The sequence below is a fragment of the Polaromonas sp. JS666 genome, from assembly GCF_900103405.1.
GTDB lineage: Bacteria > Pseudomonadota > Gammaproteobacteria > Burkholderiales > Burkholderiaceae_C > Polaromonas.
Genome location: NZ_FNHX01000002.1, coordinates 565121 through 618648, shown reverse-complemented (window position 1 = coordinate 618648; position 53528 = coordinate 565121). Strand labels below are relative to the sequence as shown.

General features: G+C 65.2%; 58 protein-coding genes (2 of these 58 running past the window's edge). 34 read left to right on the top strand and 24 right to left on the bottom strand.

What is annotated here, in order from left to right:
* The 9 genes from BLQ85_RS07335 to BLQ85_RS07295 form a co-directional block, all read left to right on the top strand.
* Window positions 1-786, top strand: partial view of an ABC transporter permease gene (locus tag BLQ85_RS07335; RefSeq protein WP_074575649.1) — the 3' portion only. 417 nt of this gene lie to the left of the window's left edge; 786 of the gene's 1203 nt are visible here — the last part of the coding sequence; its start codon lies beyond the left edge, outside the window; the stop codon is at window positions 784-786.
* 5 nt (window positions 787-791) lie between these two features.
* Entirely contained in the window at window positions 792-1076 is a 285-nt protein-coding gene (locus tag BLQ85_RS07330) for a hypothetical protein (protein ID WP_074575648.1), read from the top strand.
* A 52-nt stretch (window positions 1077-1128) separates the two neighbouring features.
* The gene (locus tag BLQ85_RS07325; RefSeq protein WP_074575647.1) at window positions 1129-1704 is read left to right on the top strand and encodes a DUF3299 domain-containing protein; all 576 of its coding nucleotides are present in this window, start codon (window positions 1129-1131) and stop codon (window positions 1702-1704) included.
* Window positions 1685-2110 (top strand): hypothetical protein, encoded by a 426-nt coding sequence (locus BLQ85_RS07320; RefSeq protein ID WP_074575646.1) that lies wholly within the window; start codon window positions 1685-1687, stop codon window positions 2108-2110. Before BLQ85_RS07325 ends, BLQ85_RS07320 begins: the two co-directional genes overlap by 20 nt.
* A gap of 84 nt (window positions 2111-2194) precedes the next feature.
* Window positions 2195-4291 (top strand): TonB-dependent receptor, encoded by a 2097-nt coding sequence (locus tag BLQ85_RS07315; protein ID WP_074575645.1) that lies wholly within the window; start codon window positions 2195-2197, stop codon window positions 4289-4291.
* Between the two features lie 49 nt (window positions 4292-4340).
* Window positions 4341-5303 (top strand): AEC family transporter, encoded by a 963-nt coding sequence (locus tag BLQ85_RS07310; protein ID WP_074575644.1) that lies wholly within the window; start codon window positions 4341-4343, stop codon window positions 5301-5303.
* A 21-nt stretch (window positions 5304-5324) separates the two neighbouring features.
* Window positions 5325-5687, top strand: coding sequence for a DMT family protein (locus BLQ85_RS07305; RefSeq protein ID WP_074575643.1), 363 nt, complete (start codon window positions 5325-5327; stop codon window positions 5685-5687).
* A gap of 174 nt (window positions 5688-5861) precedes the next feature.
* Window positions 5862-6509 carry a DUF47 domain-containing protein gene (locus BLQ85_RS07300; protein ID WP_007865883.1) on the top strand — a complete coding sequence of 216 codons (648 nt, stop codon included), beginning with the start codon at window positions 5862-5864 and terminating at the stop codon, window positions 6507-6509.
* A gap of 17 nt (window positions 6510-6526) precedes the next feature.
* Entirely contained in the window at window positions 6527-7564 is a 1038-nt protein-coding gene (locus BLQ85_RS07295; protein WP_074575642.1) for an inorganic phosphate transporter, read from the top strand.
* Here BLQ85_RS07295 and BLQ85_RS07290 read toward each other — a convergent pair whose 3' ends face one another.
* The gene (locus BLQ85_RS07290) at window positions 7565-8041 is read right to left on the bottom strand and encodes a TM2 domain-containing protein (protein ID WP_074575641.1); all 477 of its coding nucleotides are present in this window, start codon (window positions 8039-8041) and stop codon (window positions 7565-7567) included.
* A 7-nt stretch (window positions 8042-8048) separates the two neighbouring features.
* On the bottom strand, window positions 8049-8585 hold the full coding sequence (locus BLQ85_RS07285; RefSeq protein ID WP_074575640.1) for a GNAT family N-acetyltransferase: 537 nt from the start codon (window positions 8583-8585) through the stop codon (window positions 8049-8051).
* Between the two features lie 196 nt (window positions 8586-8781).
* Here BLQ85_RS07285 and rpsP point away from each other — a divergent pair, with 196 nt between their 5' ends.
* The 6 genes from rpsP (at window position 8782) to BLQ85_RS07255 (ending at window position 13144) form a co-directional block, all read left to right on the top strand.
* Window positions 8782-9033, top strand: a complete 252-nt coding sequence (gene rpsP / locus BLQ85_RS07280) for a 30S ribosomal protein S16 (protein ID WP_007865872.1) — start codon at window positions 8782-8784, stop codon at window positions 9031-9033.
* A gap of 29 nt (window positions 9034-9062) precedes the next feature.
* Complete coding sequence (gene rimM, locus BLQ85_RS07275; protein WP_074575639.1) at window positions 9063-9671, top strand: ribosome maturation factor RimM; 609 nt, start codon at window positions 9063-9065, stop codon at window positions 9669-9671.
* A gap of 84 nt (window positions 9672-9755) precedes the next feature.
* Window positions 9756-10535, top strand: a complete 780-nt coding sequence (gene trmD, locus BLQ85_RS07270) for a tRNA (guanosine(37)-N1)-methyltransferase TrmD (protein ID WP_074575638.1) — start codon at window positions 9756-9758, stop codon at window positions 10533-10535.
* A gap of 143 nt (window positions 10536-10678) precedes the next feature.
* On the top strand, window positions 10679-11035 hold the full coding sequence (rplS, locus tag BLQ85_RS07265; protein ID WP_074575637.1) for a 50S ribosomal protein L19: 357 nt from the start codon (window positions 10679-10681) through the stop codon (window positions 11033-11035).
* 129 nt (window positions 11036-11164) lie between these two features.
* Complete coding sequence (locus BLQ85_RS07260; RefSeq protein WP_074575636.1) at window positions 11165-11872, top strand: CoA pyrophosphatase; 708 nt, start codon at window positions 11165-11167, stop codon at window positions 11870-11872.
* 243 nt (window positions 11873-12115) lie between these two features.
* Window positions 12116-13144, top strand: a complete 1029-nt coding sequence (locus tag BLQ85_RS07255) for a CobD/CbiB family protein (RefSeq protein ID WP_074575635.1) — start codon at window positions 12116-12118, stop codon at window positions 13142-13144.
* A 32-nt stretch (window positions 13145-13176) separates the two neighbouring features.
* Here BLQ85_RS07255 and rsgA read toward each other — a convergent pair whose 3' ends face one another.
* Genes rsgA through BLQ85_RS07240 form a run of 3 tightly spaced genes read right to left on the bottom strand, consistent with a single transcriptional unit; the run spans window position 13177 to window position 15763 of the window.
* Entirely contained in the window at window positions 13177-14160 is a 984-nt protein-coding gene (rsgA, locus tag BLQ85_RS07250; protein WP_074575634.1) for a ribosome small subunit-dependent GTPase A, read from the bottom strand.
* Window positions 14157-14477 (bottom strand): 4a-hydroxytetrahydrobiopterin dehydratase, encoded by a 321-nt coding sequence (locus BLQ85_RS07245; protein ID WP_007865853.1) that lies wholly within the window; start codon window positions 14475-14477, stop codon window positions 14157-14159. The genes rsgA and BLQ85_RS07245 overlap by 4 nt, the downstream gene beginning before the upstream one ends.
* Window positions 14474-15763 carry a M48 family metallopeptidase gene (locus BLQ85_RS07240; RefSeq protein WP_074575633.1) on the bottom strand — a complete coding sequence of 430 codons (1290 nt, stop codon included), beginning with the start codon at window positions 15761-15763 and terminating at the stop codon, window positions 14474-14476. The genes BLQ85_RS07245 and BLQ85_RS07240 overlap by 4 nt, the downstream gene beginning before the upstream one ends.
* Window positions 15764-15798: 35 nt before the next feature.
* Between BLQ85_RS07240 and orn the strand changes: the two genes are divergently transcribed.
* From orn to BLQ85_RS07225, 4 genes are all read left to right on the top strand, one after another.
* Window positions 15799-16362: an oligoribonuclease gene (gene orn, locus BLQ85_RS07235; protein ID WP_074575632.1), complete on the top strand. Its 564-nt coding sequence runs from the start codon at window positions 15799-15801 to the stop codon at window positions 16360-16362.
* 176 nt (window positions 16363-16538) lie between these two features.
* Window positions 16539-16703: a hypothetical protein gene (locus tag BLQ85_RS24545; RefSeq protein WP_175456054.1), complete on the top strand. Its 165-nt coding sequence runs from the start codon at window positions 16539-16541 to the stop codon at window positions 16701-16703.
* A gap of 15 nt (window positions 16704-16718) precedes the next feature.
* Window positions 16719-18611, top strand: coding sequence for a DEAD/DEAH box helicase (locus BLQ85_RS07230; protein ID WP_074575631.1), 1893 nt, complete (start codon window positions 16719-16721; stop codon window positions 18609-18611).
* A 385-nt stretch (window positions 18612-18996) separates the two neighbouring features.
* Window positions 18997-19908, top strand: a complete 912-nt coding sequence (locus BLQ85_RS07225; RefSeq protein WP_074575630.1) for a proline dehydrogenase family protein — start codon at window positions 18997-18999, stop codon at window positions 19906-19908.
* A 5-nt stretch (window positions 19909-19913) separates the two neighbouring features.
* Here BLQ85_RS07225 and BLQ85_RS07220 read toward each other — a convergent pair whose 3' ends face one another.
* The 4 genes from BLQ85_RS07220 to BLQ85_RS07205 all read right to left on the bottom strand — a co-directional run bounded on the left by BLQ85_RS07220 (window position 19914) and on the right by BLQ85_RS07205 (window position 23866).
* Window positions 19914-20810, bottom strand: coding sequence for an NAD(P)-dependent oxidoreductase (locus BLQ85_RS07220; RefSeq protein WP_074575629.1), 897 nt, complete (start codon window positions 20808-20810; stop codon window positions 19914-19916).
* Between the two features lie 92 nt (window positions 20811-20902).
* Window positions 20903-22261 (bottom strand): NAD(P)H-dependent oxidoreductase, encoded by a 1359-nt coding sequence (locus tag BLQ85_RS07215; RefSeq protein ID WP_074575628.1) that lies wholly within the window; start codon window positions 22259-22261, stop codon window positions 20903-20905.
* A gap of 4 nt (window positions 22262-22265) precedes the next feature.
* On the bottom strand, window positions 22266-23147 hold the full coding sequence (locus BLQ85_RS07210) for a phytanoyl-CoA dioxygenase family protein (RefSeq protein ID WP_074575627.1): 882 nt from the start codon (window positions 23145-23147) through the stop codon (window positions 22266-22268).
* 32 nt (window positions 23148-23179) lie between these two features.
* Complete coding sequence (locus BLQ85_RS07205) at window positions 23180-23866, bottom strand: GntR family transcriptional regulator (protein ID WP_074575626.1); 687 nt, start codon at window positions 23864-23866, stop codon at window positions 23180-23182.
* Between the two features lie 135 nt (window positions 23867-24001).
* Here BLQ85_RS07205 and BLQ85_RS07200 point away from each other — a divergent pair, with 135 nt between their 5' ends.
* Window positions 24002-24895, top strand: a complete 894-nt coding sequence (locus BLQ85_RS07200) for an alpha/beta hydrolase (RefSeq protein WP_074575625.1) — start codon at window positions 24002-24004, stop codon at window positions 24893-24895.
* Window positions 24896-24903: 8 nt separating this feature from the next.
* On the opposite strand, the gene BLQ85_RS07195 is transcribed toward BLQ85_RS07200, so the two are convergent.
* From BLQ85_RS07195 to BLQ85_RS07185, 3 genes are all read right to left on the bottom strand, one after another.
* Complete coding sequence (locus BLQ85_RS07195; protein ID WP_074575624.1) at window positions 24904-25881, bottom strand: GMP reductase; 978 nt, start codon at window positions 25879-25881, stop codon at window positions 24904-24906.
* A gap of 214 nt (window positions 25882-26095) precedes the next feature.
* The gene (locus BLQ85_RS07190) at window positions 26096-29098 is read right to left on the bottom strand and encodes a VIT domain-containing protein (RefSeq protein WP_074575623.1); all 3003 of its coding nucleotides are present in this window, start codon (window positions 29096-29098) and stop codon (window positions 26096-26098) included.
* Between the two features lie 77 nt (window positions 29099-29175).
* Window positions 29176-29901 (bottom strand): hypothetical protein, encoded by a 726-nt coding sequence (locus BLQ85_RS07185; protein WP_074575622.1) that lies wholly within the window; start codon window positions 29899-29901, stop codon window positions 29176-29178.
* 21 nt (window positions 29902-29922) lie between these two features.
* On the opposite strand from BLQ85_RS07185, the gene BLQ85_RS07180 reads away from it, so the two are divergent.
* A complete protein-coding gene (locus BLQ85_RS07180) occupies window positions 29923-32352 on the top strand; it encodes a UvrD-helicase domain-containing protein (protein ID WP_074575621.1) in 2430 nt (809 codons plus the stop codon).
* A gap of 3 nt (window positions 32353-32355) precedes the next feature.
* Here the strand turns inward: BLQ85_RS07180 and BLQ85_RS07175 are convergent, their stop codons facing one another.
* The 4 genes from BLQ85_RS07175 to BLQ85_RS07160 all read right to left on the bottom strand — a co-directional run bounded on the left by BLQ85_RS07175 (window position 32356) and on the right by BLQ85_RS07160 (window position 35439).
* Window positions 32356-33126 carry a FecR family protein gene (locus tag BLQ85_RS07175; protein ID WP_074575620.1) on the bottom strand — a complete coding sequence of 257 codons (771 nt, stop codon included), beginning with the start codon at window positions 33124-33126 and terminating at the stop codon, window positions 32356-32358.
* Between the two features lie 32 nt (window positions 33127-33158).
* A complete protein-coding gene (locus BLQ85_RS07170; RefSeq protein ID WP_074575619.1) occupies window positions 33159-33983 on the bottom strand; it encodes a BPSS1780 family membrane protein in 825 nt (274 codons plus the stop codon).
* Between the two features lie 103 nt (window positions 33984-34086).
* Entirely contained in the window at window positions 34087-35037 is a 951-nt protein-coding gene (locus BLQ85_RS07165; RefSeq protein WP_074575618.1) for a homoserine kinase, read from the bottom strand.
* A gap of 54 nt (window positions 35038-35091) precedes the next feature.
* Entirely contained in the window at window positions 35092-35439 is a 348-nt protein-coding gene (locus BLQ85_RS07160) for a hypothetical protein (protein WP_074575617.1), read from the bottom strand.
* A 157-nt stretch (window positions 35440-35596) separates the two neighbouring features.
* Here BLQ85_RS07160 and polA point away from each other — a divergent pair, with 157 nt between their 5' ends.
* A complete protein-coding gene (gene polA / locus BLQ85_RS07155; RefSeq protein WP_074575616.1) occupies window positions 35597-38428 on the top strand; it encodes a DNA polymerase I in 2832 nt (943 codons plus the stop codon).
* Between the two features lie 33 nt (window positions 38429-38461).
* Entirely contained in the window at window positions 38462-39475 is a 1014-nt protein-coding gene (locus BLQ85_RS07150; RefSeq protein ID WP_083336767.1) for a M28 family peptidase, read from the top strand.
* Here BLQ85_RS07150 and BLQ85_RS07145 read toward each other — a convergent pair.
* The 4 genes from BLQ85_RS07145 to BLQ85_RS07130 all read right to left on the bottom strand — a co-directional run bounded on the left by BLQ85_RS07145 (window position 39438) and on the right by BLQ85_RS07130 (window position 41956).
* Window positions 39438-40295 (bottom strand): fatty acid desaturase, encoded by an 858-nt coding sequence (locus BLQ85_RS07145; protein ID WP_175456053.1) that lies wholly within the window; start codon window positions 40293-40295, stop codon window positions 39438-39440. The two genes, BLQ85_RS07150 and BLQ85_RS07145, sit on opposite strands and share 38 nt — an antisense overlap.
* 46 nt (window positions 40296-40341) lie before the next feature.
* Window positions 40342-40761: a hypothetical protein gene (locus tag BLQ85_RS07140; RefSeq protein ID WP_074575614.1), complete on the bottom strand. Its 420-nt coding sequence runs from the start codon at window positions 40759-40761 to the stop codon at window positions 40342-40344.
* Between the two features lie 36 nt (window positions 40762-40797).
* Window positions 40798-41319 (bottom strand): thiol-disulfide oxidoreductase DCC family protein, encoded by a 522-nt coding sequence (locus BLQ85_RS07135; protein ID WP_175456052.1) that lies wholly within the window; start codon window positions 41317-41319, stop codon window positions 40798-40800.
* Window positions 41320-41383: 64 nt separating this feature from the next.
* A complete protein-coding gene (locus BLQ85_RS07130) occupies window positions 41384-41956 on the bottom strand; it encodes a GbsR/MarR family transcriptional regulator (RefSeq protein ID WP_007865774.1) in 573 nt (190 codons plus the stop codon).
* A gap of 105 nt (window positions 41957-42061) precedes the next feature.
* On the opposite strand from BLQ85_RS07130, the gene BLQ85_RS07125 reads away from it, so the two are divergent.
* The 4 genes from BLQ85_RS07125 (at window position 42062) to BLQ85_RS07110 (ending at window position 46047) form a co-directional block, all read left to right on the top strand.
* The gene (locus BLQ85_RS07125) at window positions 42062-42967 is read left to right on the top strand and encodes a helix-turn-helix transcriptional regulator (protein WP_074575613.1); all 906 of its coding nucleotides are present in this window, start codon (window positions 42062-42064) and stop codon (window positions 42965-42967) included.
* Window positions 42968-43115: 148 nt separating this feature from the next.
* On the top strand, window positions 43116-43916 hold the full coding sequence (locus BLQ85_RS07120) for a fumarylacetoacetate hydrolase family protein (RefSeq protein WP_074575862.1): 801 nt from the start codon (window positions 43116-43118) through the stop codon (window positions 43914-43916).
* Window positions 43917-44060: 144 nt separating this feature from the next.
* The gene (locus tag BLQ85_RS07115; RefSeq protein ID WP_074575612.1) at window positions 44061-44972 is read left to right on the top strand and encodes a dienelactone hydrolase family protein; all 912 of its coding nucleotides are present in this window, start codon (window positions 44061-44063) and stop codon (window positions 44970-44972) included.
* 226 nt (window positions 44973-45198) lie between these two features.
* On the top strand, window positions 45199-46047 hold the full coding sequence (locus tag BLQ85_RS07110) for a ZIP family metal transporter (RefSeq protein WP_074575611.1): 849 nt from the start codon (window positions 45199-45201) through the stop codon (window positions 46045-46047).
* Between the two features lie 270 nt (window positions 46048-46317).
* On the opposite strand, the gene BLQ85_RS24955 is transcribed toward BLQ85_RS07110, so the two are convergent.
* Window positions 46318-46395, bottom strand: a complete 78-nt coding sequence (locus BLQ85_RS24955) for a hypothetical protein (RefSeq protein WP_371327273.1) — start codon at window positions 46393-46395, stop codon at window positions 46318-46320.
* 15 nt (window positions 46396-46410) lie between these two features.
* Between BLQ85_RS24955 and BLQ85_RS07100 the strand changes: the two genes are divergently transcribed.
* The 5 genes from BLQ85_RS07100 (at window position 46411) to BLQ85_RS24685 (ending at window position 49298) form a co-directional block, all read left to right on the top strand.
* Window positions 46411-46692 (top strand): hypothetical protein, encoded by a 282-nt coding sequence (locus BLQ85_RS07100; protein WP_074575609.1) that lies wholly within the window; start codon window positions 46411-46413, stop codon window positions 46690-46692.
* A 243-nt stretch (window positions 46693-46935) separates the two neighbouring features.
* Complete coding sequence (locus BLQ85_RS07095; RefSeq protein ID WP_074575608.1) at window positions 46936-47157, top strand: hypothetical protein; 222 nt, start codon at window positions 46936-46938, stop codon at window positions 47155-47157.
* Window positions 47158-47230: 73 nt separating this feature from the next.
* A complete protein-coding gene (locus BLQ85_RS07090; RefSeq protein WP_074575607.1) occupies window positions 47231-48481 on the top strand; it encodes an FAD-dependent oxidoreductase in 1251 nt (416 codons plus the stop codon).
* Window positions 48482-48653: 172 nt separating this feature from the next.
* Window positions 48654-48833, top strand: a complete 180-nt coding sequence (locus BLQ85_RS07085) for a hypothetical protein (RefSeq protein ID WP_007865760.1) — start codon at window positions 48654-48656, stop codon at window positions 48831-48833.
* A gap of 189 nt (window positions 48834-49022) precedes the next feature.
* Window positions 49023-49298 carry a hypothetical protein gene (locus BLQ85_RS24685; RefSeq protein WP_139200910.1) on the top strand — a complete coding sequence of 92 codons (276 nt, stop codon included), beginning with the start codon at window positions 49023-49025 and terminating at the stop codon, window positions 49296-49298.
* Between the two features lie 89 nt (window positions 49299-49387).
* Here the strand turns inward: BLQ85_RS24685 and BLQ85_RS07075 are convergent, their stop codons facing one another.
* From BLQ85_RS07075 to BLQ85_RS07065, 3 genes are all read right to left on the bottom strand, one after another.
* A complete protein-coding gene (locus BLQ85_RS07075; protein ID WP_074575605.1) occupies window positions 49388-50287 on the bottom strand; it encodes a sulfurtransferase in 900 nt (299 codons plus the stop codon).
* Between the two features lie 11 nt (window positions 50288-50298).
* Complete coding sequence (locus BLQ85_RS07070) at window positions 50299-51261, bottom strand: DMT family transporter (protein WP_074575604.1); 963 nt, start codon at window positions 51259-51261, stop codon at window positions 50299-50301.
* A 122-nt stretch (window positions 51262-51383) separates the two neighbouring features.
* A complete protein-coding gene (locus BLQ85_RS07065; RefSeq protein WP_074575603.1) occupies window positions 51384-52502 on the bottom strand; it encodes an aromatic ring-hydroxylating oxygenase subunit alpha in 1119 nt (372 codons plus the stop codon).
* 282 nt (window positions 52503-52784) lie between these two features.
* Here BLQ85_RS07065 and BLQ85_RS07060 point away from each other — a divergent pair, with 282 nt between their 5' ends.
* Both BLQ85_RS07060 and BLQ85_RS07055 read left to right on the top strand, forming a co-directional pair.
* The gene (locus BLQ85_RS07060; RefSeq protein WP_007865745.1) at window positions 52785-53042 is read left to right on the top strand and encodes an exodeoxyribonuclease VII small subunit; all 258 of its coding nucleotides are present in this window, start codon (window positions 52785-52787) and stop codon (window positions 53040-53042) included.
* A 55-nt stretch (window positions 53043-53097) separates the two neighbouring features.
* Window positions 53098-53528 carry the 5' portion of a polyprenyl synthetase family protein gene (locus BLQ85_RS07055; protein WP_074575602.1) on the top strand. The gene runs 490 nt beyond the window's last position, so the window shows 431 of its 921 coding nt (coding positions 1-431); its start codon is at window positions 53098-53100; its stop codon lies beyond the right edge, outside the window.

Here is a 53528-nt window from a genome sequence, read left to right as displayed (position 1 = left end):
GTGATAGGCGCGCAGGTGGCGCGGCAGACCGGCCTGAAAGTGGGCGACAGCTTCACCGGCACGCACGGCCTGGGCGGCGGGGGCGAGGAGCACAAGCTCAGCCCCTATGTGGTGTCCGGCGTGCTGGCGCCCAGCCGCACGGTGCTGGACCGCCTGGTGCTGACGGCCACCGAATCGGTCTGGCAGGTGCATGAGACCGACACGGCGCTGGACGACGACGACCGCAAGGTGCTGGAGGAAGACCGCGAAATCACGCTGGCGCTGATCCAGTACAAAACACCGCTGGCGGCGGTGACCTTCCCGCGCTACATCAACAGCAGCACCGAGATGCAGGCCGCCGCGCCGGCGCTGGAGATCACGCGCCTGCTGAGCATGGTGGGCGTGGGCACCGATGTGCTGCGCGCGCTGGCCGGCGTGCTGCTGCTCACGGCGGGCCTGAGCGTGTTCATCGCGCTGTGGGGCGCGGTGCGCGAGCGCCGGGCCGACCTGGCGCTGCTGCGCATGCTGGGCGCGCCGCCGGGCAAGGTGGCCGGCCTGTTGCTGTGCGAAGCCTTGTGGCTGGCCTTGTTGGCCACGGTGCTGGGCGTGCTGGCGGGCCAGGGGCTGACAGCCTTGCTGGGCTGGGCGCTGCAGCTCGAAAAATCCGTGTTGATCGGCGCCGTGTCCTGGCCGGTCGAACTGGTAAGCGTGCCGGTACTGGCCCTGGGGGTGGCGCTGGCGTCCGCGCTGCTGCCCGCCTGGGAGGCCTACCGGGTCAGTGTGTTTGAACTTCTCCAATCAAGGTAACTTTTATGCCAAGCCTTCGTTTCGTCCAGCAATTCCTCAAGTTCTCGCCCGTCCTGGGCGGCGTGGCCGCGCTGGCCCTGAGCGCCACTTTTTCGCTGGCTCATGCTCAGCACAGCGACAAGGAAACCAAGGAAGACATCCAGCGCCACCGCGCCATGGCCGCCGCCCACGAAGCCGCGGCCAAGTGCCTGGAGTCGGGTAAAAAAGACGAGGTTTGCGAAAAAGAGCTGCAAGCCGCTTGCAAAGGGCTGGCCGTCGGCAAATACTGCGGCATGAAACACGTTCATTGAGCCCGGCGAACCGTCCAGGCCTGAACCGGCGCCACCCCTGCAGGAGTCCCGCATGAACCCGATCCTTCGCAATCGCCTGGGCCGCGCCTTCGCGCTGGCCTGCGGCTTGTCCCTCGCGGCCGCAGGCCTGCAGGCGCAGACCCTGTCTTCGCCGGTGGCGGGCGGCGCCAAGCCGGCTGCAGCTGCCGCGGGCCCGGGTTTTGACCTGCCGGTGGGCCAGGGTGCGGGCGTGCATGGCGCCAATAGCCCGTTTCCGCCACTTTCGGCCCGTAGCGATGTGGTGCCCTGGTCGGTGCTGACGGCGGTGAAAACCAAGAACGAGAAAAACCGCATCCTGCCGGTCTTCACCCTGGACCAGATGGCGCTGAACCAGAAAACCCAACGCATCCAGGGTTTCATGATGCCGCTGGACCCCGGCGAAAAACAAAAACATTTTCTGCTGTCCTCGGTGCCATTGACCTGCGCCTTCTGCCTGCCGGGCGGGCCCGAGAGCATGGTCGAGGTCAAGACCAAGACGCCGGTGAAATACAGCATGGAGCCGGTGGTGGTGGAAGGGCGTTTCCTGGTCTTGAACGACGACGCCTACGGCCTCTACTACCGCATCACGGATGCCACCAGCGTCAAATAAGCGCCGGGGTTCAGGTTCCGCCGGGGCCCTGGCCTGGCTGCTGGCCGCCTCGTTTTTATTTGCGCAATTGCTGGGGCTGATGCATGGCGTGGTGCATGGCCCGCAGGCGCATCTGCATGCGCATGCCCATGCGCACCAGGACAGCCATCACCCTGAACACGCCGCGCCGGCGCATGCCGAAGAGCCGGCTGAGGGAGGCTGGCTGGCCTCGCTGTTTGCCTCGCATGACGGCGATTCGGACTGCCGGCTGTTCGACCAGGCCAGCCACGGCCAGGCGGCGCCTGCGCTGCCCATGCTGAGCCTGCCACTGGTGCTCTCCAACGCAGTTTTTGATATCTCCCGCGGCGAAGCGCTCGCCCGCTGGGCGGCGCTGTTTGACGCGCGCGGCCCGCCTTTCCCTCGCTGAATCTCCCTCCATTTGTTGTGTGCCGGCCGCCAGGCCAGGGCGCAGCTTTGCCCTTTTTGATTTTTCCCGATTCAGTGAGTCACCATGAAACCACCTTTTATCAGCCGCGCGCTCTGCGCCGCGGCAACGCTTTCTTGCGGCCTGGCGAGTGCCCAAGCCACAGCCCCCGCCCCAGCTACCGCCCCCAGCCTCAAGGAAGTCACTGTGACCGGCAACCCGCTGGGCACATCGGACCTGATCGCGCCGGCCGCGCAGTACTCGGGCACCGGGCTGCTGCTGCGCAGCAAAACCACGCTGGGTGAAACGCTGGACGGCGTGCCCGGCGTGAGCAGCACCTACTTCGGGCCCAACGCCAGCCGGCCCATCATCCGCGGGCTGGACGGCGACCGCATCCGCATCCTGGGCAACGGCGGTACGACGCTGGATGCCTCCAGCCTGAGCTACGACCATGCCGTCACCAGCGACCCGATCAGCATCGAACGCGTCGAGGTGCTGCGCGGCCCCGGCGCCTTGCTTTACGGCGGCAGCGCCGTGGGCGGCGTGGTCAACGTGATCGACAACCGCATCCCGCGCGAGCCGCTGTTCGATGAAAAAGGCGGCGTGGCCGGCAAGGTCGATCTGGGTCTGGCCAGCGGCAACCGCGAAAAAAGCAGCGGCGTGCTGCTCGAAGGCGGCAACAACCGTTATGCCCTGCATGTGGATGTGTTCAACCGCGAGACCGGCGACGTGAAAGTGCCCACCGACCTGGCCTGCGGCAAGGGCGGCTTGAACATCATCACCAACCGTATTTGCAACTCCGACAGCAAGGTCCACGGTGGCGCGGCCGGCGGTTCGGTGTTTTTTGACCACGGCTACCTGGGCGCGTCGGTCAGCACCTACCGCAGCAACTACGGCACGGTGGCCGAGGACGACGTGACGATTGACATGAAGTCAAACCGCGTGGCGCTGGAGGGCGAACTGCGCGACCTGGGCGGTTTTATCCGGAGCGTGAAGGGCCAGCTGAGCCATACCGATTACCAGCACACCGAATTCGAAGGCCCCAACCCGGGCACGGTGTTCAAGAACAAGGGTAGTGATGTGCGGCTGGAGGCGCGCCACGCGCGTATCGGAAACTTCGACGGCCTGGTCGGCTTCCAGGCCGAGAACAACCGCTTTTCGGCCGACGGCGCCGAGGCCTTTGCGCCCTACAGCAAGACCGCGCAGAACGCCGTGTTCGCTTACGAGGAATACGCTACAAGCTGGGGCAAGCTGAGTTTTGGCGGGCGGCTGGAGTCGGTGAAAGTGGAATCGCTGGGCAATCCACTGGTGGCGCGTTTTGCGCCTTTGACGCGCGACTTCACGCCGCACAGCTATGCGCTGGGCGCCTTGTGGAATGCGGCGCCGGGCTGGCAGCTGACCAGCAACCTGGCCTACACCGAACGCGCGCCCAAGGACTATGAACTCTTCGCCCAGGGCCCGCACGTGGCGACCAAGGCCTGGGAAACCGGCGACCCGACGTTGGGCAAGGAAAAATCGACCAGCCTGGACCTGGGCGCCAGCTGGAAGTCGGGGGCCAACAGCTTCAGCGCCAATGCCTATGTGCACCGCTTCAAGAACTACATAGGCCTGCTGGCCACGGGCAACCAGTACGGGCAGGAAGACGGCGCGCTGAACCCGGCCGACCTGGACGGCGACGGCGTGGACGACAACAACCCGGACAACCAGTTGCTACCGGAGTTCGCCTATACCGGCGTGCGCGCGCGTTTTGTGGGCCTGGAAGCCAGCGGCAACATCCGCCTGCTCGAAGGCCCGTCCAGCGTGGACCTGGCCCTGCGCGGTGATGTGGTGCGGGCCACCAACCTCAGCAACGGCCAGCCGCTGCCGCGCATCGCGCCCGCGCGTGTGGGCGCCAGCCTCATCTGGGCCAGCGGGCCCTGGGGCAGCAGCATAGGCTTTGACCATTCCATGGCGCAAAACCGCGTGGCCGACGGCCAGCGCGCGACCCCGGCCTACACGCTGTGGAACCTGGCCGCCACCTACCGCATGAAGGCCGGCGCCAGCAACATCCTCTGGTATGCCAAGGTCGACAACCTGACCAACCAGTTGGCCTATAGCGCGGCTTCGGTGCTGACGACCACGGCGTTCCCGAAGGCGCCGCTGCCGGGGCGCAGCTTGAAGGTGGGCATGCAGCTGGCGTTTTAAGCGACAGCCGGGAGCGGAGGGCCGGGGACGGCACGCTAAGATTGCGGCAATGAACCCGTTGGTCTTTGAGTCCCTGTTCCCGGTTGTGCTGTTGATTGCCGCGGGCTTTTTTGCCGGCCGGGCGCAGTGGATCAGGGCCAATGCCATCAAGGACCTGTCCAACCTGATCTTTCTGCTGCTCACGCCGGCGCTGCTGTTTCGCACCATGAGCCGGGTGCGTGTCGAGCAGCTTGATTTCAAGCCGGTGCTGGCCTATTTCCTGGCGGTCATCGTGCTGTTCGGCGGCACCCTGCTGGTGCAGGGCTTTAACCGCCGCGCCGCCGTGCTGGCGCTGGCCAATACTTTTTCCAACACCGTGATGATAGGCATCGCGCTGATAGGCCTGATGTACGGGCCCCAGGGACTGGTGACGCTGTTCACGCTGGTATCCGTGCACTCGCTTGTGCTGCTGACCAGCGCCACGGTGGTGCTGGAGCTCGCGGTGGCCCATGAACAAAAGCTGGGCACCAGCGACGAGGTGACCCGCGCGCCGCGCCACCCGGTGGCCACCGTGATGATGGCCGTGAAAAACGCGCTGCTGCACCCGGTGCCGCTGCCCATCATCGCCGGCCTGCTGTTCGCGCAGACCGGTTTCACGATTCCCGCCGTCGTCGACAAGCCGCTGGAGCTCATGGCCAGCGCCTTCGGCCCGCTGGCGCTGGTGCTGGTCGGCGTAACCCTGGCCAACACCCGCGTGGGCGAGCACTGGCGCCAGGCGCTGGCATTGGCTGGGGTGAAGAATCTGCTGCACCCGCTGCTGGTGTTCGGCCTGTGCCGGCTGCTGGGCGTGGGCGGCGTGCCCATGTCGGTGATGGTGGTGGCCTCGGCCCTGCCGATAGGCGCCAATGTGTTTTTGTTTTCCCAGCGCTACAAGGTCGCCGAAGAGCTGATCACCGCCAGCGTGGTGGTGTCCACCGCGCTGGCCCTGGTCACGCTGACCGTGGTGCTGATTTTGGTCGGCCGTGTCGGCTGACACCTGTCCCGGAGTCCTTTGATGCAATTCCTCCAGTCATTGCCCGTGTCGGCGCAGACCATAGGCCTGCTGCTGCTGTCCAACATCTTCATGACCTTCGCCTGGTACGGCCACCTGAAGAACCTCGCGACCTCGCCCTGGTACATCGCCGCCCTGATCAGCTGGGGCATCGCCCTGTTTGAATACCTGCTGCAGGTGCCCGGCAACCGCATAGGCTTCACCCAGTTCAGCGTGGGCCAACTCAAGATCATGCAGGAGGTCATCACCCTCAGCGTGTTCGTGCCCTTCGCGGTGTTTTACCTGAACGAGCCGCTCAAACTCGACTATCTTTGGGCGGCGCTGTGCATGGTGGGCGCGGTCTACTTCATCTTTCGCAGCGCTTGATAGAACAGCGTTTTTAAAGCCAGCATGAGCCGCGGGACTGGCTTTGCCAGACCGCAGGCGGGCGGCCCCCTCGGGGGGCAGGGAGCTAGACGAAGTGAGCGACCGTGGGGGCAAGGTAAACTTCTAGTTGTTACAAAAACGTCATATTTTTGACTTACTTCCTGAGGAATAGACATGCTGTTTGGCAAATTGCTGCCGCGTGAAGGCAATTTTTTCGAGATGTTCAACCAGCATGCTGAACGCATCGTGGAGGCGGCGCATGCTTTTTCCAAGCTGGTCGCCAACTACAGCGACGTGGAAAAGCGCGAAGCCTTCAACCGTGAAGTCGACCACGCCGAGCGCGCCGCCGACCGCATCACGCATGAAGTCAACCGCGCGCTGCACAGGACCTTCATCACGCCGATAGACCGCGAGCAGATCCACAAGCTCATCAACACCATGGACGACGTCGCCGACCTGATCCAGGACTCGGCCGAGACCATGGCGCTGTACGACGTGCGCCACATGACCGAAGACATCGTGCGGCTGACCGACCTCAGCGTCAAATGCTGCGAACGCCTGCAGGACGCGGTGGCGCTGATCGAAAAGGTCAGCGATGCCGCGACGGCCGAAGCCGCGCTCAAGACCTGCGAGGAAATCGACAAGCTCGAATCCGACGCCGACCGTGTGATGCGCTCGGCCATGAGCCGGCTGTTCCGCGAGGAGCCCGACGTGCGCGAGGTCATCAAGCTCAAGGCGGTCTACGAACTGCTCGAAACCATCACCGACAAGTGCGAGGATGTGGCCAACCTGATCGAGGGCATCGTCCTCGAGAACTCCTGATCGCGGGCGCCTGAATCATGCAAACCGTACAGGCCGCCCTGTGGGTGGTGTTCCTGCTGGTCTTTCTGGCCATCGCCTTCGACTTCATGAACGGCTTTCATGACGCGGCCAACTCGATCGCCACGGTGGTGTCGACCGGCGTGCTCAAGCCGGGGCAGGCGGTGCTGTTCGCCGCCTTCTTCAACTTCCTCGCCTTTTTCATCTTCCACCTGAGCGTGGCGGCGACCATAGGCAAGGGCATCGTCGCGCCCGGGGTGGTCGACACCCATGTGGTGTTCGGCGCGCTGACGGGCGCGATCACCTGGAACATCGTCACCTGGTTTTACGGCATTCCCAGCAGTTCCTCGCATGCGCTGATTGGCGGCATCGTCGGGGCCGTGATTGCCAAGGCCGGCGCCAGCGCGCTGATCGCCTCGGGCGTGTTCAAGGTGGTGGCCTTTATTTTTGTGTCGCCCCTGCTGGGCTTTTTGCTGGGCTCGCTGATGATGGTGGCGGTGGCCTGGGTTTTCCGCCGCGCCACGCCCTCGCGGGCCGACCGCTGGTTCCGCCGGCTGCAGCTGGTGTCCGCGGGCGCCTACAGCCTGGGCCACGGCGGCAACGACGCGCAGAAAACGGCCGGCATCATCTGGCTGCTGCTGATCGCCGCGACCAGCAGCAATGTGCAGGGCCTGCCGGTCTGGATGATGGCGACCACCGAGCACCTGCCGGTCTGGGTGGTCATCGTCTGCTACATCGCCATCGGCTTCGGCACCATGTTCGGCGGCTGGCGCATCGTGAAAACCATGGGCCAGAAAATCACCAAGCTCAAGCCCGTGGGCGGCTTTTGCGCCGAAACCGGCGGTGCGCTGACGCTGTTCCTGGCGACGGCTTTGGGCATTCCGGTTTCCACCACCCACACCATCACCGGCGCCATCGTGGGCGTAGGTTCCACGCAGCGCGCTTCGGCCGTGCGCTGGGGCGTGGCCGGCAACATCGTCTGGGCCTGGATTTTCACGATCCCGGCCTCGGCCTTCGTAGCGGCAATCGCCTATTGGGTCAGCCTGCAGGTGTTCTGATCACTGGGATATCTTTTTGGCTTCTTCAACCTGGTATTCGAAGTAGCGCTGGAAGCTGAAGACGATGCTGGACATCAGTGAAATCGTGCCGAACAGCAGGGCGAACACCACCGCGCCTATGGTCAGCCAGTTGGTGTTGCCGGCTTTGGTTTCCGGCGCGGCTGCGTTGTGCAGCGCGTTCCATTTGTCGGTCGACATCAGGCCGTAATAAATCGCGGTCAGCGCCGTGCCGGCCAGGGTGAAGCCCAGCAGGGGAATCAGCACCCAGGCCAGGTGGTCGTCCTGGCCGTACATCCGCACACGCTCCACACCCCACCAGCCCAGCGCCGCGACGATGGGATGTAGCCAGGCCCAGACGTCGCCCAGGCCGAACAGGTAAAGGCGGTGGATGCCGAGCTGGCCGCCTATGAAGGCCAGCCAGGCGGCGAGGGTTTTGTTTTTCGGGGCTTTGGGGGAGGGCGCTGTAGCGGTTTGCATGCGGCGATTATGCGGCGGGCGGCTCGGGTGGCGGCTGGGTGTGGCCTGCGCCCAGGACTTTTTCCATGATGACGATGTCGCGCCAGGCGCCAAACTTCCAGCCGCAGGAGCGGACGGTGCCGACCTCGGTGAAGCCGAGCGCGCGGTGCACGCCCACCGAGCCGGCATTGGCCGAGTCGCCTATCACGGCCATGGCCTTGCGTATGCCCACCGCTTCAAACCGCGCAAGCAGCTCGGCCAGCAGGGCGCGGCCCAGGCCTTTGCGGTGTTGCCCGGGTGCCAGGTAGATCGAATCTTCCACCGAGAAGCGGTAGGCCGGGCGCGGCTTGAACCAGTTGCCGTAGGCAAAACCGGCGATTTCGCCGTCCTGCTCGGCGACCAGGTAGGGCAGGCCCTTGGACAGCACGTCGGCCCGGCGGGCCGCCATGTCGGCCGCGCCGGGCGGCTCGGTTTCAAAAGTCCCCGTGCCGTGCAGCACGTGGTGGCCGTAAATGGCGGTGATGGCGGGAATGTCCTGGTCGCGGCTGGGGCGTATGAGGGGCATGGGGAGGGCGCTTGGCGGTGGAACAGCGGGAGAAGGATGGGGAAAAGGGCGAATTTCCGGAAAAACCGTCCGGCAGGCTATAATCTCAGGCTTTGCAGCAATTCGCTGGCCGGGTGGCCATGTCGTGTGTCTCAAGCGCTGCAGAACATTGGGGTAACTACTTTACCGGTAAGCCCCACCACCCGAAGGATAAATCATGGTCGTCATTCGACTTGCACGCGGCGGTTCCAAGCACCGTCCTTTTTTCAATATTGTTGTGGCTGACAAGCGCGTCCGCCGCGACGGCCGTTTCATCGAGCGCATCGGTTTTTACAACCCGATCGCCACCGGTGGCGAAGAAGGCCTGCGCATTGCGCAAGACCGCCTGACCCACTGGATCGGCGTGGGCGCACAGCCGTCCCCGACCGTGCTGCGCCTGGTCAAGCAAGGCGCCGCCAAGGCCGCCTGAGATCCCCGAAGCTTTTAACCCAAGTTTCGATGCAGCCCGGCCTCTCGCCGTCCGCGGGCTTGACACCTTCAAGCCTGCCGGACGACGCCGTTGAAGTCGGGCGCATCCTGGATGCCTGGGGCGTCAAAGGCTGGGTGAAAATCCTGCCGCACAGCTCCGATCCGGAAGCGCTTTTCGCGGCCAAATCCTGGTTTTTGCAGGCGCCCGACGCCAAATTCCGCCCGGGTTTCACCGTGTTTTCCGGCACCGTCACGCTCAGCGTGGACGAGGCCAAGGTTCACTCCGATTCCGTGGTCGCCAAGTTCGCCGGCCTGGACGATCGCAATGCCGCCGAGGCCTTGCGCGGCGCCCGCATCTTTTTGCCGCGCAGCAGCTTTCCCGCCGCCTCCAAGGACGAGTACTACTGGGTCGATTTGATCGGCCTGAAAGTGATCAACCGCGAAGGCGTTGACCTGGGCCTGGTGCGCGACCTGATGGCCACCGGCCCGCATTCCGTGCTGTGCGTCGAGTACCCCGTCCAGCAGGAGGGCGGCAGCAGTGGCACCGCCGAACGCATGATTCCCTTTGTCTCGGTCTATGTCGACACCGTCGATATCGCCGGCAAATGCATCACCGTGGACTGGCAGCCCGACTACTGAGGCCTGCCTCTTTCCGAGGTCCTTTTCGGGGCCTTTCCAGGTCGATTTCCCCTCGGCGCCCGGCTCGCGCAAAATAGCCTTCCCATGCGCTTTGACCTGATCACCCTGTTTCCCGAACTTTTTGCGCCTTTCCTGGCCAGCGGCGTCACGCGCCGTGCCTATGAATCGGGGCTGGTGGAGGTCAAGCTCTGGAACCCCCGCGATTTTGCCGATGGCAATTACCGCCGGGTGGACGACCGGCCTTTTGGCGGCGGCCCGGGCATGGTGATGATGGCCGAGCCGCTCGCCTTGTGCCTCGAAGCCATACTGGCCGACCGTGCCGCCGCCGGCGCACCCAAGGTGCCGACGGTGCTGTTTTCGCCGGTAGGCAAGACGCTGGATCATGCCGGCGTCGAAAGCTGGTCGGCCGGCGCCGGCGCCGTGCTGGTCTGCGGCCGCTACGAGGGGCTGGACCAGCGCTTTATCCAGACGCATGTGGACCTGCAGATCAGCCTGGGCGACTTTGTGCTGTCGGGCGGGGAAATCGCCGCCATGGCCCTGCTGGACGCGGTGGCCCGCCTGCAGCCCGGCGTGCTCAACGACGAGGGCAGCCACCAGCTCGACAGCTTCAACCCGGCGCTCGACGGGCTACTCGACTGTCCCCACTACACGCGGCCCGAAAGCTGGCGCGGCCAGCCTGTGCCGACCACCCTGATGTCGGGAAACCACGCCCATATCGAGCGTTGGCGGCGTGAGCGGCGGCTGGCTTTGACGCAGCACGAACGCCCCGAATTGGTGCAAAGAGCGCGTGAGAGTGGCCATTTGAGCGAAAGCGACGAGGCTTTTCTGGCCGATCTGCTTGAAAACCCCGACAAGGACGCTTGAGAAAAGCCCTGGCTTGCTATAATCAAAGGCTTTTCGATCCTCTGGCGGCCACTGCAACCATCTGAATCATCTTTGGGTGAATCCATGGATTTGCGGTCTTTAGCGTAGCGCGTGCATGAACGAAAAAGTTAGATGGAAAAATCATGAATCTGATCCAGACCCTCGAGCAGGAAGAAATTTCCCGCCTCAACAAGACCATCCCCGCATACGCTCCTGGCGACACCGTCATCGTGAGCGTGAACGTGGTTGAAGGCAACCGCAAGCGTGTGCAGGCTTTCGAAGGCGTGGTGATTGCCAAGCGCAATCGCGGCCTGAACTCCAGCTTCATCGTCCGCAAGATATCCAATGGCGAAGGCGTCGAGCGCACCTTCCAGGTGTACAGCCCGCTGATCGCCAAGATTGAAGTCAAGCGCCGCGGTGATGTGCGTCGCGCCAAGCTGTACTACCTGCGCAGCCGCAGCGGCAAATCCGCACGTATCAAGGAAAAGCTGGGCGCCTGATCTGCCGGTCCGGCCCGGCCGGACCCAGGGCAGCCCCAACAGCCCCTTTAAAAAAGCCGCTCACCGAGCGGCTTTTTTTATGCCCCGGGCCCCAAGCCAACAACCCACAGCCCCACGCCGACGTGCTCCATGAACTCCTTCAAGCCGCTGCCCAAGTTTGACCCGCGCAGCATCCCAGTGCTGGGCATTGACGACCACCTGGCGGGCGTGCCGCTGGACCGGCTGTCGCCGCAGGCCCTGCGCGAGCGCTTCCGGCACCCGCCGGTCTGGACACCCGAGCACAGCGTCGAGAAAAAATTCACCGACCGCACGCCGGCGCTGGCGGCTGTCCTGGTGCCGCTGGTCATGCGCGATGAAGTGACCTTGCTGCTGACCGAGCGCACCACCAACCTCTCCACGCATTCCGGCCAGGTGGCCCTGCCGGGCGGCCGCACCGACGACACCGACCGCGATGCGGTCGACACCGCCTTGCGCGAAGCCCACGAGGAAATCGGCCTGCCGCGCGGCCATGTGGAGGTGCTGGGCACCTTGCCCACCTACGTCACGGGAACGGCCTTCATCATCACGCCGGTGGTGGCGCTGGTGAAGCCCGGCTTCGCGCTGCAACCCAACCCCGGCGAGGTTGCCGACGTGTTCGAGGTGCCGCTGGGCTACCTGATGAATCCCGCCCACCACCGCCGTCATGAGATGGAGTTCGACGGTGTTATCCGGCAATGGCTGTCCATGCCCTACTCCGACCCCTCTAGCGAAGCAGACAGCGGCGAAGCCAGGGAGCGCTACATCTGGGGCGCGACTGCCGGCATGCTGCGCAACCTCTATCGCTTTCTAGCTGCGTAACACCCCCGTCCAGGCTCACTGCGTGTAGCCTGTTCCCCCCTCGAAGGGGGCGGCGCCTGCGGTCTGGCAAAGCCAGCCCCGCGGCCCCCGCTGGTAATGCCGCCTGAATTCTTCAACCCAGCATGAGCCGCGGAACCGGCTTTGCCGGGCCGCAGGCGGGCTGCCCCCTCGGGGGGCAGCGCATTACACGAAGTGAAAAGCGTGGGGGCCCGTCTCAGCGTGGGGGCCGGATATGATTCACGCATGAGCTTTCTCGCCGTTTTGTTTGCACTCATCATCGAACAGGCCCGGCCGCTGGCCCGCGGCAACTGGGTTCATGCAGGCTTTCGCGGATGGGCGCGCTGGACCAACCGCAGCCTGGACGCCGGCAAACCCCAGCACGGCTGGATCGCCTGGACGGTCGCCGTCATCGTGCCGGCGCTGGTCACCATGCTGATCCATTGGCTGCTCTGGAACATCAACGTCGTGCTGGCCTTTGCCTGGAGCGTGGCGATTCTTTATGTCACGCTGGGTTTTCGCCAGTTCAGCCACTACTTCACCGACATACGCGACGCGCTCGACGACGGCGACGAGGCCACGGCGCGCGAGTTGCTCGCGCAGTGGCGCCAGGTGGACGCCAGCGAACTTCCGCGCAGCGAAATCGTGCGCCACGTGATCGAGTATTCGGTGCTGGCCGCCCACCGCCATGTGTTCGGCGTGCTGGCCTGGTTTTCGGTGCTGGCCGCGCTGGGCTTGGGCCCCGCGGGAGCGGTGCTTTACCGCATGAGCGAATTCGTCTCGCGCTACTGGGCCTACAAGCGCAAAACCGCCGCCGCGGCGGGCGAAGGCGCCAGCATGGCGCTGCAACTGGCCGCCAGCCGCGCCTGGGGCGTGATCGACTATGTGCCGGCGCGCGTCACTTCGCTGGGCTTTGCGGTTGTCGGCAGTTTTGAGGACGCCATCGACGCCTGGCGCAACTACACGCAGCGCTTTGCGGCCAATGCGCCGGCCGCCGCCGAGAACCGCAACGACGGCATCATCCTGGCCGCCACCTCCGGCGCCGTGAACGTGCGCCTGGGCGGAGAGGCGCTCAAGGCCACGTTCTCGCCCAACACCTCCCAGGGTTTCCAGGCCGGCGGGCTGGACTCGGAAGACAGCATCGCCACAGAGGCCACGCCGGGCCGCGAACCCGAAATCGCACACCTGCGCAGCATCGTGGGGCTGGTGTGGCGCTCCGTGGTGCTGTGGATGGTGCTGCTGGCCCTGCTGACCCTGGCCCGATTGCTGGGTTAAGCGGCGCAGCAGCCCGGCAGGCTGCCGGGGGGTCAATAGCGGCTCTGCGAAAGCTCCGCAAACAACTCGGTGTACAGCCGGTACCGGTTGGCGCTGATGCTGCTCGGGTGGTCGCTTGCATTCACCTCGGCAATCACGCCGCAGCCCGGCTCATGCAGGTGGGTGCAGTTATAAAACTTGCAGTCCTGCGCATGGAGCCTGAGGTCCGGCATGTAGCCGGCCAGGCGCATGGGCGCTATGTGGTGCAGGCCGAATTCCTGGAAACCCGGCGAGTCGATCAACGCCGTGGCGCGCGTGTTGCCGTCCCCGGTGTCCACCCAGTACAGCGTGGTGCTGGTGGTGGTGTGCTTGCCTGAGTTCAGCGCCTGCGAAATCTCCGCCGTCAGCACACGTGCATCGGGCACCAGCAGGTTGGTCAGGCTGCTCTTGCCGGCGCCCGAGGGGCCCAGCACCAGGGTTTTTTTGCCGCGCAGCAGCTCGACCAGTTCATGCAATTCCGTGGCCCGGGTATTCGCCGGCCTCGATGCTTCGACCTTGGGTTTGATCGCCAGCGAAAGCATACGGTAGCCCATGGTGCGGTAGGGCGCCAGCTTCGCCCAGGCGCGCGTGAAAGGTTCGCCCAGGTCGCTCTTGTTCAGCGCGATGACGGGGGTGATGCCTTCGGCTTCGGCGGCGATCAGCGCGCGGGTCAGCTGGCTTTCCGAAAATTCAGGCTCGGCCGCGATCAGGATCAGCACCTGGTCCAGGTTGGCCGCGAAGGACTTGGTGCGCATCTCGTCCTGCCGGTAAAACAGGTTGCGGCGCTCCTCGATTTTTTCGATGGTGCCCTCGTCCTCCGAAGCCAGCCAGCGGATGCGGTCGCCGACCACGGCCTGGCTTTTTTTGCCGCGCGGGTGGCAGATGAGGCGTTCGCCGGTGTCGGTCTCCACCAGCACATGGCGGCCGAAACCGGCCACCACCAGCCCCGGCTGCGTCCCCGCGAGGGGGCGCGCGGCGGGCTGCCGGGGTTTGCTCAAGCGAGCAGGGCGTCTGCCTTGGACGCGCAGAAGAAGTCGCTGACGGAGATGCCGTTCACATCGTGGGTGTTGAAGCGCACCGTGCACTTGCCGTAGCTCACCGCGAGGTCGGGATGGTGGTCCTCGGCGTTGGCGATAAAGGCCAGCGCGTTCACGAAGGCAATGGTCTCGTAGTAGTTTTTGAAGCTGTAGGTTTTTTCCAGCGAGCCGTCGATCAGGCGCCAGCCCAGGGCCTGCTCGCCGTTGAGTTTGCTCAGCTGCGTGACGATTTCGGTGGCGCTCAGGGCCCGCCGGTTCTGGTGGATAGGGTTGCTCATGTCGCGGCACTTTCAAGCGAAGGGGTCATGCGGCCCAGCCGCTCGGAGGCGGGAGGGTGCGAGTAATAGAACTTCACGAACACCGGATCGGGTGTCAGCGTGCTGGCGTTGTCCTTGTAGAGCTTGAGCAGCGCGCTCTGCAAATCCCTGCCGTCGGTCTGGGCCACGGCATAGGCGTCGGCCTCGAACTCGTGCTTGCGCGAGAACTGTGCGAACACCGGCGAGATGAAAAAGCTGAAAAGCGGCACCACCAGCAGGAACAGCAGCAGGGCCAGCGCGTCGTTGGCGCCATTCAGATTGGGGCGTACCCCTAGGCCGGTATAGAACCACACCTGCGACGACAGCCAGCCCAGCAGCGCGAAGCCGGCCAAGCTCATGGCGAACATCGAGACGATGCGCTTGATGATGTGCTTGTGCTTGAAATGGCCCAGCTCATGCGCGAGCACGGCGTCGACCTCGCCGGGGCTCAGCTGCTTGAGCAGGGTGTCGTAAAACACCACGCGTTTGGCCGCGCCGAAACCCGTGAAGTAAGCGTTGGCATGGGCCGAGCGCTTGCTGCCGTCCATCACGAACAAGCCCTTGGCCGCGAAACCGCAGCGCTGCATCAGGGCCGTCACGCGCGCCTTCAGTGCTTCGTCTTCCAGCGGCTTGAACTTGTTGAACAGCGGCGCGATCACGGTGGGGTAGAGCACCAGCACCAGCAGGTTAAAACCCATCCAGGCACCCCAGGCCCAAAGCCACCAGAGGCGCCCCGCGCTGCCCATCAGCCACAGGATCAGCGCCACGATAGGCAAGCCTATGACCAAGCCCACCAGCGTGGATTTCACGAGGTCGGCCAGCCAGAGCTTGAAGCTCATCTTGTTGAAGCCGAAACGTTCCTCGATGCGGAAGGTGCTGTAGAGGGTAAAGGGCAGGTCCAGCAGGCCGCTGACGAGGCCGAAGGCAGCCAGCAGGGCCAGCTGCGGCGCCAGCACGCCCCAGGCGGCCAGGCCGGAGCCGGCCAGCGCCTGGTTCAGCGTGTCTATCCCGCCCAGCAAGGTCCAGCCCAGCAGTACGGCGGAGGCGAAGGCCGTCTCCAGCAAGCCGAAGCGCGCCTTGGTGATGGTGTAGTCGGCCGCTTTCTGGTGGGCTTCGAGCGAGATGGTGCCGGCAAAGGCCACGGGCACGGCGCCGCGGTGGCGCGCCACATGGCGGATCTGCCGCGAAGCCAGGTAGAACTTCACGAGCAGGCCCAGCACCAGCAAAGCCGAGAATACCCCGGTGAAAACAAGCGAATAGTCGGTCATAGCGGGCAGTTTAGGCGATCAGCGAGAATCTCGGCATGCCCGAAATTGAAACCACACTCAAAAAATCAGACCAGAACCTCGTCTGGCTGGACTGCGAAATGACCGGGCTGGACCCGGAAAAAGAGCGCCTCATTGAAATCGCCGTGATCGTGACCGGCCCTCAGCTCACGCCGCGCATCGAAGGCCCGGTCCTGGCGATCCACCAGAGCGACGAACTGCTGGACCAGATGGATGCCTGGAACAAGGGCACCCACGGCCGCAGCGGCCTGATCGACAAGGTCAAGGCCAGCACGGTGGACGAGGCCGACGCCGAAGCGCAGATACTGGCCTTCCTGGCCCAGTACGTACCCAAGGGCAGCTCACCCCTGTGCGGCAACACCATCAGCCAGGACAGGCGCTTCCTGGTCAAGTACATGCCCAAGCTGGAAGCCTTTTTGCACTACCGCAACGTCGACGTCAGCACCTTCAAGGAGCTGGCCAAGCGCTGGCGGCCCGAGGTCTACAGTGCCTTCAAAAAGCGCCAGAGCCACACGGCGCTGGCCGATGTGCACGAATCCATCGACGAGCTGGAGCACTACCGGGAACATTTCCTGAAGTGATTCTTTGACGGGTTTCGTCAGGCAGGGTAAGCGAAAGCTGCTCCTGAAATGAGAGCGCCTGCAAGGCCCGATAGCCTTGATCAAGCGGGGGACTGGTAGAAACCCGTAAAGCACGCTATAATCGTGGGCTTGCGGTTGCACAGGGTGCGCTGCATTTGTACATCTACCTCACACTTTTGGACTCCAACAACGGAGTCACCGCTTCGGGCACAGCGTCAAGTTTGCCGCCCGGGCTGCATATTCGTTTGATGGTTGATGTTTTATTAACCATGAACGAAGCCTTCCGCATCGCGGGAGGTGAAGTTTCCTGTTCCCTCGCCAAAAGCGCTGCGAACAGGTGATTAGTGAGAAAAAACATGACTGACTCTTTTGAGGCTCGTGGCGACTTTTTGCCTGAAGCCATTGCCAACGACAACAACGACACCGCTTTCAACGTGGTTCCGGATTTTTCCGGCGCGCCTGAAGCCGCCACGTCCCTCGATGCGATCGTCGCCGAACCCAACGGTTTTGTAGCGCTGGGCCTGGCCAAGGAACTGCTGCAGGCCGTCGCCGACATGGGCTTTACCAAGCCCACCGCGGTGCAGATGGCGACCATCCCCAAGGCCATGCAGGCCCTGGATGCCGATCCCAAGGCCGCCAAGTTCACCGACCTGCTGGTCTCCAGCCAGACCGGCAGCGGCAAGACCGCCGCCTTTCTGCTGCCCGTGCTGCACACCCTGCTTATGCAGCAGGAAGAAGCCGAGCGCCATGAGCGCGCCGAATTCGAACGCCTGAACGCGGAAGCCATTGCCCGCGGCGAAGCGCCGCTGAAAAAGCCCAAGCGCAAGGACCCGACCAATCCCCGCAACTTCAAGGCCGCCACGCCCGGCGCGCTGATCCTGTGCCCCACGCGCGAGCTGGCCCAGCAGGTCTGCGCCGACGCGATCGACCTGGTGCGCCATTGCCGCGGCCTGCGCATCGCCAACGTCGTTGGTGGCATCCCTTACCAGCTGCAAATTGCCAAGCTGCAGAACGCCAACCTCGTGGTCGCCACGCCCGGCCGCCTGCTCGACCTGCAGCGCAGCATGCAGATCAAGCTGGACCAGGTGCAGTTCCTCGTCGTCGACGAGGCCGACCGCATGCTGGACCTCGGCTTTGCCGACGACCTGACCGAAGTCAACCAGCTCACGATAGAGCGCAAGCAGACCATGATGTTCAGCGCCACCTTCGCGCCCCGCATCATGCAGCTGGCCACGCGCGTCATGCGCACGCCGCAGCGCGTCGAGATCGACTCGCCGCACGAAAAGCACACCTCCATCACGCAATCGCTGCTGTGGGCCGACAACATGACCCACAAGCGTAAGCTGCTGGACCACCTGCTGCGTGACACCACCATCAACCAGGCCATCGTGTTTGCGAGCACCCAGGTTGAATGCGACGGCCTGGCCAACGACCTGGTCCAGGAAGGCTTCAGCGCGGTCGCGCTGCACGGCGCGCTGAGCCAGGGCCTGCGCAACCGCCGCCTGATGGCTTTCCGCGACGGCCGCGTGCAGGTGCTGGTGGCGACCGACGTGGCCGCCCGCGGCCTGGACGTGCCCACCATCACCCACGTGATCAACTACGGCCTGCCCATGAAAGCCGAAGACTATGTGCACCGTATCGGCCGCACCGGCCGTGCCGGCCGCGAAGGCAAGGCCGTCACCATCGCCGAGTTCCGTGATCGCCGCAAGATCCAGGACATCGAGCACTACATGCAGCAGAACCTCAAGCCCAGCGTCATCGCCGGCCTGGAGCCACAGCAGCGTTTCGCCCCCACCTCCGAGCGCCCGCGCGGCAATTTCGGCGGTGACCGCGGCGGCCGCGGCTTCGGCGGCGGCGGTGATCGCGGTGGCTTTGCCGGCCGCAAGCCGGCCGGTGGCTTCAGCAACGGCGGCTTTGCCGGCTTCGGCAACAACCGTTTCGAGCGCGACGACCGCGGCTCCTTCCAGGGCCGTCCTCCCGCACCGCAGGGCAACGGCTATGCCGACCGCTCCGGTTTCAACGACCGCGGCCCGCGCCGCCAGGACGACCGCGGCGGCTTCGGTGGCGGCCATAACGCCGGCTTCGCCCAGCGTGACGACCGCAATTTCGGTGCGCGCAACGAAGGCTTCGCGCCGCGTCCCGACTTCGCCAACCGCAAGCCTGGGTTTGCCAAGCCGGCCGGCAAGGTCTTTGTGCCCCGTGATGCGGCCAAGAAGGGCGGAAAGTTCTCCAAGCCCGTGCGCGACTGATCTTTAGCGTCGTCACTACGGCAAACAAGAAAGCCGCAGCAGACATTGTCTGCAGCGGCTTTTTCTTTTTCGTGTCGCGTACCCGGGCCGCGCCCGGGTAGGCAGTGCGGCCGCCCGGACGCTATGATGCGATGGCGGTGCCGGCAGTCCGGCGCCCCTCCAAAAAGCACAGACATGTACGCAGCCGCCTGGCCCCCTCTTTCAAAGAACTGAAATCTTGCTTCTGCTTGCGCCCGGGCATTTGTCCTGACGTACCGCAGAAGTATTGCCCGCACCCCGCCGGATAGCTTCCCGGCCGGTGTGCTCGATCACGACCGCCCTTTCGAGTGACGACGATTCACGTCGTGCCCGCGGTCTTGTCCATTTCATTTCTTTGGAAACTGTCATGTCCTTGTTCAATACCTTGATGGCTTCGACCATTGCCCTGGCGCCGCGCGCGCTGATTCGTAAAATCTCACGCCGTTATATCGCCGGTGACACTGTGGCCGATGCAATTGAGCGCGTTGCCGCGCTCAATGCCGCCGGCTTTACCGCGACGGTCGACGTCCTGGGTGAAACCACCGAATCACTGCCTCAAGCCGACGCTACGACCCGTGAATACCTCAACGTGCTCGAAGCGATCGCGCATGAGGGCTTGCGCGCCAATATCTCGGTGAAACCCACCGCGCTTGGCCTGTTGCTCGATGAAGCGCACTGCGGGCGCAAGTTCGAGTGCCTGCTTGACGCCGCCAAGGCTTATTCAATCTTTGTGCGCATGGATATGGAAGATGTGAACTGCACGCAGCGCGAAATCGATCTGCTGCTGCGTTTGAAGAGTCGCGGATACGGCAATGCCGGTCTCGTGCTGCAGGCCTATCTCAAGCGCACCGACCATGACATCTCTTTGCTGCTTGGCGCGCATGAAAATCTGCGCATCTGCAAAGGGATTTATGTCGAGGATCGCGAGCATCTCGTGGAGGGCGCCTGGCAAGACCGGCGTGCGATCAATCCGCACTTTTTGCGGCACGTCGCGTCTTGCTTCGACAGCGGCACCTTTGTCGGCGTCGCGACGCATGACGAAGAACTCGTCGACGAAGTGATCGCACTGGCGCGCCACCGGCAGGTGGCTCATGCGGCGTTCGAGTTCCAGATGCTGCTGGGCGTGCGCGAAAGCCTGCGTGATCGGCTGCTCAGGGAGGGTTATGCGGTCCGTATCTACGTGCCCTACGGCAAGGACTGGTATGGTTACAGCATGCGGCGTATCAAGGAAAATCCCCGCATCGCCGGCTACCTGTTGCGCGCGCTGTTCACCCGCTGAGGGATTCAGCTCATGCCGTTGCGGCTGGCCAGTTCGACAAACAGCGCTGACTGGTCCAGGTCGGTCAGGCCGTTCTCCACGCCCTCGGCATAAAGCCGTTCGAACAGCGCGGTGATGGGCGCCTCAAAACCGATCTCCTGCGCGGTCGCCAGCGCGTTGCGCATGTCCTTGAGCTGGATGTCCATGCGCGCGCGCGGCGCGAAGTCGCGCTCCAGCATGCGCTGGCCGTGCACTTGCAGCACGCGGCTGCCCGCAAAGCCGCCGGTGATGGCTTCCCTGACTTTTGCCATGTCGGCCCCGCCGCGCGAGGTGAACAGCAGCGCTTCGGCCACCGCGCCTATCGTGATGCCCACAATCATCTGGTTGGCCAGCTTGGTGAGCTGGCCGCTGCCGTGCGGGCCCACGTGTGTCGCGCGGCCGAAGTGTTGGAGCACCGGCAAGGCCCTCGCGAAATCTTCCGCCTTGCCGCCGGCCATGATGGCCAGCGTGCCGCTCTCCGCGCCGCCGGGGCCGCCCGAGACGGGCGCATCGAGATGCGAAATGCCCAGCGCACCCAGGCGCGCCGCATGGTCGCGTGCTTCGCGTGGTTGGATGGACGCCATATCGAGAAACAGGGCCCCCGGTTTCATCGCGGCGGCCACGCCTTGCGAGAACAGCACCTCTTCGACCACCGGGCCGTTTTCGAGCATGCTGATGACGATGTCGGCGTTCGCCACCGCTGCGGCGGCGCGGGCATGGACCGACGCACCGAGCGCGGCCAGCGGGCCGGCCTTGGCCGGCGTGCGGTTCCACACCTGCGGCGCGCAGCCGGCTGCGCAAAGCCGCCCGGCCATGGGAAGCCCCATGATGCCCGTGCCCAGGAAGGCAATGCGGGGAAGGGGCGTGTCGCTGGCAGTGGTCATTCGTGTCCTCACAATGGCTTTCAGCCATCATGAGGCCGGCCGCGCGAGAAGGCTGTCAGCGAGCTTTCTAGGCAGCGTTTCCAGATGTATTTTTACGCGGCTTTTTTCAGGGCCGGCGCGAACATGGCTTCCATCTCCTGCCGCACTTTGAACGCAGGCGTGGAGGTGTCCATGGCCACGTCGCCCCAGCTCAGGCTCTGGCCTTTCTTGACCGCGCGCACCACCTTGACCTGGTGCGCCAGCCCCAGCGGCAGGCCGCCCATCTTCGTGGAGGTGCCGGCCGGCAGCAGCTTGCCCCAGACGGTGTAGCCGCCTTCGCCGTCCAGCATGTCGCCGGGCTGCAGGTCGCGTTTGGCTGTGGCCACCACGTCGGCGTTCCAGCAGGTCGCCACGCCGGTCGGTTCGCCGCGCAGCGCGACGCTGGCGACCGAGACGCCGACTTCCAGGCCTATCAGGTGCCAGCGCTTGTACAGCGTGAAATAACGCCCGCTGGGGTCGGTGTGGGCGTTGTATTCCTCAAAGCAGTTTTTGATGTAGTCGGTCTCGGCTTCCACCGTGACCCAGACGCCCATGCGGATGTCGTAGGGAATCTTGCGGCCGTTGGCTTCCAGCGAAGAGATGACTTCCACCATGCCTTTGCGCTCCAGCACACCGCCTTCGCTGATGGGGCGTGTCACATAAGGAATGTCTTCCACGCTGGCCGGCGGGTAGAGCAGGCCGTTGCTGGGCACCGTGAGGCCTGTGGCATTGGCCACGGCGGTGGATTCTATGGAAGGCTTGGAGCCGTCCAGGAAACTGTTGAACATCTTCGGGTTCAGCCCGCCACGCGCGGCCTGCTCGGGCGTGAGGCCGTAGTTGCCCCACACCGTCTCGGGCGTGGATTCGCAAAAATGCGGCAGCCATTTATGGCCGCGGCCCGCCGCCACCACCGGGAAGCCGCAGGTGCGTGCCCAGTCCACCAGGTCGCAGATCAATGCCGGCTGGTCGCCGAAAGCCAGCGAATACACCACACCGGCCTCAGCCGCCTTGCGCGCCAGCAGCGGGCCGCAAAAGGCGTCAGCCTCCACCGTGACGTTGACCACGTGCTTGCCGTGCGCAAAAGCCTGCAGGCAATGCTCCACCGCGGCAATCGGGTTGCCGGTGCATTCCACAACGATGTCGACCTGCGGATGCGTGACCACCGCCTGCCAGTCGTCGGTGACCCAGGTCGTGCCGGCCTTGATCGCCGCTTGCGCCGAGGCGGCCTGGGCCATCTCGGGTTTCCAGCCCACGCGGGCGAGGTTGGTACGCGCCGCATCGGGCGAGAGGTCTGCGATCGCCACCAGGTGCACACCCGGCGTGCGCGGGATCTGCGCAAGGTACATGGAGCCGAACTTGCCCGCGCCTATCAGGCCTATGCGCACCGGCTGGTTGTCGGCCGCGCGTTGCTGGAGCTTCGTATACAGGTTCATGACCTCAAGCCGCCTTGCGCTCAGGCGCGATTTCTTCCATCGAGGTTTGCAGTGCCGTGGCCGGCACGCCGTCCTTCCAGGGCAGGTCCACCGGGTAGTCCTTGAGCAGGCAATCGTCGGGCAGGCAGCTGATGGGGGTGAAGTCGCGGTGGGCGATGTACTCGGGGCGTTTGTGGCGACGGATGTGGTTGCTGACGGCGCACAGGCTCAGGTAGACGCTGACCCGGTTGAAAGGCGAGAGGTTGCTGCCCGAGGCATGCACCAGGCAGGAGTGGAACAAAATCATGGAGCCGGCCGGGCCCTTGGGGCTGACGATTCCGCCCTGCTTGCCGCCGGCGCGCTGCACCAGCTGGCGTATCAGCTCGTTGTCCACCGTCCACAGCGGGTAGCTGGTGGTGGTGAGGTCGTGCCTGGCATCGACCACGCCTTTCTTGTGGCTGCCGGGGATGAACATCAGCGGGCCGTTGTGCTCGGTCACCTCGTCCAGGAAGATGGCCACATTCATCGCGCGCTCGGTCGGCATCATGTCGTCGTTCAGCCAGGTGCCGTAGTCCTGGTGCCACTGCCAGACGTCGCCTTCAAAAGCCATCTTGCCGTTGATCTTGAACTGGTGCATGTAGAGCTGCTCGCCCAGCAGGTCTTCCACCGGCTCCACCATGCGCGGGTGCCGCGCCAGGCGCGCAAAGGGCTCGCTGTACATATGCGCCGCGAAGTTGGTGCGCACCGCGTCCTTGCCTTTTTCGCGGATGTTGTAGTTCTCGTGCCGGCTGTAGAGCTCGGGCACGGCGTCATTGAGCACCTGTATTTCCTCCGGCGTGAACAGGCCGGGGAAAAACAGGTAGCCGTCGCGGTCGAATTGGGCAAGCTGTTCGGGGCTCAGTCTCATCGCATGTCTCCTTCGGTGGTTGTCCGGGTGCTTCAGGGGGCGGTGGATGCGGCCGGCTGGGCCAGGGCGCTGGACAGCAGCCTCGCCAGGTTGTGGCCGGCTTCCTCGCCATGCTCGCGTATCAGCGCTTCGGCCTTGTCGGCATCGCCGTCAGCGATGGCCTGGGCGATCGCCTCGTGTTCGTCCCAGATCGACTCGCGCATGGTCGACACCTGCAGCACAGCGCCCATGGCGCGGCGTATGTGGTGCCAGTGCAGCTGCGCGCTCTGGGCGATCAGCGGGTTGCCCGAGGCTCCATAAATCGCCGCATGAAAGCGCGCGTCGGCCGCCATCATGGCCTTGACGTCGCTGCCGCGCGCGGCTTCGCGGCCCTGGCTGATCAGTTGCGGGTCCAATCGGGCATGCGCCTGCGCAGCCAGGCGGGCGGCCAGCGCATCGAGCGCGCTGCGCACCTGGTAAATCTGTACCAGCGAAGCCACGTCCAGCGGCGCGACCAGCACGCCGCGGCCCGGTGCGTCCAGCACAAAGCCGTCCTTTTTCAGCAGGCGCAAGGCCTGCAGCACTGGCTGGCGCGAGACCGCGAGCTGGACGGCAATCTCTTCCTGTGTGATGCGCGCGCCCGGCGCCAGCGAACCCTCGCTGATGGCGTCCAGCAGGTTGCGGTAGACCTGGTCGACCAGGTCGGGCGTGGATTCAATTTTGATCAGCTGGGATGGCATATTTGTACTCTGTATACAGAATACGCTGATCTGGTGCTCGATGATTCCGGGTTTACCCGGGGTCGACCATGGGCTGGCCTGGCTGTGCCAAGATGGCGGCCACTGACTGCTTTGCCATTTTTCAGGAGAACAACAATGAACCCTTTCGATCCCGCCTGGCTGGACCGCATGTACAACAACCGCGCGCTGGTGCCCGAGCACCCGGCCTACTTCGCGCGCTGGGCCGCCGACTCGCAGGCCGCGCGCAAGCGCCTGCCCTGCCAGGTCGATGTGCCTTACGGCAACCATGCGGGTGAAATGCTGGACGTGTTTCCGGCCGGCGGCTTCGGCATCCACGGCGCCAAGGCGGGCAAGGGTGCACCGGTGCTGGTGTTCATCCACGGCGGCTACTGGCGGGCGCTGGACAAGTCCGACCACTCCTTTATCGTGCCGCCTTTCACCGAGGCCGGCGCCTGTGTCGTGGTGCCCAACTACGCCCTGTGCCCCGCGGTGACGATTCCCGAGATCACGATGCAGATGGTCAAGGCCCTGGCCTGGACCTGGCGCCACATCGCCCGCTACGGCGGTGACCCCAGCCGCATCACGGTGGCCGGGCACTCGGCCGGCGGACACCTGGCGGCCATGCTGCTGCTGTGCGACTGGAGGGCCTATGCCGGCGACCTGCCGGCGGACCTGGTGAAGAATGCGCTGTCGATTTCAGGCCTTTACGACCTGGAGCCCATGCGCCACGCGCCCTTCGTCAAAGACTCGCTCAAGCTCACGCCCGAGCAGGTCGCCAAGGCCAGCCCGGCGCTGCTGCCGGCGCCAAGCCGCGGCACGCTCTACAGCGTGGCGGGGGCTGACGAAAGCGCCGAATTCTTGCGCCAGAACCTGCTGATCCAGCAGGCCTGGGGCGAGCGCATCGTGCCGGTGTGCGAGTCGCATTTGCGCCGCAACCATTTCAGCGCGCTGGACGCGCTGGCGGAGACGGATCACCGCCTGCACGGCCTGGCGCTGGATTTGCTGGGGCTTTCCGCCAAGCCTGCGTAGGCAGGTCCTTACATCAGCAAGTGCTCACCCGCGTTGTCGCCGCCCAGCGTGACGTAGTTGACCTTGCGGATGTCCAGCAGCCTGGTGCCGCCGGCATAGCTGATGGAGCTCTGGATGTCTTCCTCCATCTCGCGCAGCGTGTCGGCCAGCGTGCCCTTGACCGGCTCCAGGATGCGCTTGCCCTCGACGTGCTTGTACTCACCCTTGTTGAAGTCCGAGGCGCTGCCGTAGTACTCCTTGAAGAGCTTGCCGTCGACCTCCACGGTCTTGCCCGGGCTTTCTTCCAGGCCGGCCAGCATGGAGCCAATCATCACCATGGTCGCGCCAAAGCGCACCGACTTGGCGATGTCGCCGTGCTCGCGTATGCCGCCGTCGGCAATGATGGGCTTGGTCGCCACGCGCGCGCACCACTTGAGCGCCGACAGCTGCCAGCCGCCGGTGCCGAAGCCGGTTTTCATCTTGGTGATGCAGACCTTGCCCGGGCCTATGCCGACCTTGGTCGCGTCGGCGCCCCAGTTTTCGAGGTCGATGACGGCTTCGGGCGTGCCCACGTTGCCGGCGATCACAAAAGAGGCCGGCAGCTTCTGCTTGAGGTAGGCGATCATCTTCTGCACGGTGTCGGCATGGCCGTGCGCGATGTCTATGGTGATGTACTCGGGTACCAGGCCCTCGGCGGCCAAGCGGTCCACCGTGTCGTAGTCGGGTTTTTTCACGCCCAGCGAGATGGAGGCGTAGGCGCCGCGCGCTTTCATGTCTTTCACGAACTGGACGTTGTCCAGGTCGAAGCGGTGCATCACGTAGAAGTAGCCGTTCTTCGCCATCCAGGCGCAGATCTCCTCGTTGACCACCGTCTTCATATTGGCCGGCACCACCGGGATGCGGAAACTGCGCCCGCCCAGCGTCGCGCTGGCGTCGCATTCTGAACGGCTTTCCACGCGGCATTTGCGCGGCAGCAGCAGGATGTTGTCGTAGTCGAAGATTTCCATGATTCCCAAGCTCCTAAAAAACTGTTGAAGAACAGAAGGCGCTTGGACTGGACCGGCTTGCGGCAGGCGCTTGCAGTGAAAGCAAGGCTGAAACAAAAACCGGGCGCAATTGCTTGGGCCCGGTGATTGATTCTATGCGCCTCTCATGCAGGGGGTACCCCGCAAAGCGTTATAGCCTTTATATGCACAGTGGCATCTCGCTTTTTGGGAGGGCTCAGCGCAGTTCGATCTCGGCCACGCGCACCGTCTCCTGGCCGCGCGTGAGCCGCAGGGTGGTCCATTCGTCGCGCGCCTGCGGCGTGCCGAAGCCGGTGGTCACGCGCACCATTACCGTGGTGCCGGCCGACAGCACCTGCTGGCGATGGCCGAAAAACTGAGCTTCCACGCCGTACTTGCCGGGTTTGGCGGTCTTGAGCGAAAACTCCTCGGGGCCGTAGCCGCCCGTCGCGTCCGGGCTCATGGCGCCGCCCTGGTAGCTCAGCCGGTTGGCGTAGCTGGCCCTCTCGCCGTTCGGGTCGCTGACCCACATGTCGATGTCGGTGTCGTCGGTGTCCCAGGCCATGACCACACGCAGGGCCAGCGGCAGGTTGCGGCGCAGGCGGGTGTCCACCCGGCCCAGGTCCAGCGCGGGCTGGCCGCCGGCGCTTGCCTGGGCGGCAATCGCGTTGAGTTCGGCCAGCGCGATCATGTTGATGCCGGCGAAGCGGCCGTTCCAGGGCTGCGACACCACTTCCCACAGGGCATTGACGGCGCGCTGCGGCTGGCCGCTCTCGGCCAGCGCCAGGCCCAGGTCGCGCCAGGACTGCGGCTCGTTGGGCGCGAGTTCGCTGATGCGCTCGAACACCGGCACGGCCAGGTCGTTGCGGCGCGCCTGCACCAGGCGATAGGCGTAAAGGCGCAGCAATTGGCGGTTTTCCAGGTTCATCTCGGCGAGGTTGGAGAGCACGCGCAGGCCCAGCTCGGGCAGGCCGCGCTCAAAAAACACGCCGGCCGCATCCATGTAGAAGGAACTGCTGCTGAGGTAGGCGGCGCGCTCGTCGAGGTAGACGCGGTAGAGATCGTCCTTGCCGGCATTCTGCAAACGCTTCATATAGGGCGCGTCGGGCGTCCAGGCCTGTAGCGCGATGGTGGCGGCGGGTGCGGCGGCAGCCTGTTTGGCGCGGCGCAGGTCGGCGGTGTCGGCGCGCGCTTCGGCGGCCATGGCGGGTGCGGCCGATGGGGCCGGTGCAGCGGGAGCTGCCGCTGCGGGCGCGGCGGGCGCCGGCATCGGTGTGGGCCTGGCTTGCTCGCGTGAACGTGCCGTGCCAGCCAGGCTGCCCAGGCCGCCCTGGCTGACCTGCATCTCGGCCTTGGGCTCGGCACGCTTGGGCGTGTCCTTGGGGAAGTCCTTATCCCACCAGCGCTGCTTCTCGTCAAACTGCCGGACCATGGCCTCGATGTGCGCCTGTCGTGTCTGCGCCGCCTGGGCGAGTTGCTGCTGGCCCAGCCGCGCGACTTCATCGGCGAGTTCGGGCGGGGCGGGCAGGCTGTAGCGCGCATAGTCGGAAGCCAGCTCCAGCACGATCAGCGAGCTGTTGGGCCCGACGATGCCGTGCGCCGCCGCGATGCGCTGGAGTTCGCCGCTGTTGAGGCCAGGGTTCTCGGCCAATTCGGCGCTGCGCCATTGGGCCCATTGCTGGCCGGGCCAGTGGCCGCTGACCGGCTTGGCGTTGACTTGCAAGGCCAGCGTGCGCCGGCGCCCGTCTGGGTGCGCGAGTGTGATGTCGACGCGGGCACTGCTGTCCAGCAGCTCGCCGGCCACCGAGATGCGGCCCTGGCTGATGCGCGTTGTTGGCGCCACCAACTGCCGCGCCGACAGGCTGTCCAGCTTCGTGATGCGCCAGCCCTGCATCAGCATGGCCTGCGCGCCTTCATCAGGCGATTGCAGGGCGGCATCCACCAGCGCGCCGCCGGTGCGGTCGGCCAGCCGGGCCAGCCGCGCCATGTCGGCGGAAGCCGCGCCGTTGATCACCATCACCGGTGCCGTGTGGGTGTAGCGGATGGATTTTTTGCCGTCCGTCATCAGGCCGTCGGTCACCATCAGGGTGGTGTCCACGTCGGCGGGGATCGGCAGGTCGTCGAAATTGCTGGAGCCGTCAAAAGGCTCCGCGCGCAGCACGTCGGCCAGTTCCTCAAAACGGCCCGGTGCCACGGTGAGGCTGCGCACGGCTTCGGCCTTGTTGCGCACCACCAGCAGGCTGAGCTTCACGGGTTGCCCCAGCTTGCGGAAATAAGCCTCCAGCACCGGCAGTACCCGGGCCTGCGCGGCGGCCGAAGCCGAGGCGTCCCACACCAGCGCGATGTGGGAAGGCGCGGGCCGCCTCACGGGCTCGTCGCGCACATCGATCTGCCCGGCAAAAAAAGTCTTGCCGGCGGTCTCGCCCACCATGACTTGCGGCTTGCCGGTGCGGCGCAGCGCGAGCTGCAGCCAGCCGGCCGGGCCTTGCGGCGCCTGCCACTGGTTTTTTTGCAGGCTCAGTTCCATGCCGGTGCTGCCGGCGTTCAGCCCGGTGCCGGCGGGCGCCTGCAGCAGCTGCACATCCTGGCGGGCGGCGCCGTGGGCGCGAACACTGACTTGCAACTGGCCCACGGTGGAGGCGAAGGCCAGCGGCACCCTGAGCACGCCGGCATCGCGCTGGCGCGCCAGGGTTTCGGTGATGCTGAGCACCACGCGCCGCTCTCCCATGGCCGGGATGGGGTAGACGCGCAGCTTGTACTGGTTGCCGGCCGCGGCTTCCAGCAGCCCCGGGTCCACGCGCCGGCGGCGTATGTCTTCAAAAATTTCCTGGCCCTTGGCCTTGGGCACGGGCACCGCGTCGCGCAGCCGGCCGTTGACGTCCAGCGCGAAGCCGGTCACCACCTGGCCCTCCTGCAGCGGGAACTGCAGCTCGCCTTCGAGCACGCGGGGGTTGGGGTTGAAGAGGCGCAGCTCGACCCGGCTGCGCGCCTGGTCGCCGAAGACGTCGACCTCCACCGAAGCCGCGCGCAGCTGTATGGGCTGGCCCGCGTTGTGGTTGACGGCGATGGCCGGCGGCCGCCAGTCGGGCGGGGGCATGAATTTGATGCCGGGAGGCGGCGGTGGCGGCGGGCTGGTGGCCAGCGCCTGGAGGCTGAGGCAGGCCGCAAGCAAAGCCTGAAGGAAACGGAGGGCGCTGCGCGCGGTGTGGCCGAGTGGCATTGAAATCCCCTTGTTGTTGGCGATGCACCCTGAAACGGGGCTCGCGGCGGAAAGGGGTTAAGCGGCGCGAATTATTTTCAAGATGCGCAACGGGACTGCGCGGCGGTCAGCACCCGGCCCTTGTCGTCCTCCACCCAGCCCAGCACCCGCATGCGTTCGGGATTGGCGCCTTGCGCGATGCTCATGGAGCGCGCGTCGAAAAAACGATTCGGTGCGCCCTTGGCCGGCGGCTTGCGGCCGTCCCAGGGGACCTGGATCACATTCCTGACCAGGTTGCGTTCCACCGGCGAGCCTTCGGTGCCCGCCGGCAGGGTTTCGACCAAGGCCAGCCAGGCCGTCCACTGCCGGCCTTTGGCGGCGGTGGGGATGGGCTTGAGTTCAATCGAGGTGCCCAGGTAGCCGCTGAGCGGCAGGCCGTGGGCCACGCGCAGGGTAGCGCCCTGCAGTCCGCGCACCGGCAGGGTGCTGGCCAGGGTTTGCGCGGGCGGGCTCTGGCGCAGCGCCGCCAGGCGGTCCAGCGCCTCGCGGGCGGCCACGGCCGACAGCGGCGCCTCGTCGCCCTTGTCGCCGGGCAGCACCCAGTCCAGCGCGAGCTGGCCGGCGCCGGCCTTGGGCGCGGCCGGGTCGGCCCAGCAGCTTTCGCAATTGGCGTTGATGAAACGCTCCAGGAGCTGCGCGGGCCGGGGCTGGCCGTCGCTGGCGCAAAAGGACTGGGCCCGCGCCTGGCCGGCCGCCAGTGCCGCCAGGAGGGCGATTAACGCTGTGAAGGGCAGGGCCGAAGTACGGGGAACAAATGGTTTCATCGGGGCTTTCTACAATGAGGGATGTTCTCAGAAGTCGCGCCAACCTCCCCACTCTTACAAAATCTTAACCCGGAGCAACTGGCCGCGGTCACCTTGCCTCCCACGCATGCCCTGATTCTCGCGGGGGCGGGCTCCGGCAAGACCCGGGTTTTGACGACGCGCATCGCCTGGCTGCTGCAGACCGGCCAGGTCTCGCCGGGCGGCATCCTGGCCGTGACCTTCACCAACAAGGCCGCCAAGGAGATGCTGGCGCGCCTGTCGGCCATGCTGCCGGTCAATGTGCGCGGCATGTGGATAGGCACCTTCCACGGCCTGTGCAACCGCTTTTTGCGCGCCCACTACAAGCTGGCCAACCTGCCGCAGAGCTTCCAGATCCTGGATACGCAGGACCAGCTCTCGGCCATCAAGCGCCTGTGCAAGCAGTTCAACATCGACGACGAGCGTTTCCCGCCCAAGGAACTGATGTGGTTCATCGCCGGCAACAAGGAAGACGGCCTGCGCGCCAAGGACGTGCAGGTGCGCGACGAAGAGGGCCGCAAAAAGGTCGAGATCTACGCGCTCTATGAAGAGCAGTGCCAGCGCGAAGGCGTGGTCGATTTTGGCGAACTCATGCTGCGCAGCTACGAGCTGCTGCGTGACAACGCAGCGGTGCGCGAGCACTACCAGCGGCGCTTTCGCCACATCCTGATCGACGAGTTCCAGGACACCAACAAGCTGCAGTACGCCTGGATCAAGATGCTGGCGGGGCAGGGGGATGCCGCCGAGGGCGGCCAGGCCATGCCCGGAGGCTCGGTGATTGCCGTCGGCGACGACGACCAGAGCATTTACGCCTTTCGCGGCGCGCGTGTGGGCAATATGGCCGACTTCGTGCGCGAGTTCGAGGTGCAGCACCAGATCAAGCTGGAGCGCAACTACCGCAGTTTCGGCAACATCCTCGACTCGGCCAACGAGCTGATCAGCCACAACAGCAAGCGCCTGGGCAAAAACCTTCGCACCGAGGCCGGCCCCGGCGAGCCGGTGCGCGTGTACGAATCGACCAGCGATTTCGCCGAGGCGCAGTGGTTTGTCGACGAGGTCAAACAGCTGGTACGCGACGGCGTGGAGCGCAAGGAGATCGCGCTGCTTTACCGCAGCAACGCGCAGAGCCGGGTCATGGAAACCGCGCTTTTTAATGCCGGCGTGCCCTACCGCGTTTACGGCGGCCTGCGCTTTTTCGAACGCGCCGAAATCAAGCACGCGCTTGCTTACCTGCGCCTGTTGGAGAACCCGCGCGACGACACCAGCTTTATGCGCGTCGTCAACTTCCCGCCGCGCGGCATAGGTGCGCGCAGCATAGAGCAATTGCAGGACACCGCGCGCGCCGCGGGCTGCTCGCTTTACGACGGCGTGAGCGCGGTGCCGGGCAAGGCCGGCGCCAACCTGGGCGCCTTCGCCGCCAAGATCGACGTGCTGCGCGAGCAGACCACGGGCCTGAGCCTGCGCGAGATCATTGAGCTGGTGCTGCAGCACAGCGGCCTCGAAGAACACTACAAAACCGAAAAAGAGGGCCAGGACCGGCTGGAGAATCTGGCTGAACTGGTCAATGCCGCCGAGTCCTTCGTGAGCCAGGAAGGCTTCGGCCGCGACGCGGTGGCGCTGCCGGTCGACGAACTGGGCGCGCGGCTCACGCAGTCGCCGGCCAGCCAGGGGCTGGATGCGTCCGCGCCGCAGCTCAATGAGCCCCTGCCCGAGGCCCTGGCGCCCGACACCGAAACCGGCGAGACGCTGTCGCCGCTGGCGGCCTTCCTCACGCATGCGGCGCTGGAATCCGGCGACAACCAGGCGCAGGCCGGCCAGGACGCGGTGCAGCTCATGACGGTGCATTCGTCCAAAGGGCTGGAGTTCGACTGCGTCTTCATCACCGGCCTGGAAGACGGCATCTTCCCGCACGAAAACTCCATGAGCGACCGCGACGGGCTGGAGGAAGAGCGCCGCCTGATGTACGTCGCCATCACGCGCGCGCGCAAGCGGCTCTACCTCAGCCATTCGCAGACTCGCATGCTGCACGGCCAGACGCGCTATAACCTCAAGAGCCGCTTTTTTGACGAGCTGCCGGAGTCCGCGCTCAAATGGATCACGCCCAAGAACCAGGGTTTTGCCTCGGGCATGGGCGGTTCAGGCGCCTGGGGCGGCAGCGGCCAGGCGGGCGGCGGGCGCAAGGACTGGGCCAGCAGCGTGTTTTCATCCAAGGCCGGCAGTTCCGAGCGCTTTGCCAACCCGCCGGTGCCGCCGCAAAAGGCCGCGCCCTCGCACGGGCTCAAGGCCGGCATGGAAGTGTTCCACGCCAAGTTCGGCGAAGGCAAGGTGATGATGCTCGAAGGCAGCGGCGACGATGCCCGCGCGCAGATCAACTTCACGCGCCACGGCGTGAAGTGGCTGGCGCTCAGCGTCGCCAAACTGACTGTCGTCTAGCGCTTATCGCGTCGGCGGCATGACCGGCATCTGCGCCGGGTGCATCTGGCCCGGCTGCGGGTCCATGTAACCGCGGCCGTCCTTCACGCCTTTTTTGCCGGCGATCTGCCAGGCGGTCCGCTGGTCGACCAGGCCGGCCAGGAATTCCAGTTCCTCGTCGCTGTGGTTGATGGCATTGGCGGGGCTCAGCCGGCGGCCGTCCCGGGGCGCCACTTCGCCCCAGAAGGCCTGGTGGTAGTTGGACTGCGAAAGGACTTTTTCGCCGTTTGACTCCATGTCGACCGTGCCGTAGCAGTTGCAGAAATAACTGCGATTGTCCTGGTTGGCGAACACCTCGGCATACACGCCGGTGCCGCGTATGCCGGCCGTCAGGGTGGGCATGACGATGGAGCGGCTGCTGCCCTTGCCCCAGACGCTGACCACGGCGCCGGTGATCATGCGCAGCAGGCTCACGCTGTTGAGCGAGCTGCCGCGCTCCACCGTGATCATCGAGTTCTCGCGCACCTGGAAGGCCGAGTTGCCGATGACAAACATCAGGTTGGAGCCCGGCCCTGTTTGTACCTGGTCGCCGGTCATGATGGTCTGGCCGTTTTGCAGCCGGCTGCCGTTGAGCAGGGCATCGCCCCGGAGTTCGACGATATTGCTGCGCTGCTGGGCCATGGCGGCGGGCAAGCCGCCCATGGCGACCCAGGCCGCGGCGGCCTTGAGCGTGTCACGTCTTTGAAACCACAAAATCTCTTTTTCGCTACGGCCTTGCAACTGGTGCTGGGTCATGAAGAATCTCCGGTGGGATAACGGTGGGGTCGTCAGGATTTGTCGTCAGTGTTATGGGCGTCCTCAGCGCTCCCCGTCAAATCGTCGGGTGGCGTGGCCACGAAGCTATCACGAAACGTGAAGTAAATCGAGGTGGAAAACATGGCTGCCATGAGCAGCGCCAGCGGCATCATGGCCGCGGCCATCAGGGTGGCGCTGCCCGTCAGGCCGGTGATGATGCTCAGCACAATGCCCATGCCCAGGAACACGCCGAACCAGCCCAGGCCGTACATCAGGAAGGCGCCCGCGTTGCGTATGCAGGCGACAAAGCTGAAAAACAGGCTTTTGACCGGTGAAATGCCGTGCCAGTGGACCAGCGCTGGCGCATGCCAGAACAGCAGCGAGACCGGCAGGTAAAGCAGCATGGTGACCAGCATGGTCAGCTGGAACTGCGGCGCCAGCATCGCTTCGCGGCCGGCGTCGGCCGTTGAGGGCGTTACGAGCGGCACAGGCGGCGCGTCCACCAGGAAGGGCACCACCATCACGATCAGCAGGCAGGCCGCGGCATAGAGGGCGCCCAGCACCAGCATGGCGCGCATGCGCTGGCGGCCCGCGCGGAAAGCGCTGACCAGCACCGTGGGCATGGGAAATTTGCCTTTGAGGGCTTCCTGCGTGGCGGCCATCAGGCCCAGCGTGGCGGCCGGCACGATCATGAAGGCGAGGATCAGCCCCAGCACCGGCAACAGCGACAGCAGCGTTCCCACCGCCATATAGAGGAAGAACAGGCCCGACATGGCCAGCGGCTGCTGCAAAAAGGTTTTGACGCCCAGCTTGACCCAGGTGATGCCGGTGCTCGCGGGAACGATGTTGAGTTTCATGGTCTTCGGGGCTTCGGGAAGGGTTGCCGGGGAGGAACCGGGCGGGGATTGCAGGGGCAGTGTGCCTTAAACCGGCGGGCGCTGCCCGCCGCGCCCGCGGGACTTAAAGAAGGTAAGGCCGCGCCAGCCGCTCGCGCAGCACACGCTCGAAGTGGCTGGGGTCGTGCGCCTTGAGTACGGCGGCTTCGCGCGGCAAATGCAGGTCCCACAGCCGGGACAGCCAGAAACGCAGGGCGCCGGCGCGCTGCATGGCTGGCAGCAGCTGGCGTTCCTGCGCGGTCAGCGGGCGCACCGCCTGGTAGGCCGCCAGAAAGGCCGCGGAGCGTTCGTCATCCTTGGCGCCGGTGGCCAGGTCTATGCACCAGTCGTTGAGGCAGACCGCGATGTCGAACAAAAAGGTGTCGCAGCCGGCGAAATAAAAGTCAAAAAAGCCGGTGAGCTTGCCATCCTCGAACATCACGTTGTCGCGGAACAGGTCGGCATGCACGACGCCTTGCGGCAGGCTGCGGCAGGCCGAAGAAGCCGCCACGTGGTTCTGGTAGGCCAGTTCGCCCAGGATCAGGCTGCTTTGTTCGGGCGTGAGGTGGGGCAGCACCACGGGCACCGTCTCGTTCCACCATTCCAGGCCGCGCAGGTTGGGCTGGCGGCGCGGGTAGTCCAGGCCGGCCAGGTGCATGCGCGCCAGCGCCTCGCCCACGCCGGCGCAGTGCGCCGCCGTGGGCGCGAGCTCGCTGTGGCCGCGCAGCTTGCTGACCACCGAGGCGGGTTTGCCCTTGAGCGCGTGGAGGATGTTGCCCTTGGTGTCGCCGGCCGGGTCGGGCACGGGGATGCCGTGCGCCGCCAGGTGCCGCATCAGGTGCAGGTAAAACGGCAACTGCTCAAAGCTCAGGCGCTCGAACAGGGTCAGCACATACTGGCCCTGGTCGGTGTCCACAAAATAGTTGGTGTTTTCGATGCCGCCCGCGGCACCCTTGATGTTCTGCAGCTGCCCCAGATTCAGGGCGTTCAAGAACGCTGCAGCCTCGTCAAACGAGACTTCGGTGTATACGGCCATGCCTGAAACTGAACCCTGGAATTCTTGGAATTGTGTGTCTGGAGAGGGTGGAAGTCAGAACTTCAGCACATTCCACACGCGGCTGCCGTTGGTGTCGTTGCTGGTCGACCCCGGTGCGCCGCCGCGTGCGCCTTCGGCGGGCTTGACTTCATAGGCCGCGCCGCCGGTCTTGGGTTGCACGGTGATCTGCTGGGTTTCGCCGCCCACGCGAAGCTCGTCGATGCGGGTGCCGGCATCTTCGGTGCGTATGCGCTTGATGGCTTGGTCGGGGCGTCCCGAGGGGGCCGGTGCCGCCTCTGCCTTGGCGGGCGGCGCGGTGTTTTGCGCGGGTGCCTGGGCCATGGCCGCGGCCAGCGGCAGCGCTGCGGCTGCAGCGATAAGGAGGCGGAAAGCGTGGTTCATGCCTGCATTGTAGGCCTGCGGCGGCCGGGCGACAAAGCCCCGCCCTGTCGTAATAAAGAGGCTGCCCGTGTAGGTAAAAACCGCCTGCCGGGGCCGGTTCGGGGCGCTTGTGGCGTACCCGGCGGGGCCGGGCCGATATCCCCGACAATCAGGCCCCATGAGTACCGACAAAAAAACGCTGCTGCTGGTGGACGGCTCCAGCTACCTGTATCGCGCCTTCCATGCCATGCCCGACCTGCGCGCCAACCCGGGCGACCCGGCCAGCCCGGCCACCGGCGCCATACGCGGCATGGTCAACATGATGCAGAAGCTGCGCAAGGATGTGCGCGCCGACTTCGCCGCCTGCGTGTTCGACGCCAAAGGGCCGACCTTTCGCGACGCGCTCTACCCTGACTACAAAGCCCAGCGCTCGCCCATGCCCGACGACCTGCGCAGCCAGGTCGAGCCTATCCACGAGGTGGTGCGGCTCTTGGGCTGGAAGGTGCTGGACGTTCCCGGCGTGGAAGCCGACGACGTGATAGGCACGCTGGCCTGCCTGGCGTCCAGCCAGGGCATTGAGGTGATTATTTCCAGCGGCGACAAGGACTTGAGCCAGCTGGTCGACGAAAACATCACCGTCATCGACACCATGAACGACAGGCGCCGGGACGTGGCCGGGGTCGAAGCCGAGTTTGGCGTGCCGCCGCGGCTGATGATCGATTACCAGGCCCTGGTCGGCGACGCGGTCGACAACGTGCCGGGCGTGCCCAAGGTCGGCCCGAAGACTGCTGTCAAGTGGCTGCTCGAATACGGCTCGCTGGATGCGCTGGTGGCCCGCGCCGGTGAGATCAAGGGTGTGGTCGGTGAGAACCTGCGCCAGTCGCTGGACTGGCTGCCCAAAGGCCGCGAACTGCTGACCATCAAGAAGGACTGCGAACTGGACGGCTACATTGCCGGCCTGCCCGCCCTGGACGAAATTGCCATGGGCGCGCAGCAGACCGAGGCCTTGAAGGCCTTTTACGAACAATACGGTTTCAAGGGCCTAGTCAGGCAGATCGACACCGAAAGTATGCCCGCCGAGTTACCCGCCGGGCCCGAAGGACGGCATCCCAAGGCGGCCAAGGCTGCGGCTTCGTCCGATTCACCGGGCCTGTTTGACGAGCCGGCCGCCGCGACTGATGAGGCTCCGCTGGCCGAACGCGCCAGCAACCTGAACTACGACACGGTGCTGACCTGGGAGGCCTTCGACCGCTGGCTGGTGAAAATCGAAGCCGCTGAACTCGTCGCGCTGGACACCGAAACCACCTCGCTCGATGAAATGCTGGCGGAAATCGTCGGCCTGAGTTTTAGCGTCACGCCCGGCGAGGCGGCCTACATCCCGCTCACGCACGACTATCCCGACGCGCCCGCGCAACTGCCGCGCGACGAGGTGCTGGCCCGCCTCAAGCCCTGGCTGGAAAACCCGGCCAGGCCCAAGCTGGGCCAGCACGTCAAATACGACCGCCATGTGTTCGCCAATCATGGCATCGAGGTGCAGGGCTATGCGCACGACACCATGCTGCAAAGCTATGTGCTGGAAGTGCACAAGCCGCACGGCCTGGCCAGCCTGGCCGAGCGCCACGTGGGCCGCAGCGGCATCAACTACGAAGACCTGTGCGGCAAGGGCGCGCACCAGATCAAGTTCAACCAGGTCGATATCGCCAAGGCCGCCGAATACTCGTGCGAAGACTCCGACCAGACCCTGGACGTGCACCGTGTGCTGTGGCCGCAGCTGCAGGCTAACGAGAAGCTGCGCTTCATCTACGAACTGGAAATGCAGAGCAGCGAAACGCTGTACCGCATAGAGCGCAACGGCGTGATGATCGATGCCCCCACCCTGGCCGCGCAAAGCCATGAACTGGGCCAGCGCATCATCCAGCTTGAAACCGAAGCCTACGAGATCGCCGGCCAGCCCTTCAACCTGGGCAGCCCCAAGCAGCTCGGCGAGATCTTCTTCGACAAGCTCGGCATGCCGGTCATCAAGAAGACCCCCAGCGGCGCGCGCAGCACCGACGAGGAGGTGCTCGAAAAACTGGCCGAAGATTACCCGCTGCCCGCCAAGCTGCTGGAGCACCGTTCGCTCAGCAAGCTCAAGGGCACATACACCGACAAGCTCGCGCAGCTGGCGCTGCCGCGCACCGGCCGCGTGCACACCCACTATGCGCAGGCCGTCGCCGTGACGGGGCGGCTGTCGAGCAACGACCCCAACCTGCAGAACATCCCGATACGCACGGCCGAAGGCCGGCGCGTGCGCGAGGCCTTTGTGGCGCCCGCGGGCAGCGTGATCGCGAGTGCCGACTATTCGCAGATCGAGCTGCGCATCATGGCCCACATCAGCAGCGACGAAGCGCTGCTCAGCGCCTTCACCAATGGTCTGGACGTGCACCGCGCCACGGCCGCCGAGGTCTTCGGCGTGGCGCTGGAGCAGGTCAGCAGCGAACAACGCCGTTACGCCAAGGTCATCAACTTCGGCCTGATCTACGGCATGAGCAGCTTCGGGCTGGCGCGCAACCTCGGCATAGAGACCAAGGCCGCGGCGGCCTATATCGACAAATACTTCCAGCGCTACCCCGGCGTCAAGAATTACATGGACCAGACCGTGGTGTTCGCCCAGAAGAACCACTTCGTGGAAACCGTCTTCGGCCGGCGCCTCTACCTGTCGGAAATCAACGGCGGCAACGGCCCGCGCAAAAAAGCCGCCGAGCGCCAGGCCATCAACGCGCCCATGCAGGGCACGGCGGCCGACCTGATCAAGCTCAGCATGAACAAGGTGCAGCAGGTGCTCGACGAAGAGAAACGCGCCACCAAGATGATCATGCAGGTGCACGATGAACTGGTGTTCGAGGTGCCCGAGGCCGAGGTCGAATGGGTGCGCACCGAGATTCCGCGCCTGATGGCCGGCGTGGCGGATTTGAAGGTGCCGCTGCTCGCTGAAATCGGCGTCGGTCCGAACTGGGACAAGGCGCATTAAGCCGCCCCCAATCCCCATGTCGGGGCTCAACGCGTGAGAAGAAGCCGCAAAATCCTCGTTGCCGGCATCGTCCTGCCTTTGCTCGTGGCCGGTGTGGCGGCGGCGTATGCCTGGTACCGCTTGACGCAGCCCTTTGTGTCGGCCGCTGCAACGGCGGCCCCGGCAGCCCAAACCGCATCCGCCGCCAGGCTGGAACAGCTGGTCCGCAAACTCTCCACCGATTTTTCGAATCGCACTTTTGACAACGGTGCCCGCCTGGAAGGCGCTGCCGCTTACCTGGAGTCGCAGCTTGCCCGGCTGGGCTTCAAGGTCGAGAGCCAGCGCTTCACCGCCGAGGGCCGGCCTTACCGCAACCTGGTCGTAAAGCTGGGCCCTGATACAGCCGACGTGACGGTGGTGGGCGCTCACTATGACGTGGCCGGTGAGCAGCCCGGCGCGGACGACAACGCCAGCGGCGTGGCGGGGCTGCTTGAGCTGGCACGGCTGCTCAAGGGCCAGTCTTTTCGCCAGCGCGTGGAACTGGTGTTCTATACCAATGAAGAGCCTCCCTTTTTTCGCACACCCCACATGGGCAGCGCCATCCACGCCCGCTCCCTTGCCGAGTCCGGAAAGCGTGCGTCCCTCATGCTGTCGCTTGAGTGCATAGGCTATTTCAGTGACGAGCCGGGAAGCCAGGAGCACCCCGTGCGGCTTCTCAATGCGATCTATCCGACTACCGGGAATTTCATTTCACTGGTGGGCTTCTACCAGGACGGCGATGTCGCGCGCCAGGTGAAGGCGGCCATGAAATCGGCTTCCGACTTGCCGGTGTACTCCATCAATGCGCCGGGTTTTGTCGTGGGAGTCGATTTTTCGGACCACCTCAATTACTGGCATGAAGGCTATGTGGGGATGATGGTCACCGATACGGCTTTTTACAGGAACAAGGCTTACCACACGCCGCAGGACACGGCGGACAGGCTGGACTACGGGCGCATGGCAAAAGTCGTTGAAGGCGTGCGCGCGGTGGTCATGCAGCATGCCGGGCCTGCCGTAGCGACGCGCTAGTTTTCTGCGGCCCCAGCACCCGCGCCAACGTCCACTCCGGCGCGGCCGCATCCAGCCGGCTTGCCAGCATGGGCAAATGATTGGCCGGCACGGCGGGATAGAGGTGGTGCTCGACGTGGTAGAGCAGATTCACCGTCAGGCGGTTGACCCAGGCGCGCCGTTCGGTGCGGGCGAAGACTCCCTTCGCATCGCAGCCATGGTGCACGCTCCATACCGCAAAAAATCCGACCAGGGCGTTGGAGCCCATCATCGCGACCACGTGGTAGCGCAGCCAGGCCTGCTCGGCCGCGATGGCGGCCAGCCAGGCCGCGGCGATCAATGAGAGCTCCGCCCACACCCAGCGCCGCGTGCGCGGGCTGCCGTCGCGCAGCGCCTGCGCATGGGTGCGCAGGCTGAACAGCGGCCCCAGCAGCAGGGCGCGCCAGCCGGCTTGCCGTGCCCAGCCGCCTTCCTCGTCGCCTTCGCCCAGCGGGTTGCGGTGGTGCGCCAGGTGGGTGTGGCGTATGGCGTGGGTGGAGCACAGCATGCCCAGGGTCAGCATCAGCAGCACGGCATCCAGCCAGCGGCGCGGCACGCCTATGCTGGCGTGGTAGCTGTCATGGGCCTGACGCAGCGCTGTGAGGAAAAAAGCCGCCGACAGCGGCATCGCCAGCCAGTACAGGTCTTGCTGCGCGGCCCACAGCGAGCCTGCCAGCCAGGGTGCGGAAAGGCCCAGGTTCAGCGCGACCTGGCGAGGCCGCAAGGCCACTAGGTCATCCCAGCGGACATGCGTGGGCCTTGCGCTGGCGGCGGCGCGGCTTGTATCGATACTCAGAGACATGGCTTGGCCTCCTCGTGCAGTCCGGTCTTGCGCTGTGCGCCCGCCTTCAGGGCGTGCCGCCGGTTGCGGCAGGCGGTATGGCCGGCGCGGTTGGCTGGGCGCCCTGCACATGGGCGGCCAGTTCCTTCGCCGCTATCCATTGGCGCACCTGCGTCCAGACATTGCGCGAGATGATGGCCACGGTGGCGAACACGCCCGCCATCACCAGCCACAGCGAACGCCGCATCGCGTCGACGGCGCTGTGGCGGTCGGTGAATTCGCCAAAGCTCAGCATCAGCAACAGGGTGCCCGACACGGCCAGCAGGTAGGCGCAGCGTATCCAGAACTCCGCGCCGCCGTCCGCGTCGCACAGCATGCGCAGCACCTTGTAAAGGATGGGCTTGAGGTAGCTGATCGCCACAATGGGGCCGACCACTGCGACCAGCAGCGAGACAAAAAACAGGGTGGCATCGAGATGCGCTTCCATGATGGGTGTTTCCTTTCTTTGTTTGAATAGCCTGGTTTAACGCGAGCAACTGGCGGAATCGCAGCGGGCGGCGGCCGAGCGTTCGGCCGCGCGCCGCACGGCGCCTTCAAACATCAGGCGCACCAGGCCGCGCGGGATGCGGTGGCGGTTGCGCGCCAGCACGGGGTAGCTCCATTCCGCGAAGGGGCGCAGCAGCGGCAAACGCATGGCGGTGCTGACCCAGCCCAGGCCGACGGCCTCGTAGGCCAGGCGGAACACCTCCACGCCCTTGAGCACGCGGCCGTCGGCCCTGCGGGCGTGGATCAGCTCCAGCAAGTCCTGCATCGTGGTGCCCGCGGGCGGCCCGGAAAAATCCGCTGCCGAGACGTCGGCAAAGCGCAGATGGCCCTCGGTGTTGCGCAGCATCAGGTTGCTCATTTCGGCGTTGCAAAGCGGGCAGGCCGATTCGTAGTACAGGGTCAGCGGGTAGATGGCCGGGTCCATGCCGGCCTTGAAGCTGTCGTAGCGGGTGTTGCCTGGGCTGCTGATCGCCTGTTCTGTTGAGTGGGTGGCAGTCATATTTCTCTCCTTTAGAAATTTCAGTACAAACAGAAATTGATAATCAAAAAAAAGCCGGCCGGCCTCAGAAGGTAGGCGGCAGCAACTCCGAAGGATCCATGGGCTTGGCGTCGCTGTCGCCGCGCACGAACTTCTGCACGCTGGCGCCCATGCGCAGCACTTTTTCGAGGGTGTTGGGCGACAGGCGCAACATCTCGTCGGCCCACAGGCCCAGCGATTCCATCAGCCTCAGGGTTTCACGCACACGGTCCTGCGCGTCGGCGGGTTCGGCCTCAAAGCCCTGGTCTTTCACGAGTTCGCGCAGCATACGCACCGTCGGGTCGTATTCGCGCTCCTTGCGCTCGCGCACCACGGTGCGAAACAGCTCCCAGACGTCCAGCGAGGTTTCGTAATAGTCGCGCCTGTCGCCCAGGACGTGGGTGGCGCGTATCAGGTTCCAGTTCAGCAACTCCTTGAGGCTGGTGCTGACATTGGAGCGCGCCACGGCCAGCGTGTCGGCGATGTCCTCGGCATGCAGCGGGCGGCCGTGGAAAAAAAGCAGGGCGTGGATTTGCGAAACGGTGCGGTTGACGCCCCAGGCGGTGCCCATCTCTCCCCAATGGACGACAAATTTGCGGGCGACGGGGCTGAGTTCCATGACTCTGACTATACGTTGTCTGAAATTTCTGTCAATACAGAAATTAAGGATGCGAAAAAGAAACAACAGAGCAAGCCGGTGAGCACAAGCCCGAGAATACGGCGCATGACAGACATCAAGACCTACGGCATGTCCGAGCGGGCCGACCACCTGGACTTCGACATCCGGTCCCAGCTGGTGCGGCCGCCGCTGGTGCGTCCGCACCGGCACGAGTATTTCCAGATCCAGATCAGCCTGCAGGGCGACACCGAACAGAACGTGGCCGGCACGGTGCGGCCTTTCCGCCGCGGCTACCTGAGTTTTATCCTGCCTTACCGCGTGCATGTGATCCCGCATCCCGAGGGCTCGCGCTACGTCATCATCAATATGTCGCAGCAGTTCCTGCGCCCCGGCCTGGACGTGGACCCGCTGGACCTGGAGGACGTGCCCTTGAGCCGCGCGCCCGAGCTCGCGCCTTTTCTGTTCCAGGAATACGCCGACTTTTATTTTTCCGAGGAAGAGTTTCCCGAGATCGAGGCGCTGCTGGAAAAACTCGCGTTTGAAAACGCGCACCGCCGCTTCGGCTCCATCGAGATGATCCGCGGCCTGATGCTGCAGCTCATAGGCCTGGTCTGTCGCAAGTATGAAGCCGACCTGCTGCGCTTTTCGGCCAGCCAGGCGCAGCAGGGCAGCCGGCGCGCCAGCCTGCAGCGCGCGGTGCGCTATATCCGCGAGCACCTGGCCGGCGAAGTCACGCTGGCCGATGCGGCGGCGGCGGCTTTTCTCTCGCCCAACTACCTGGCCCACCTTTTAAAAAAGGAAACCGGCAAGACCTTCACCGACCTGGTGACGGAGCGGCGGCTGGAATTTGCCCAGGAACAGCTGGCGCACAGCGGCCAGCGCATCGCGAGCATCGCCCACGCCGCAGGTTTTGCTGACGAGGCTTATTTCGCGCGGCGCTTCCGCCAGCGCTTCGGCCAGACGCCGAAAGCCTACCGCGACAGCGTACGCGCAAAGATTTCGGGTGCCTGAAGCCTGCTGCGCTGCAACAGCACTGCATTGAATCGTCCGGTAAATGCGTAATTGCGTCCACCTGGGAAAGCCGTGTCCGCCCTAAGCTTTAGGGTTGGAGAAAAACGCCGACAACAAGCTCCAGCTTTTATCAATCCAGGAGACACCCATGACACAACCAGACATGAGCAAACGCGGAATTCTGCAAACAGGCGCCCTGATGGCGACAGGCGCGGTCGTCGGCTGCGCCACGCCCGGCACGGCGGCCAATGCGCCGGCCACGCCCTTCGCGGTGGCCGGGACCTACATCCCCATCGCGGGCAGCACCGAGATGTTCCCGGTGCGCCGCATCTACTGCATAGGCCGCAACTACGCGGCCCATGCGATCGAGATGGGCTCGGACCCCAGCCGCGAGCCGCCATTCTTTTTCCAGAAGCCTACCGACGCCATCCAGGTGGTGCCACCCGGCAAGGTGGCCGACCATCCCTATCCCACGCTGACCAAGAACTACCACTACGAAGTCGAACTGGTGGCGGCGCTGGCCAAGGGCGGGCGCAACATCCCCATGGACAAGGCGCTGGACCTGGTCTACGGCTACGCGCTGGGCCTGGACATGACGCGGCGCGATTTGCAGCGCGGCATGGGCGACCAGAAAAAACCCTGGGAAATCGGCAAGAGTTTTGACATGTCGGCCCCCATAGGTCCCATCCACAAGGTGGCGCAGACCGGCCATTACACCAAGGGCGCGATCTGGCTCAAGGTTAACGGCCAGCTCAAGCAGAACGCCACGCTCAACCACATGATCTGGTCGGTGGCCGAGCAGATCTCCAAGCTGTCGGAGGCTTTTGAGCTCTTCCCTGGCGACATCATTTATTCAGGCACGCCCGAAAACGTCGGCCCGGTGGTCAAGGGCGATGTCATCGAATGCCACATCGACGGCCTGCCGGAGCTCAGCGTCAAGATCGTCTGAGGCCGGGGCGCTGAAGTGAAATGAAAGAGGGCGGGGCAAGGGAAAACACCATGCCGTCGCCCCGCGGTGGCAAGAACTTCCGGGGCCGCATAGACTCCGACTGTTTGCCTTTCTCTCCCAACAACTATCTGTGAGGAAACCGCCATGCTTGAACACGACCAGAAAAAAGACTTCGATGCCTTGCTGCCTGGGCGGAGCACCGAAGCCGGCGCCAGCCGCCGCACCGCGCTCAAAACAGCCCTGGGTGTCGGTTATGCCGCCACCGCCATGCCCATCATGGCGCAGACCGCGATCAAGACCTCCTCGGAAGGCCTGAAGACCGGCGAGACCACTTACGAGGTCAACGGCTTCAAGGTGCCCGCCTTCTTCGCGGCGCCCGCCGGCAAGACCAACCTGCCGGTAGTGCTGGTGATCCAGGAAATCTTCGGCGTGCACGAATACATCGCCGACACCGCGCGGCGCTTCGCCAAGGCCGGCTACCTGGCCATCGCCCCCGAGCTCTACGCGCGCCAGGGCGACCCCAGCAAATACAACGAGATGGCCAAGCTGCTGGCCGAGGTCGTCTCCAAGGTGCCTGACGAACAGGTCATGGCCGACCTGGACGGCGCGGTGAAGTGGGCGGGCGCCAACGGCGGAAACACCAAAAAAGTCGGCATCACCGGCTTTTGCTGGGGCGGCCGCATCACCTGGCTGTACGCCGAGCAGAGCAAGAACGTCAAGGCCGGCGTGGCCTGGTACGGCCGCCTGGTCGGCCAGCCTTCGGCGCTCACGCCCAAGCACCCGCTGGACCTCGCCGCGGGCCTGAAGGCGCCCGTGCTCGGTTTGTATGGCGGCCAGGACGGCGGCATCCCGCTGACCACCGTCAACCAGATGAAGGACGCACTGGCCGAAGCCAGCGCCAAAGGCAACAAGGCGGCCGCCGCCTCCGAGTTTGTGGTCTACCCGCAGGCTCCCCATGCCTTCCATGCCGATTACCGGCCCAGCTACCGCAAGGACGCGGCTGAAGACGGCTTCAAGCGTGCGCTGGAGTGGTTTAAATCTCACGGCGTGGCCTGATTTTTCGTTCATACAGAGCATCCAAGCCGCCAGCCCGCCCGGGCCGGCGGCTTTTTTTACGCCGGCCCCTCTTGACAGCCTTGCTAAGATAAAAACAACCCCGGCCCGCTGGCATTGAATGCTGCGCCCGGGGTTTTGTCGTCTGTGGTGTAACCTCCGGGTTGCCCCTGCAGGCATGGGCTAATCAATTTGGGCTTAGGCCCAGTCAATACGGGCATATGTAGCTATGACTTTGCTAGCAATCTTGATGGGAACCCTGGCCGCCGGCATAGGCAGCGTGTGGCTGGCGGCCTTGCTGAGCTTTGGCGTGCTGGCCCGCTACACGCAGCACATGCTGAGCCTGGCCGCCGGTGCGCTGCTGGCCACGGCCTTTATGCACCTGCTGCCCGAGGCTTTTGAAAGCCAGGCCGGCGCCAAGGAGCTGTTCGCCACCTTGCTGGTGGGGCTGGTGTTCTTTTTCCTGCTCGACAAGGCCGAGCTCTGGCACCACGGCCATGAGCACCATGGCGGCGAGCACCACGGCCCCGAAGCGGCGGCGCATGCGCAGCATGACCATACCGGGCATGTGCATGCCGCGCACAGCCACCACGGCCACAATCATGGGCACGGGCATGGTGAAGCCCGCACCGGCGGCTGGGCCGTGCTGGCCGGCGACAGCGTGCATGCCTTCGGCGACGGCATTTTGATCGCCTCGGCTTTTATGGCGGACCTGCGGCTGGGTGTGGTCGCCGCGCTGGCGGTGCTGGTGCACGAGGTGCCCCACCACATGGGCGACCTGGTGGTGCTGCGCCAGACCTCGAACAACCGGCGCGCCGCCCTCGTCAAGGTGTCGCTGGCCGGTGCGGTGACGGCATTGGGCGGCGTGGTCGGCTACGCGCTGGTCGACCAGCTCTATGACTACCTGCCGTTTTTCCTGATCATGGCCTCGAGCAGCTTTATCTACGTCGCGCTGGCCGATTTGATCCCGCAGCTGCAAAAACGCGTGACCGCCCGTGAAACCATGGCGCAGATCGCCTGGCTGGCCATAGGCATAGGCCTGGTCACGCTGATCAGCGGCATGGCGCACCACCATTGAGGGTTTTCGGCCCTGCGGCGCTGCTGTAAGACGGCGCCTGACAAGCTCAGGGCTTGGCGGCCTATAGGCCGGTTTGGGGCGCGGCGGGAAGATGAAGTCGGCATTCTTCCCAGCCCACTATCCTTTGTGCAAAGGCAGGCCCGCCATGAACTTCCATTCAGAACCCACCACGGTTTCCAGCGCCTTCCGCCCGTCGACCGCATTCGGCGAGCCGCTGCGCAAGGCGTCGCAGCGCAAACCGCGCATTGTTCGCCGCCCGCGTGCCGCGGCCTATATCGCGTTCTTCATCACGGTCTTCGCCAGCATGGCGGCCGCTGCGGCGCTGGCCACCCATGACTTGCCGCTCATGCTGGTGGGCTTGTGATGAATACCAGGCGCGGCCATTCACCTGACGGCGGCGTTCCGCTGGGTACGGGCTCGCCCGACGAGCCGGCACATACCTTGCCGGCCGAGCCGGCCCAGATCACCAAAGCCCGGTCCCCGAAAGCCGAAGCGGCACAACCCCGTGCCGGCGCACACAAGCGCCCCGGCAATGAAGAGCCCGAGCCCACGCTGGAGGACGACCTGCCCTCCGACGGGCGCGACAAAAAAGGCGAGGCCATGATCCGCGACCTGCCGCCCGGGGCCGGAAAGAAAGAGCGCTAGCCCGTGGCCACCAGCCCCAACACCCCGCCGCCCGAGCCGCTGCCGCCCCTGGACACGCCGCCGGACCCGGGCGAGGTGCAGACCACGCCCATGCCAATGACGGTGATATAGGCGAAAAAAGCGCTGCCGGCAATGAAATAGAAACCGGTGTAGTGTCATAAGGCGCACAGGAAATGCGCAACGCAGGCAGGACACCCGCTTCCGGGTTTCCCGCAAGGTTTGACTGCTGCAAGGAGAACCGACATGCCGATAGACACCAGCCCCGAAGGCGCCGAGCTGCTGCACCAGCCGGTCGTCAAGCCATTTCCCGAAATCAGCCCCAAAGAGTCCCACCACGCCCACCATGCCCGGCAAGCCATCGAGGATGACGGCCACAACCACGATGAGGGCGAGGCCGGCGCCGCATCCGGCGCCTCCCCGGGTGCAAGCCTGAAACCGGGCCCGGCCCCCGCGCCGCCGGCCTGAGCGCCTGCCCCGCGCTTGCACTGCGCGGCAAGCTTCTATAAGGTCGGAGGACTTTTCCCCGAGGGAGACACCCATGGCCGAAGTTCTCAAGGTCCGCTGCTGCATTGCCGGCGGCGGCCCGGCCGGCATGATGCTGGGCCTGCTGCTGGCACGCGCCGGCGTGGAGGTGCTGGTGCTCGAAAAGCATGCCGATTTCCTGCGCGACTTTCGCGGCGACACGGTGCATCCGTCCACCCTGCAGGTGATCCACGAACTGGGCCTGCTGGACAAATTCCTGGCACGCCCGCACGAGGAGGTCAGCGAGTTGCGTGCGATTGTCGGCGACACCCAGGTGGTGCTGGCCAGTTTCAAGCGCCTGCGCATACGCTGCCAGTTCATCGCGATGATGCCGCAGTGGGAGTTCCTGGATTTTGTGCGCGACGAAGCCGAGCTTTATCCCGGTTTTCGATTGCTGCAGAACGCCGAAGTCACGGGGTTGAGTGAGGAGGGCGGCACGGTGACCGACGTGCATGTCACCACGCCGGAAGGCCCCCTGCAGGTGAGGGCGGATCTGGTCATAGGCGCCGACGGCAGGCGCTCGACGGTGCGCGCCGCCGCCGGGCTGGTGGTGCGCGACCTGGGCGCACCCATCGACGTGTTGTGGATGCGGCTGCCCAAGCTGCCGGGGGATCCTTCCACCACGGGCGGGCGCATCACCACGGGCATCTTTCTGGCCATGATTGACCGCGGCAGCTACTGGCAGTGCGCCTATGTGATTCCCAAGGGCGGGATTGAGGCCGTGCGCGCGCGCGGGCTGGAGGCCTTCAGGGCCGACATGGTGAAAGTGGCGCCCCTGTTCGCGGGTCGCATGGACGCGCTGGCAAGCTGGGACGACATCAAGCTGCTGAGCGTGACGGTGGACCGGCTGGAGCGCTGGTACAGGCCCGGCCTGCTGTGCATAGGCGACGCCGCGCATGCCATGTCGCCCGTGGGCGGCGTGGGCATCAACCTGGCGGTGCAGGATGCCGTGGCGGCGGCCAACACGCTAGCGCAGCCGCTGGCCGATGCGCGCGTGGACACGGCGGCCCTGACGCCTTTCCTGGCGCGGGTGGAAAAGCGGCGCCTGCTGCCGACCCGGCTCACCCAGGCGGCGCAGGTGGCCATCCAGAACCGCGTGCTGAGTCCGGTGCTGGCGGCGCGCGGCAGCGAAGCCCCGCCCATGGCGCTGCCCTGGCCCTTGAAGCTGATGCGCCGCTGGCCGCTGCTGCAGGCACTGCCGGCTTATGCGGTGGGTGTGGGTGTGCGGCCCGAGCATGTGCGTTCCCCGGCGCGGCCCCCCGCCTAGATTTGTAGGCCGTCTCCTACGCCATGGGCAGGCATTGCCTACAGCGGCCGTGCCGCGCGGCTTTTAGAGTGAAACCAACAGACTCTGTGCACCCCTTTGTGCGCCCTTGTGGCAGGCGAGCCGGATTTCCGGCACAGCCGGCCGGGGCCTGCAAGCCGAAGGAGACCTTCCCATGAAAAGCAGCGACACCCTTCATGCCCACAAACCCGAACCCAGCCCTTCCAAAGGCCAGGTGGGCGACAGGCCGGACAACGGCTCCAGGAGCAGCCGCGGCGCCGGCCCCAGCTCGGGGGCGCGGCGCGACAACCCGCACAGGCGCATCCGCCTGACAGGCCACGCCCGCGCCTGCTGAAGCACGCCTTCCGGTGCGTGCACTCGGCGCGCACCCATCGAAAAATCCCTACAGCCCTGTGGGACACAGTCTCATGGGGCATGGCCGCAAGGCGCGGCTAAATTGGTGACTGGCTGGCGTTCAGCCAACTTCCGCCGATCGACAGATTGATCTTCCTATCGCTTCATTTCTTCATACAAGGAAACACACATGCACGCATCCAAATTCAAACCCGCTGCCGCAACGGCTCTTGCCCTGGCTGCCCTGCTGGCACTGGGCGCCTGTGGAAAGAAAGTCGAAGACACCGGCGCGACCTCCTCGACGCCGTCCAGCTCCAGCCCTTCAACCTCTTCCACGCCTGCGCCTTCGACACCTTCCACCAGCAGCAGCGGTACCAGCCCCACGCCTACGCCGGAGTCCAGCGCGGCTGTGTCGAACTCCGGTTCGACCGCGCCCGGCACGCCGGCCAGCGGCACCACCAAATAAAGAGAGCCGCCACCGCTTTCGTGCGGGCTTAAAAAAACGCCACCAGGCACGGCCGGTGGCGTTTTTTGTTGCGGCGTTAACAAGGGGGCCTAGCCCTGGGCCACCGGGCGCTGCGGGTCACTGCACCAGTCGCTCCAGCTGCCGGCGTACAGGCCGGTCCTGCCCAGGCCGGCGATTTCCATGGCGACCAGGTTGGGCACGGCACTGACGCCGCTGCCGCAGTGGTGCACCACGGTCGCCGGGTCGCGGCCGGCCAGCAGGGTTTCAAACTCGGCCTTGAGTTGTGCGGCCGGCTTGAATTTGCCGTCGGGCCCTATGTTCTGGCTGAAGGGCCGGTTCAGCGCGCCCGGGATATGGCCGGCCACCGGGTCCAGCGGCTCCACCTCGCCCTTGAAGCGCGGCGTGGCGCGCGCATCGATCAGGGTCTGGGCCGGCCTGCCCAGTTGCGCGGCCACGGTATCGGCCGACACCAGCGTGGCCCTGGCCGGCGCGAGCAGGAAGCTGGCCTGGAAATGCGCGGGCTCCTCGCCGCTGTTCACCGCGCCGCCCGCCGCCTGCCAGGCCTGCAGGCCGCCGTCGAGCATGGCGACGTTTTCATGGCCGGCCCACTTGAGCATCCACCACAGGCGCCCGCAGTAGTTGGCGCCGTTGCGGTCATAAACGACGGCCTGCATGTTGTTGGCGAAACCGACGCTGGACAGCCAGGTCGCGAACTTCTCGCGATTCGGCAGCGGGTGGCGCCCGCCCGACGCGGGCGCGTCGGCGCCGCTGGCGGTGATGATCCCGTGGGCGCCGGGCACGCCGTGCTTGGCGCTCAGCGCGGTGTCCAGGTTGGCGTACACGGCGCCGGGGATGTGCGAGGCCAGGTACTGTTCCTGCCCCAGGCCCGGCTTCATGAGGTCGAAGCTGCAATCGAAGATGCGCAGCGGTTTGGCCGAGGCGACCAGGGCTTGCAGTTGTTCGGCGGAAATCAGGGTGGTGTAGTTCATGAGGAAACTCCTTAGTGCTCTTCGGCGGGGGCGTTCGGCGCGGCGCGGGCACGCAGCACCGTGGCCGCAATCGCGCTCACGATGATGAGCACCATGCCGGCCCAGCCGATCAGGGGAATATTGTCGCCAAACAGGATCAGGCTGTAGAGGGCCGCAAAGACAATGCCCGAATACTGCAGGTTGGCCACCATCAGCGTGCCGCCGTGGTTTTCCGACATCGAATAGGCCTTGGTCATGGCCAGCTGGCCCAGCGACGCCAGTATGCCTATGGGCGGCAGCCACAGTGCGTGCCGCCAGTTCCAGGGCGTCACGCCCATCACTGCCATACCCAGCGCGCCGGCCACCGCCGTGCCCACGGCAAAGTAAAACACGGTGCGGGTTTCGGGCTCGCCCATGCGCGAAATCGCCATGACCTGCATGTAGGCGAAGGCGGCGCCCAGGCCGGACATCAGGCCCACCAGGCCGGCAAAGGTCTGGTTCTGGTCTATGGCCGGACGCAGCAGCATGACCACGCCGGTGAAACTCGCCAGGATGGCCATGACCAGCGGCCCCTGGCTGGTGAATAAAGCCCCCAGGCTGGCCGCGCCGCTCTCCGGGGAGGCGCTGGCCGGGGCGTTGGTGTTGGCTTTCGGCGGCGTCCAGGCCATCAGCGCCCCGCCGACCAGGAAGGCCGCTATCCACACGCTGCTCATGTAGTTGAGCGTCATGGCGGTGGCCAGCGGCAGATGCGCGATGGCGTAAAACCAGGCCGACAGCGACATCACGCCGATCACGCTGCGCCAGGCGTGCATGGCCGGGTAGCGGGTGGCCAGCGTGATGCCGCGCGCACGCGCATAGGCCGCCATGAAGAGGATGCCCAGGATGCCGCGGTAGAACACCAGCTCGGCGCTGTTGAAGTGCTCGGACGCGTATTTCACGCAGACCCCCATGGTCGCAAACATGAACGAGGAAAAAATCATCCAGATGGCTTGCATGGTGTGCGGCGGGTTTAGGGGCAGGGATGGGTGGAATGAAAAATGGCTGCGGCCCCGCCGATGTACGGGACTGCAGCCATCCTATAGGCGGGCGAGGGAGCTTGCACGCCGGGAGCCGGTTCTCAGATCATCTGCGTGGTTTTGCTGGCGCCCATCTCGCGGCGGTACCACTCGTGAAAGTGCTGCATGCCGTCTTCCATGGGGCTCTGGTAGGGGCCGAATTCGTTGTCGCCGCGCAGCAGCAGGGCTTTGCGGCCGGCGTCCATGCGCAGGGCGATTTCGTCGTCCTCCACGCAGGTTTCCATGTAGGCCGCCTGCTGCGCCTCGATGAACTCGCGCTCGAAGGCACAGATTTCCTCAGGGTAGAAGAACTCCACCACGTTGAGCGTCTTGTCGGGCCCCTGCGGGTGTAGCGTGCTGACCACCAGCACGTGCGGATACCACTCGACCATCACGTGCGGGTAGTAAGTGAGCCAGATCGCGCCGTACTTGGGCGGCACGCCCTTGCGGTACTGCAGCACCACGTCGTGCCATTTTTTGTAGGTATCGGTGCCGGGCTTGCCGAGCTTGTCCGACACGCCCACGGTCTGCACCGAATAGTCGGCCTCGAGCTGCCAGCGCAGGTCGTCGGTGGTGACGAAGCCGCCCAGGCCGGGGTGGAAGGGGCCGACGTGGTAGTCCTCGAGGTAGACCTCGATGAAGGTCTTCCAGTTGTAGTTGCATTCGTGCAGGTGCACCTTGTCGAGCTGGTAGCCCGAAAAATCGAGGTCGGCATGCGTGGCCAGCTGCGCCATCTCGGCCGCGACGTCGCGGCCGTTGTCCTCGAACACCAGGCCGTTCCAGGTCGTGGTCTTGTAGCGGTTCAGGTTCAGGCAGGGATCGATCTCGAAGTGCGGCGCGCCTATGAGCTCGCCCGAGGTGTTGTAGGTCCAGCGGTGCAGCGGGCAGACGATGTTGCTGCCGGTGTTGCCGCGGCCCTGCAGCATGGTCGACTGCCGGTGCCGGCAGACGTTGGAGATCAGCTCTATGCCCGAGGCATTGCGCACCAGCGCCCGGCCCTCGCCCTCATGCGGCAGGGCGTAGTAGTCGCCCAGGTTGGGCACCGCCAGTTCATGGCCCAGGTAGCGCGGCCCGTGTGTGAACAGCTTTTGCTGCTCCCGCTGGTACAGGCCCGCATCAAAGTAGCTGGAAATCGGGAGCTGGCTGGTGGCCTGAAGGAGGCGAAGGCTGAGATCAGACATGCAAATTTCGGGTGAACATGCCGCCGCGCGAGGCTTTGGAGGCAGTTGACAAACCAGGGAAGCAGGCTGAGCGTCAGCCCACGGGTGAAAACAAGGCCGGGTTTCCCGCAACGGGGTCACCGTTGTTATCGAGAACTGTTATCAATTGTACCCGCGCGGGGTGGATTCGGGGGCTTTGCGCGCCGCCGCCGGATAATACGAATATTGCATTTGCAAGCCCGGGGAGCCGGGCGGCGCAATCCCTCCGCAACGGCCTAAAATCAGGCCTTCACTCAAAGAACCATGGCCAAAAGCGCTTCATCCTCCGCCTCTTCGACGCCCCCCGCAGCAGCGCTGCCCGCCAGCTATGAGGCGGCCCTGCAGGAACTCGAGGAACTGGTGGACAGCCTGGAGTCCGGCCAGTTGCCGCTGGACCAGCTGCTGACGGGTTACCAGCGCGGCGCGCAGTTGCTGAAGTTCTGCCGCGACAAGCTCGAAGCCGTGGAAACCCAGATCAAGGTGCTCGAAGGCACGGAACTCAAGCCCTGGGTGCAGGAGTAAAGCGGCACGAAAGCCGCGACCCGCTACCCGATCCAGACCCAAACAGAGACCCAGATTGAACGCCCCTGAAAAACTGCCCCTGTTCACGCTGAGCGACTGGAGCGCAAGACAGCTTGCCACCGTCGAGAGCGCCTTGTCCCGCTGGGTGGCCTGTCCCACCGATTCGCCCGCGCCCGCCGGCCTGGGCGACGCCATGCGTTATGCCGTGCTCGACGGCGGCAAGCGCCTGCGCCCGCTGCTGGTCATGGCGGCCTGCGAGGCTGTGGGCGGCAACCCCGAAGCTGCCCTGCGCGCCGCCTGTGCGGTCGAGCTGATCCACGCTTACTCGCTGGTGCACGACGACATGCCCTGCATGGACAACGACGTGCTGCGCCGCGGCAAGCCCACGGTGCACGTCAAGTTCGGCCAGGCCCAGGCGCTGTTGGCCGGCGATGCGCTGCAGGCCCTGGCCTTTGAATTCCTGACGCCCGAAGATGGCTCGGTCGA

Coding starts and splice junctions, on each gene's coding strand:
- BLQ85_RS07085 (WP_007865760.1), top strand. CDS start 48,654: ATGAAAAGCAGCGACACCCTTCATGCCCACAAACCCGAACCCAGCCCT.
- BLQ85_RS07095 (WP_074575608.1), top strand. CDS start 46,936: ATGCCGATAGACACCAGCCCCGAAGGCGCCGAGCTGCTGCACCAGCCG.
- BLQ85_RS07110 (WP_074575611.1), top strand. CDS start 45,199: ATGACTTTGCTAGCAATCTTGATGGGAACCCTGGCCGCCGGCATAGGC.
- BLQ85_RS07165 (WP_074575618.1), bottom strand. CDS start 35,037: ATGGCCGTATACACCGAAGTCTCGTTTGACGAGGCTGCAGCGTTCTTG.
- BLQ85_RS07130 (WP_007865774.1), bottom strand. CDS start 41,956: ATGGAACTCAGCCCCGTCGCCCGCAAATTTGTCGTCCATTGGGGAGAG.
- BLQ85_RS07195 (WP_074575624.1), bottom strand. CDS start 25,881: ATGGAAATCTTCGACTACGACAACATCCTGCTGCTGCCGCGCAAATGC.
- BLQ85_RS07180 (WP_074575621.1), top strand. CDS start 29,923: ATGTTCTCAGAAGTCGCGCCAACCTCCCCACTCTTACAAAATCTTAAC.
- BLQ85_RS07330 (WP_074575648.1), top strand. CDS start 792: ATGCCAAGCCTTCGTTTCGTCCAGCAATTCCTCAAGTTCTCGCCCGTC.
- BLQ85_RS07100 (WP_074575609.1), top strand. CDS start 46,411: ATGAATACCAGGCGCGGCCATTCACCTGACGGCGGCGTTCCGCTGGGT.
- BLQ85_RS07260 (WP_074575636.1), top strand. CDS start 11,165: ATGAACTCCTTCAAGCCGCTGCCCAAGTTTGACCCGCGCAGCATCCCA.
- BLQ85_RS07300 (WP_007865883.1), top strand. CDS start 5,862: ATGCTGTTTGGCAAATTGCTGCCGCGTGAAGGCAATTTTTTCGAGATG.
- BLQ85_RS07140 (WP_074575614.1), bottom strand. CDS start 40,761: ATGGAAGCGCATCTCGATGCCACCCTGTTTTTTGTCTCGCTGCTGGTC.
- BLQ85_RS07225 (WP_074575630.1), top strand. CDS start 18,997: ATGTCCTTGTTCAATACCTTGATGGCTTCGACCATTGCCCTGGCGCCG.
- BLQ85_RS07175 (WP_074575620.1), bottom strand. CDS start 33,126: ATGACCCAGCACCAGTTGCAAGGCCGTAGCGAAAAAGAGATTTTGTGG.
- BLQ85_RS07120 (WP_074575862.1), top strand. CDS start 43,116: ATGACACAACCAGACATGAGCAAACGCGGAATTCTGCAAACAGGCGCC.
- BLQ85_RS07230 (WP_074575631.1), top strand. CDS start 16,719: ATGACTGACTCTTTTGAGGCTCGTGGCGACTTTTTGCCTGAAGCCATT.
- rimM (WP_074575639.1), top strand. CDS start 9,063: ATGCAGCCCGGCCTCTCGCCGTCCGCGGGCTTGACACCTTCAAGCCTG.
- BLQ85_RS07090 (WP_074575607.1), top strand. CDS start 47,231: ATGGCCGAAGTTCTCAAGGTCCGCTGCTGCATTGCCGGCGGCGGCCCG.
- BLQ85_RS07160 (WP_074575617.1), bottom strand. CDS start 35,439: ATGAACCACGCTTTCCGCCTCCTTATCGCTGCAGCCGCAGCGCTGCCG.
- BLQ85_RS07190 (WP_074575623.1), bottom strand. CDS start 29,098: ATGCCACTCGGCCACACCGCGCGCAGCGCCCTCCGTTTCCTTCAGGCT.
- BLQ85_RS07065 (WP_074575603.1), bottom strand. CDS start 52,502: ATGTCTGATCTCAGCCTTCGCCTCCTTCAGGCCACCAGCCAGCTCCCG.
- BLQ85_RS07290 (WP_074575641.1), bottom strand. CDS start 8,041: ATGCAAACCGCTACAGCGCCCTCCCCCAAAGCCCCGAAAAACAAAACC.
- BLQ85_RS07200 (WP_074575625.1), top strand. CDS start 24,002: ATGAACCCTTTCGATCCCGCCTGGCTGGACCGCATGTACAACAACCGC.
- BLQ85_RS07070 (WP_074575604.1), bottom strand. CDS start 51,261: ATGCAAGCCATCTGGATGATTTTTTCCTCGTTCATGTTTGCGACCATG.
- BLQ85_RS07115 (WP_074575612.1), top strand. CDS start 44,061: ATGCTTGAACACGACCAGAAAAAAGACTTCGATGCCTTGCTGCCTGGG.
- BLQ85_RS07315 (WP_074575645.1), top strand. CDS start 2,195: ATGAAACCACCTTTTATCAGCCGCGCGCTCTGCGCCGCGGCAACGCTT.
- BLQ85_RS07075 (WP_074575605.1), bottom strand. CDS start 50,287: ATGAACTACACCACCCTGATTTCCGCCGAACAACTGCAAGCCCTGGTC.
- BLQ85_RS07245 (WP_007865853.1), bottom strand. CDS start 14,477: ATGAGCAACCCTATCCACCAGAACCGGCGGGCCCTGAGCGCCACCGAA.
- BLQ85_RS07325 (WP_074575647.1), top strand. CDS start 1,129: ATGAACCCGATCCTTCGCAATCGCCTGGGCCGCGCCTTCGCGCTGGCC.
- BLQ85_RS07215 (WP_074575628.1), bottom strand. CDS start 22,261: ATGAACCTGTATACGAAGCTCCAGCAACGCGCGGCCGACAACCAGCCG.
- rplS (WP_074575637.1), top strand. CDS start 10,679: ATGAATCTGATCCAGACCCTCGAGCAGGAAGAAATTTCCCGCCTCAAC.
- BLQ85_RS07285 (WP_074575640.1), bottom strand. CDS start 8,585: ATGCCCCTCATACGCCCCAGCCGCGACCAGGACATTCCCGCCATCACC.
- BLQ85_RS24955 (WP_371327273.1), bottom strand. CDS start 46,395: ATGAGCGGCAAGTCATGGGTGGCCAGCGCCGCAGCGGCCGCCATGCTG.
- trmD (WP_074575638.1), top strand. CDS start 9,756: ATGCGCTTTGACCTGATCACCCTGTTTCCCGAACTTTTTGCGCCTTTC.
- BLQ85_RS24685 (WP_139200910.1), top strand. CDS start 49,023: ATGCACGCATCCAAATTCAAACCCGCTGCCGCAACGGCTCTTGCCCTG.
- BLQ85_RS07135 (WP_175456052.1), bottom strand. CDS start 41,319: ATGACTGCCACCCACTCAACAGAACAGGCGATCAGCAGCCCAGGCAAC.
- BLQ85_RS07220 (WP_074575629.1), bottom strand. CDS start 20,810: ATGACCACTGCCAGCGACACGCCCCTTCCCCGCATTGCCTTCCTGGGC.
- BLQ85_RS07205 (WP_074575626.1), bottom strand. CDS start 23,866: ATGCCATCCCAGCTGATCAAAATTGAATCCACGCCCGACCTGGTCGAC.
- BLQ85_RS07310 (WP_074575644.1), top strand. CDS start 4,341: ATGAACCCGTTGGTCTTTGAGTCCCTGTTCCCGGTTGTGCTGTTGATT.
- BLQ85_RS07145 (WP_175456053.1), bottom strand. CDS start 40,295: ATGTCTCTGAGTATCGATACAAGCCGCGCCGCCGCCAGCGCAAGGCCC.
- orn (WP_074575632.1), top strand. CDS start 15,799: ATGCCCGAAATTGAAACCACACTCAAAAAATCAGACCAGAACCTCGTC.
- BLQ85_RS07125 (WP_074575613.1), top strand. CDS start 42,062: ATGACAGACATCAAGACCTACGGCATGTCCGAGCGGGCCGACCACCTG.
- BLQ85_RS07210 (WP_074575627.1), bottom strand. CDS start 23,147: ATGAGACTGAGCCCCGAACAGCTTGCCCAATTCGACCGCGACGGCTAC.
- rpsP (WP_007865872.1), top strand. CDS start 8,782: ATGGTCGTCATTCGACTTGCACGCGGCGGTTCCAAGCACCGTCCTTTT.
- BLQ85_RS07320 (WP_074575646.1), top strand. CDS start 1,685: ATGCCACCAGCGTCAAATAAGCGCCGGGGTTCAGGTTCCGCCGGGGCC.
- BLQ85_RS07305 (WP_074575643.1), top strand. CDS start 5,325: ATGCAATTCCTCCAGTCATTGCCCGTGTCGGCGCAGACCATAGGCCTG.
- BLQ85_RS07255 (WP_074575635.1), top strand. CDS start 12,116: ATGAGCTTTCTCGCCGTTTTGTTTGCACTCATCATCGAACAGGCCCGG.
- BLQ85_RS07060 (WP_007865745.1), top strand. CDS start 52,785: ATGGCCAAAAGCGCTTCATCCTCCGCCTCTTCGACGCCCCCCGCAGCA.
- polA (WP_074575616.1), top strand. CDS start 35,597: ATGAGTACCGACAAAAAAACGCTGCTGCTGGTGGACGGCTCCAGCTAC.
- BLQ85_RS07185 (WP_074575622.1), bottom strand. CDS start 29,901: ATGAAACCATTTGTTCCCCGTACTTCGGCCCTGCCCTTCACAGCGTTA.
- BLQ85_RS07170 (WP_074575619.1), bottom strand. CDS start 33,983: ATGAAACTCAACATCGTTCCCGCGAGCACCGGCATCACCTGGGTCAAG.
- BLQ85_RS07240 (WP_074575633.1), bottom strand. CDS start 15,763: ATGACCGACTATTCGCTTGTTTTCACCGGGGTATTCTCGGCTTTGCTG.
- BLQ85_RS07295 (WP_074575642.1), top strand. CDS start 6,527: ATGCAAACCGTACAGGCCGCCCTGTGGGTGGTGTTCCTGCTGGTCTTT.